We start from the raw sequence: 57,671 nt of genomic DNA on the forward strand, positions 1-57,671 counted from the left end.
CAGGCTGAAACCTTGGGCATGACCGATTTGAATGGTGGCGCGCTCTTCAACGCTGAGTTCGGAATAAGACATAGGGACAGCACCGTACCGGAAAGGTCAGGTGTTGCACTCAGTTTTCGCCGCCGCCGGGGTTATTAATAAGAGCTTGCTGGAGGCGCAAGAGGAATTTACCTTCAAAGTGGATTTGCCGACTGATAAAAGAAGTGGTGACAGTATTAAAGTGTTCTACGGCAGCAGTATTCCAGGGACCTTTATTCGAGAGGTTTTTATCGGTGGGGTCGGAGATCAGGAGGTGGAATTCAAGTTGCACCGTGGTGACATCTATAGCCACGACGAAGGTTCAAGAATTCTTTATTATCAATGGCGTGACCGTGTTGGAAATGAAGGGCCTTTTTCGGATCCTTCGCATCTTCAAATCCAGATTAACCCTATTCCGGAAAATCTCCCGCCGTTGCGGATACCGGAAGCCGATGATGGATCAGTCAATTATATTGATGCCAATACCCATGTGAGTGTCGTGCTTGAAACTTATGATAACCCAATGTTTGGTGTTGATGAACTCATGGTTACATGGGATAACCTGCTACAGGTGCCTCAATTAATTACTGCTTTTCCTGTTATTGTCGAGGTGCCGTTTTCAGCGGTTGCGAGTACAGGATTAGGGCCGAAAACTTCGGAGGTGAGCTATTACATTGTGCGCCGGTTTAACTCGTATCCTGCCCCTCAGAAGACGTCGGTTGCTGTTGATTTACGTAAGCCGGGTCCGGAATCTCCAGATGAGCCGAACATTCCCATCGACCCAGGAATCGGCAATCCAGAACTGCCTGCGGTTATCGTCAGGGGGGGTGCATCTACGGTAGAAAATGAAATTATCAATATCGACCGCGGCCAGGATGTGACAGCGACGGCTCCTATTTATACCGGCGTTAAAGCCGGTGATGTGGTGCAATTGTATTGGAATAACATACCGGTGCCGGGGTTGGGGCGTGGGGTTCTCCATATGCTTGGCAATGAAACGGCCCTTAATTTTCTTATAGATTGGGATCTCGTAGAGGCAACGGGCAATGACCCAGAGGTCAAGGTTCAGTACCGTATTACCCACCCGAATACAGGGGATAACTTTAATCCTTCGCTTGTACAGAACGTGGATGTTTATATTAATGTGGTTGCTCTTCCCGTTCCTAAGTTTGCGCGTGCCACTTTTGATAATGATTTCGGTGTTTGGTTTGTCACCTGCTGTGAGCTGGAACTTATGCCGGGAGCGGGGGGGTACGGTATGAAAGTGAGTGTTCCAGGTAGTACGGAACTCAAAGCGGGGGATATGTTAACGTTCAAGTATGAAGGTAGAAGGTGGGATAATGATTCGGGTAATTACGTACCGCGTCCTTCTTTGCCGTTTACTGTGCCTCGTCAGATAACGCAGGCGGAGGCCCGCGACGGCTTTGATTTATTCATTCCCTACGCCGCTGCATTTGAAGAAACCCACGACGGCCAGGCAACTGTTAGTTATTCGGTGATGATAAACGGCCGGGTTGAGATGTCTGATAAGTTTGAAACCGAGGTGGTAATGGTTTGGGCTGACGGAAAGGCATGTTTTGCTCCGGGCTCTATTAATACATGCAAATAAAGGGAAAGGATTAGGTGTTTTTAATCAAGGCCACGAAGGGCAAATACCTTTCGTGGTTTTTTGCCGTTTGTGGATGAAGTGGGATGTAGAGGTAGCGCGTCATGGCGCTGCGCAATGTTGGAAGGCAGGAATACGGACTGTACTCCGTTGCAGTTGGCTGTTATGGGAATGATCCTGATTTTTTGTATCTCTGGGTGTTTTCTGTCGCTCGTAGTGGATTTTTCCTACATTCGAAGTGTTTTGTTCCGCGTATTCTCCGCCGCCGACTCCGAGTCGTCTGATCGGAGATAAGTGTATTCATTGAACCGCGAAAGGTAATTCACTATGTCAGTCACCTCTTTTACCTGTCCTATGTTGCCGCTGGCCCGCGCCATCGGGCTGCTGTCTTTTTCCCCAGTATTGTTGCTTAGCCCTTTGGCCCACGCCGAGCTCCCGCCGGAAATCATCGATGGCCGAACCAAGACCGTTGATGCGGCCACCCCTGCAGCCCCTTACCACGTCATCAATGGCGGCCAATTGAATGTGCATGGCGGCACGGTTTTTGAGACTACCGTCACCAACAACTCCGCTATTAATGTGACGAGCGGAACCTTTACCGGGAGGAATGGCCACTCGGCGCTGGAAATCAATAACAGTACTGCCACTATCGCCAATGCCGTGTTCAACGGTGATTTCGCTGGCCTGGGGTTTATCTACAATCCCGCTTCCCCGGCAGGTGCGAAGGGGGTGATTACCAATAGCGAAATTACCGGTGTCTGGGCCGGCGTTGAAGTTGGGGGTGCCAGTGAAGCCAAGCTGGTCGATAGCAAGATCAGCGGCACAGGTGAGTTCGGTGTCGGGCTGAGTTTCTACGGCGGCAAGATCGAAGCGGTAGGCAGCCAGATTCGCGGCACGCTCGCAGGTGCGCGCTTGGAGTCGGATACCGAAGGGCTGGGCCTCGACGCTTACTTGGTATTGGATAACTCCAGCGTAGAGGGCGTCGCCGGCCCGGCAATCGACGTGTCTTTTGGTGGCAAGGGCACCATCGATGTCTACAACAACTCGACCCTGATTAGCAGCAACGGCAACCTGCTGGAAGTGCGCGAAGCCTCCACCGCGGCCATGAACGTCGCCAACAGCCACCTCGAAGGCAATGTGCAACTGACCGGCAACAGCACCGCCAACCTGACCTTCAACCAGGGCCAGATGACTGGCGATGTGCTGGTGGAAGACGGCAGCACCGCCACTGTGGCCCTGAACGATCACTCACAGTTCACCGGGCGCCTGGACAAGGTCAGCACCGTGGCCGTCAACGGCCAGTCGAACTGGACCCTGACCGGCAACGACACCGTAGGTGCGTTGACCATGGATGGTGGCACCGTGACCTTTGGCGCACCTGCGGCGACCAAGAACGCGGCCAAGACTTACTACCAACTGAACACCGGTTCACTGTCCGGTGAAGGCACTTTCGCGATCAAGGCTGACTTCGGCACCGGTGAGCGGGATTTCCTCAATGTCACGGGTGAGGCCACTGGTAACCATGGCCTGTTGGTCAACGCTTCGGGGACTGACGCGCTAGACCCGCAAAAGCTGCATGTCGTGCATACGGCGGCCGGTGACGCGCAGTTCTCCCTGGTGGGCGGCCGTGTGGATGTGGGCACCTGGTCCTACGAGTTGGCCAACGCCAGCAATAGCGGCGCTACCGACTGGTACCTGGACCCCACCACTAAGGAAATCAGCCCCGGTACCCGTTCCGTACTGGCCCTGTTCAACACCGCGCCGACCGTGTGGTACGGCGAGTTGAGCACCTTGCGCAGCCGCATGGGCGAGTTGCGCTTCAACGGCGCCGCCGCTGGCCTGTGGGCCCGTGGCTATGGCAGCAAGCAGGACGTCGACGCGCAATCGGGCGTGGCCTATAAGCAGACCCAGCAAGGCTTCTCCATCGGTGCCGACACTGCGCTGCCTTATGGCGACGGCAACTGGTTGGTGGGTGTGCTGGCCGGCCATAGCAACTCGGACATCGACGTGGCCCACGGCACTTCCGGTACGGTGAAAAGCTACTACCTGGGCACCTACGCCACCTGGATGGACGACGCCAGCGGTTACTACTTCGATGGCGTGGTCAAACTCAACCGTTTCGACAACGAGGCGAAAGTAGGCCTGAGCGACGGCGCCCGCACCAAGGGCAGCTACAACAACACCGGTATCGGCGCCTCGGCGGAAGTGGGGCGGCATATCAAGCTTGAAGACAACTACTTCGTCGAACCCTTCGCCAAACTCTCGGCCGTGGTCATCAAGGGCAAGGACTACGACCTGGACAACGGCATGAAAGCCGAAGGCGGCGACACCCGCTCCCTGCTGGGCAAGCTGGGTGTGACCGCGGGCCGTAACTTCGAGCTCAGCGATGGCAAGGTGGTGCAGCCTTACATTCGCGGTGCAGTGGTGCAGGAGTTCGCCAAGAACAACCACGTGCAGGTCAACGACAACCAGTTCAACAACGACCTGTCGGGTTCGCGCTTCGAAGTGGGCACCGGTGTTGCCATGTCTCTGTCGGACAAGTGGCAAGTGCATGCCGATTTCGACTTCAGCCAGGGCGACAAGATCAAGCAGCCATGGGGTGCCAACGTCGGCGTTCGCTACAACTGGTAAGCGCTGGGCATGAACAAAAAAGCCTCGCATCTGCGAGGCTTTTTTGTGCTCGTTCGCCGGGCCTAGAAGGGTTTGCCCAGGTTGAACAGCATTGATTGGGTCTGCTGCGCGCCGGAGCCGAGGGTGAACTGGTACTCCATGCGCAGGGTCCAGTCCGACTCCGTGAGCAAGCCAAGGCCCAGGCCGAGCATGCCGCGATCCTGGCTCAGGGGCGCGAGGCTGACGCGGTACAGCGTGCTGCCGTTTTCGGCATAGCGCATCGAGGCATCGCCGGCACCCTGGAAGTCGTGCTGGTACTCCAGGCGCAGGCTTGGCGTGACTTCACCCAGGGCAGTGCTGGTGGCGTACTGGCTGCGCAGGCCCAGGCTGGTGCTGGTGGTTTTCACCTTTTGCTCGTCGTAGCTGAGGGCGAAAATATCGTCGCCGCGCTCGCGGTAACGGTCCAACTTGCCATCGGCCAAGTCCAGGCGCGCGTAAGGCGAGAGCAGCCATTGTGCTTCGCGGTACTCATAGCCGGCCGTCAAGGAAGCGAAGGTCTGGTTACCGTCGCGCTTGCCATTGACCACCCCGGCGTTGTCGGTGACATAGCGGCGGTTGTCGAAGCTCAGGCGCTGGTAGCCCAGCACCCCATCCAGGTAGATGCTTTCGATCGGCCGATAGCTGCCATACACCGCCACGCTGTAGCTGTCGGCCTGGCTGCGGCTGCCGTTGTCGCCGATATCGGTTTTGTCGTGGCCATAGCCCAGGCCTACGCCCAGGGTCAGGTTGGGCGCCCAGCGGTAGTCGGCCCCCACGGACAGGCCGGAGGTGACGAACTTCTGCTCCTTGTCGGCAGAGCGCTTGGCGTCGTCACCGATGCTAATAGTGCCGCTGGTCCAGAACGCCAGGGGCGAGGTGGGCGCGTCACCGGGCTGGTTGCCCAGGGCCGGCATCTGCTCGCTCGACGGGGTGGTGCGCAGGGACGGCTCAGCCTGCATCTTGGCGTTTTTGATCTGCAGCCACTGTTCGATGCCGGTGGGGTCATCGTTCAGCCGTTGGCGCTTTAGGCTGGCTGTCGACAAGGTGAAGCCGTTGCTGAACGGGCTGACATTGCCGCTGTGCAGGGCCTCCAGGCGTTGCTGGAAGTTGTTGATCTGGCCACTGGCGAAGCGTCGGCTGCTGTTGGCCTGGGCGTTGAGCAAACCTTGCACCTCGGCATCCTTGGACGGATCGCTGCGCGCGCTCAGGCTGATGCTGATGAGCCCTGGGCTGGAGGTGAGGCTGGCGTTGCTCAGGGTGTAGCTCAGGTTCACCACGCCGCTGGCGTCCGGGTTGGGCACAAAACGCAGAACGAAGCGCTTGCCCGCCACGCGGGCCGGTGCGGCACGCAGGTTGGCCGCGCCAGCGCCCGCTTCATGGATGGACGCACGGCCCACGCTCGCCGGTACTGAGGTCAGCAGGTTGGCGGCGATGAACGGGCCGCCGCTGGCGTTGTTGGTCAAATCCACCTCCACCGGTTGCCCCGGGCCGGCGCTGTTGGCCGCTTGCGACGGCGCCACCGGGGTTTCATCGGCCACTTGCAGGGTGTAGTGCTGCGTGACCGTACCGGGTGTGCCGGTGCTGCCATCGGTGGCGGTGAGGGTGATCGCGAAACTGCCGCTTTGGCTCGGGGTGCCCGACAGCGTCGCCGTCGCCCCATTCCAGCTCACACCGGCGGGCAGGTTGCCGCCCTGGGCCAGGGTGTAAGGCGCGATACCGCCGCTGACCGAGAACGCTTGCGTGAAGGCACTGCCGTGGGTCGCGTTGAGCGTCGATGCGCCCGGTGTGAGGGTGAGCGGTGGTGCGGCGCCGACGGTCAAGGTGAAGGTCGCGGGCGCCGCGAACGGGCCGCTGCCGGTGCTGCTGTCGGTGGCCGTGGCGGTGACGGTGAACGTACCTGTTTGGGTCGGTGTACCGGCAATCGTCAGGCTGGTGGCGGTAGTGGTCGTCATGCTCAACCCCGCTGGCAGGCCGCTGACGTTGAACGCGGAATAGGGCGCCGCGCCACCGTGCCAGGTCAGGGTCTGGCTATAGGCCTGGCCGCCGCCGGTGGACCAGCCACCCGAGGCGGTGGTGGTTTGCACGGGTGCAGTCACCGTGATGCTGACGGTGGCCGGTGCAGAGGTGCCCGCCGCATTGGTGGCGGTGTAGGTGAATGTGTCAGTGCCGGCGTAGCCCGGCGTTGGCGTGTAGCTGATGCCCGTGCCGCTGGCCGTGGCCGTGCCATGGGCGGCGGCGCTGGCCACGGTCACCGAGGTCGGCACGAAGCTGCCCAGGTTCAAGGCGATCGGGTTGGCGCTGCTGCCATAGGCGACAGTGGCGCTCACCGGGCCGACGGCGACATTGATGTAAGTGAATTGCGCCGGGGCACTGCTACCGCCCGGCGTGGTCACCCGCACATCCACCGTGCCGGTACCGGCCGGTGCGGTGGCAGTGATCTGGCTGGCGCTGTTGACCGTGAAGGCCGACGCGCTATTGCCACCGAAATTCACCGCCGTGGCGCCCGTGAAACCGCCGCCGCTGAGGGTTACCACCGTGCCGCCCGTGGTGGGGCCGACAGCGGGGGCAAGGGAGGCGATCGTCGGCGCGTTGGCATAGGTGAACTGGTCTGCCGCACTGGTGGCCGTGGTGCCGCCGGTGGTAGTCACGCGCACATCCACCGTGCCCGAGCCCGCCGGGGCGGTCGCGGTGATCTGCGAAGCGCTGTTGACCGTGAAGGCCGACGCGCTATTGCCCCCAAAGCTGACCGCTGTGGCACCCGTGAAGCCGCTGCCGTTGACGGTCACCGAAGTGCCGCCCGCCGTGGGGCCGCTGTTGGGGCTGATGGACGTCAGCGTTGGCGCGGTGACGTAGGTGAACTGGTCTGCCGCACTGGTGGCGCTGGTGCCACCTAGGCTGGTCACGCGCACATCGACCGTGCCCGTTCCGGCCGGGGCGGTGGCGGTGATTTGCGTGGCGTTGTTGACCGTGAACCCCGTAGCGGCCGTGGCACCGAAGGTGACTGCCGTAGTCCCGGCGAAGTTGGTGCCGCTGAGGGTCACCGTGGTGCCGCCCGTTGCAGGGCCGCTGCTGGGGGAAATGCTGCTGACCGTCGGTGCTCCCACATAGGTGAAACGATCCGCCGCGCTGGTAGCACTGGTGCCACCGGTAGTGGTGACGCGCACGTCGACCGTGCCCGCTCCTGCTGGCGCTGTGGCGGTGATTTGAGTCGCGCTGTTGACTGTGAAGCCGGTAGCGGCGGTGGCGCCGAAGGTCACCGCCGTGGTGCCGCTGAAGTTGGTGCCGTTCAGCGTTACCGTGGTGCCGCCTGTTGCGGGGCCACTGCTCGGGGAAATGCCGCTGACGGTCGGTGCCCCCACATAGGTGAACTGATCTGCCGCACTGGTAGCACTGGTGCCGCCCGTGGTGGTGACGCGCACGTCTACTGTGCCGGTTCCTGCTGGCGCTGTGGCGGTGATTTGAGTCGCGCTATTGACCGTGAACCCCGTGGCCGCAGTGGCGCCGAAAGTGACAGCCGTAGTGCCACTGAAGTTGGTGCCGGTCAGCGTTACCGTGGTGCCGCCTGTTGCGGGGCCACTGCTCGGGGAAATGCTGCTGACCGTCGGCGCCCCCACATAAGTGAACTGATCCGCCGCGCTGGTAGCACTGGTGCCACCGGTGGTGGTGACGCGCACGTCGACCGTGCCCGCTCCTGCTGGCGCGGTGGCGGTGATTTGAGTCGCGCTATTGACCGTGAACCCCGTGGCCGCAGTGGCACCGAAGGTGACCGCCGTGGTGCCGCTGAAATTGGTGCCGGTCAGCGTTACCGTGGTGCCGCCTGTTGCGGGGCCACTGCTGGGGCTAATGGATGTCAGCGTTGGCGCGGTGACGTAGGTGAACTGATCCGCCGCACTGGTGGCGCTGGTGCCGCCCGTGGTGGTGACGCGCACGTCGACCGTGCCCGTTCCTGCCGGGGCGGTGGCCGTGATTTGGGTAGCGCTGTTGACTGTGAAGCCGGTAGCGGCGGTGGCGCCGAAGGTGACTGCCGTAGTACCGGCGAAGTTGGTACCGGTGAGGGTCACCGTGGTGCCGCCCGTTGCAGGGCCACTGCTGGGGGAAATAGCGCTGACCGTCGGTGCCCCCACATAAGTGAACTGATCCGCCGCGCTGGTAGCACTGGTGCCACCGGTAGTGGTGACGCGCACGTCTACCGTGCCGGTGCCGGCCGGCGCGGTGGCGGTGATTTGAGTCGCACTATTAACCGTAAATCCGGTAGCCGCAGTGGCGCCAAAGGTGACTGCCGTAGTGCCGCTGAAATTGGTGCCGGTCAGCGTTACCGTGGTGCCGCCCGTTGCAGGGCCACTGCTGGGGGAAATAGCACTGACCGTCGGCGCGGCCACGTAGGTGAATTGATCCGCCGCACTGGTGGCGCTGGTGCCACCGGTGGTGGTGACGCGCACATCGACCGTGCCGGTTCCTGCCGGGGCGGTGGCGGTGATTTGGGTAGCGCTATTAACCGTAAACCCGGTAGCCGCGGTGGCGCCGAAGGTCACCGCCGTAGTACCGGCGAAGTTAGTGCCGGTGAGGACTACCGTAGTGCCGCCCGTTCTAGGCCCGCTGCTGGGGGAAACAGCACTGACTGTCGGCGCATTCACATAGGTGAACTGGTCTGCGGCACTGGTGGCGCTGGTGCCGCCCGCGGTGGTGACGCGCACATCGACCGTGCCGGTTCCCGCCGGGGCAGTCGCCGTGATTTGAGTCGCACTATTAACCGTAAATCCGGTAGCCGCAGTGGCGCCAAAGGTGACTGCCGTAGTGCCGCTGAAGTTCGTACCGGTGAGTATCATCGTGGTGCCGCCGGCTGTCGGTCCGCTGGTGGGGGACAGGCCGGTCACAACCGGCGGTGCCACTGGCGTGACGCTGTTGGACGCTGCCGACGCAGCGCCGGTGCCCATCGCGTTGGTGGCGGTGACGGTAAAGGTGTAGGCCGTGCCATTGCTCAGGCCGGTGACGGTGATGGGGCTGGCCGTGCCGGTTGCGAAGGCGCCTGAGTTGGAGGTGACGGTATAGCCGGTGATCGGGCTACCCCCGTTGCTGGCGGGGGGCGTGAAGCCCACCGAAGCGCTTGCGTTGCCTGCGGTGGCGGTGCCGATGGTCGGGGTCCCAGGCACGGAGGCACTGACGGTAATGGTCACGGTGGCGGGGCTGGACGTGCCGAAGGTGTTGGTGGCCGTATAGGTAAAGCTGTCGGGGCCGGAATAGCCTGCGGTGGGGGTGTAGGTAATGCTGGTGCCGCTGGCCGTTACCGTGCCATGGCTGGCCGCCGAGGCCACGGCCACGCTGGTGGGGCCGCCACCGGAGAGGTTGAGAGTGATCGGGTTGGCCGTGCTGTTTGCTGCGACCGTGACGCTGGACGCCCCGGCAACCGGTGCGGAGCCCGCATTGACCTGCACGCTGAAGTTCTGGGCCCCGGCATACGGCCCGAGGCCGCCGCTGCTGTCCAGGGCTCTGAGGGAAAAGCTGTAGTTCCCCAGGGTGCTCGGTGTGCCGGACAACTGGCCGCTAGGCGACATTGAAAGGCCCGGTGGAAGGGAGCCGGATTGAACGTTGAAGGTGTAAGGCGCGGTGCCGCCCGTGGCGCTGAACTGATGGTTGTAGGGGGTCGACAATCCCGCCGCTGGTGGGGTATCGACCGTGACCAGCACCGTGGGGTGGTTGATCGTGAAGGAATAGGCCTGGGTCAAGGTCTGCGGTGTGGCGGGGGTCGAGTCGGTCACTCTGATGCTGAAACTGAAGGACCCTGTGGCAACGGGGGTGCCGGAGATTGTGCCGCTCGCGGTGTTCAAGCTCAAACCGGCGGGCAAGGCGCCTGCGGTGATGGCATAGGTATAGGGCGCAACGCCCCCGCTGGTGGCCAGGGTGGTGGAAAAAGCTGCGCTGATCGCCGGCGTGGGCAGGCTGGACGGGGTTATCGTCATGGACGAAGTGGCGGGCAGAATGGTAACGAAAACCCTGACTTCGCCACTGAGTTCGTCGAACAAGATGAAGAAGTCGGAGGTGGCGCCGTCGCCATAGTTGGTATAGAGCGCCTTGTTGTCGCCGTTGTTGATAAGGCCGGTGATCTTGCCGTGGGAGGCCTGCGCGTTGTTATCGATCAAGCCAAAGCCATCGCCATTGCAGTACGTCAAGTCGACTTCCTTCGACTCGCCCGAGGCCACCGTAATGTACTGATCGGGGCACAGCGTGCTGGGGCCGGCCAGCGCCGGGCTTGCCACCAGGGCCAGCAGCGCCAGGCTCAGCCAGGCGAACAGGTGCGCCAAGCCCTTGCGGCTTGTGGCTCGCGGGCGTTGCTTGAGTGAAAAAAGGCTCAGGAATGCCGAGGCCGCGCGAGCGGCTACCACGTTGGCAGGACGCAACATACGTTCTCCAGTACAGAGTTTTTTAATTGTTGTTAAGGCGTGTCGGGCTTGCTGCAAAAGCGGATTGGGCCAGGGTGGCCGGTAGGCAAGGGCGGGTGGTTGAGTGACCACGGCGCGCATACAGCTGGAGTGTCGAAGCATCCCATTCCCGTCCCTAGGCAAACTCACGTGTCCGTCTTGCGTGTGCCCCTGGGGGCGTGAGTACAGCTGCTTCGACCGGTGGTGGCTATTTGAGACCACTTGGCTCGAAAGTGCCTGATTGTGGCGGGATCATTGGGGTTTGTATGTAGTTTTGCCGAGAAATTGCAGGTTTTTTTTCAGCCAAACCGCGAGGCCCGCGGGCTAGACGCATTTTCTTCAATACGCCCTGTAGGTGCGCCCTTAGGCTCGGCCCCTCTTTCAACACAATAAGAGTGCCTGCAATGAGTTTGACCCTGTCCATGGCCGCGTTTGCGCTGGCTTCTTCCATCACCCCTGGGCCGGTGAATATCGTCGCCCTGAGCTGCGGTGCCCGCTTCGGCTTTGGCGCCAGCCTGCGCCACGTCACCGGGGCGACCTTGGGGTTTGTCCTGCTCTTGGTGCTGATGGGCCTGGGCCTGCATGAAGTGCTGAGCCTGTGGCCTTTTTTGACCCGTGCGGTGGAGTGGGCCGGGGTGGCGTTTTTGCTGTACCTGGCCTTCAAGTTGGCGATGGATGACGGCCAGATCAGTGCCAAAGAGGCCAACCGGGCGCCGTCCATGGCGTATGGCGCGCTGATGCAATGGCTCAACCCCAAGGCCTGGCTCGCGTGTGTGGCGGGGATGGGGGCTTTTGTGGCCAATGGCGAAACCGCGCTGGTCTGGCACTTTGCCCTGATCTACCTGGTGGTGTGCTACCTGTCGGTGGCGTGCTGGGCCTACGCCGGCACCTTCCTGCGCCGTTACCTGAACAACCCGAGGGGCATGCGCCTGTTCAACCGGACCATGGCGTTGCTGCTGGTGGCCTGTGCCTTGTACTTGCTGCTGGGTTGAATCAGCTGCGGTACTGCCCCGGCGTCGCCGCCAGGTGTTGCTTGAAGGCTCGCTGAAAATGCGCCTGGTCGGCGAACCCGGCCGCCAGGGCCACCTCGGCGATGGCGTGGCCGTTGCGCAGTTGTTCTTCGGCGCGCTGGATGCGGCAGTTAATCAGGAAGGCGTGGGGCGTCATGGCGTAGCGCTGCTTGAAGCGGCGGATCAGGTAGGAACTGGAAAGCCCACTCAGGGCGCAGAGGTCGTCCAGTTTCAAGGCGTGCTGGCAGTGCGCGCGGATGTAGTCGGCGACCTGCGCCAGGTGGTTGTCCTGCGCCGTCAGCGGGGCTTGGGCCGTGGCCAGGCGTTGATGCAGGGCTGTGAAGAAGGTGTGTGCGGCGTCCTGTTTTTGCGTGCTGCTCAGGTGTTCGTCCAGCAGGGAGTCGTACAGCGCGTTGAGCCCGGCATACACGCTGGCGTCCTCGCTGTGGGTCACGGCGAAAGGCTGGAAGGCGCCGTCGCGGCTGAACCCCAACCGCTGCTGCAGGGCGGCGAGCCACTGGGTGTCAACGTAGAGCATGCGGTACGACCAGGGCTGGTCGTTGACCGGGTTGCAGGCGTGCACCTCGCCCGGGTTCATCAGCACCACCGTGCCGGCACTGACCCGAAATTGCTGGTGTTCATGAAGGTAAGTGCTGTGCCCGGCGGTGATCGCGCCGATGGAGAAGTGTGCATGGGAATGGCGGGCGTAGCAGGCCTGGCGGCCATCGGTGATGCCGCGGGCCTGGATGAACGCCAACGCCGGGTCGCGCCAGAAACGCGGGGCCTGGTCGCGGTTGTGCAAACGAATGCGGGGCATGGGTGGGCGCTCCAAGGGCAAGGCAGGCTGGCAGTTTAGGCCTTGTGCGGGCTTGTGGCGCGGGTAAATAGCGAGGGATACCCCGCCGGCGCCACCCACACCCCGTCGAGCCGGCCCTGCGGCACTCGGCCTCTGTGGGAGCCGGCCCGCCCGCGATGACGGCCGCAAGACCGCTATCGCTGGCAAGCCAGGCGCCTACGGGGGCCTAGATCAGAAGTCCCACTTGGTGGTCAGTTGCAGGCTGCGCGGGTCGCCGTAGAACCCGGTGCCGAAGTTGCCCATGCCGGTGTAGTACTTCTGGTCGAACAGGTTTTTCACGTTGAGGGTGGTGCTCAGGTGCTCGTTGAAGCGGTAGCGTGCCATCAGGTCGGCCAGGTAGTAGCTGTCCTGGGTGATCTTGGTGTACTGGCCGAAGTTGACGGTATCGCTGGGGTTGGGTTGGAACACGTTGCCGAAGAACTCGCTCTGCCAGTTCACGCCGCCGCCCACGGTGAGCTTGTCCCAGGCGCCGGGCAGGCGATAGGTGCTGAACACCCGCACCAACTGCTCGGGGGCGGTGGTTTGCAGCACCGAGCCGTACACGTAGTCGCCTTTGGCGTCGCGGGTGTGGGCGTAGCTGTAGCCGGCGGAGAGGTTCCAGCCGTCCAGCACTTCGCCGGCCACTTCAAACTCGAAGCCCTTGGTGGTGGCACCTTTGGCGGCCTTGTAGATGGCGTCGGTGTCGTAGCCGCTGACCAGTTGGGCGACGTTGTCCTGTTCGATGTGGAACACGGCGAAGCTGGCGTTGACCCGGCCGTCGAAGTATTCGGCCTTGATGCCCGCCTCGTAGGCATCGCCCTCGACTGCGTCGAGCACGCCGCCGTCGGCGTCCTTGCTCATTTGCGGCTGGAAGATGTTGGTGTAGCTGCCGTACACCGAGTAGGTATCGTTGAGGTCGTAGACCACACCGGCGTAGGGGGTGATGACGCTGGTCTGGTGGTAGCCGGTGCGGGTGTCGACCTTGGCCGGGTCGTCGAAGCGGGTATGGTCCGAGCCCTTGAAGTTGCTGACCCGGGTGCCGAGGATCACCGACAAATCATCGGTGGGCTTGAGGCGCGTGGCCAGGTAGGCGCCGGTCTGGCGCTCGACGATATCGACGTCGCCGGAGCGTGGGATGTATGGCTTGGGGTATTCACCGTGCCAGTCGTTGATGCTGCCGCCGACCATCGGGTACACCGAGCCATAGGAGGGCACATCCTGGCGCGAATTGAGGGCGGTGAACCCCACCATCAACTGATGCTCGCGGCCCAGCAGGCTGAAGGGGCCGTCGAGTTTGACGTCGAGGTTGTTCTGCACCTCCTCGCCCTTGTATTTGCCCATGTACATGAACATGCCGTCGCCGGTGACCGGGTCCGGGTTGCCGCCGCTGGCAGAGCCGAGCAGGGTGTCGTGCTCGCGTTGTTTGCGATCGACACTGACCTTAAGGGACCAGTCGTTGGCCAGTTTTTGCTCCAGGGAGGCGAACGCGGTCTGGTTCTTGAAGTCGCGGCGGCTCCAGTCGGTGGCCGGGTTGAAGGAGCGCGAGAAGTGGGTGCGCGAGCCGTCGCTGTTGTACATCGGGAACCCGGTCCAGGAGGCGCCGCGTGAGCGGGTGTTCTGCTGGTCGAAACCCAGGGTGAGCAGGGTGTCGGGGGTCAGGTCGGCTTCAAGGATGCCGTAGGCGATGTCCTTGGTGTTTTGGTAGTTGTCGATGTAGCCGCTGCGGTCCTGGTACACACCGACGAAGCGCCCGCGCACGTTGCCGCTGTCGGTCAGCGGGCCGGAGATATCGCCTTCGCCCCGGTAGTTGTCCCAGGAACCGGTGGTGCCGGTGATCGAGGCCTTGAAGTCGCGGGTCGGGCGCTTGCGGATCATGTTGACCGTGGCCGAGGGGTCGCCGGCGCCGGTCATCAGGCCGGTGGCGCCCTTGGTCACTTCGACGCGGTCGAAGATCGCCATGTCGGTGCTGGTGGTGCCGTAGTCGTACACGCCGTCATAGGTGGAGTTGACGCCGTCGTACTGGAAATTGGTGATGGGCATGCCGCGGGTGGAGAACTCCCAGCGTTCGCTGTCGTAGTTCTGCACGCTGATGCCGGGGGCGCGGCGCAGGGTGTCGGCGATGCTGGTGCTGCCTTGGTCCTCCATCTGCTGGCGGGTGATAACGGTGACGGTTTGCGGTGTTTCGCGGATCGACAGGGCCAGGCCGGTGGCCGAGGACATGCTGGCGGTGGTGTAGGCGTGGGTGTCTTCGGTGGTGGCGCCCAGGCCTTGCCCGGAGATAGTGGTGGCGCCCAGTTCCAGCGGGCCACCGCTGTGCGGCGCGCGTTGCAGCACGTAGCCGCCGTTGGCTTGGGGCTGGGCTTGCAGGCCGCTGCCCTGGAGCAGGCGTTGCAGGGCTTCTGACGGGGTGTAGCGGCCGTTGAGGCCGGGGCTGCGCTTGTCGCTGGCCAGGTCATTGTGGCCGGCGATGAAGATACCGCTTTGCTCGGCGAAGCTGTTCAGCACGCTGACCAGCGAGCCGGGGGCGATGGCGTATTGGCGGGCTGGGGTGCTCGCCTGTTCGCTGGCAGCCTGGGCGTGGGCGCTGAACACCGGCGACAGGCTCAGCAGGGCGGCAGGGATGGCCAGCGCAAGCGGGCGCAGGGCAAAACGAAAACGTGGCGACATGGAGTTCCCTTTGGATCGGTTCGATCGGCAATTGAAGTGCGTCTGTGGGGTTAACCGAACGAACAACCAAAAAGGGAACCGCAGATTGAAAAAATCCATCAGCCCCGTTTGGGGCCGACGCTGACCCACCAGGGCAGGGTGGTTTCGACCTGGATCGGCAACGCCGCTTGCAGCAGGGCCAGGGCCAGGTCGGTGTCGCGCAGGGGAAAGGAGCCCATCACCGGCATCGCCGCCACGGCCGGGTCGCACCCCAGGTGGCCGGGGCGGTAGCGGCTCAATTCGGCCAGCAACTGGCCCAGGGGCAGGTTGTCGGCCAGCAGCACGCCATGGCGCCAGGCTTCGCGGGCCGGGGTGGCGGCGGATTGCGGGTGCAGGCCGTTGGCGTCGAAGGCCACTTGCTGGCCGCTGTCGATCACCTGCACCTGGCCTCGGGCGGTGCGCACCTCTACCGCCCCAGCGAAGACGTTGAGCAGGGTGCGGCCCTGCTCCTGGCGCACGCTGAAGCGGGTGCCGAGGGCGCGCAGTTGGCCGTGTTCGGTGTGCACCAGAAACGGCCGTAGCGGGTCTTTGGCGGTATCGATCAACACTTCCCCCAGGTGCAGGCGCAGCAGGCGCTGCGCTGGGCTAAAGCGCACATCCAGGGCACTGAGGGCGTTGAGCCAGATGCGGCTGCCGTCACTCAGAACGGTTTCGCGGGTTTGCCCGGTGCCGGTGGCGAGGTCGGCGCTCAGGCGTTGCAGGCTGTCGGGCAGGCCTGCGCGCCAAGCGCTCCAGCCCAGCAGGCTGGCACCGCCGAGCACCAACAGGCTGCTCAGGGCCTGGCGCCGTGTACTGCCACGGGGGGAACTGCGCAGGGCGTGGCTGGCGGCCTGTTGCCCAGCATCGCCTTGCAGGGGCGCGAAGCGCTGGCTGACACGCTCGACGTAGCGCCAGGCGTCCTGGTGTTCGCCACTGGCCGCGAGCCAGGCCTGCCAATGCTGGCGCTGCTGGTCGCTGGCGCCGTGGTCATGCAGTTGCACGTACCACTGGGCGGCTTCTTGCAGGCTGGCGTGGCTGAGTTTTTTCAAGGGGGCGGCGGGCACGTGGGGCTTACTCGATCAGCAGGCCGTCGAGTTCGGCCTCGAGGATGGCGCAGTGCATCAGCGCCTGGGCCAGGTACTTCTTGACCATGCGCTCGGATACGCCAAGGGTGCTGGCGATGTCCCGGTAGGGCATGCCGTGCAACTGGGCCAGCACGAAGGCATCGCTGACCCGCTGGGGCAGGCGCTGGAGCATGGCGTCCACCTCGTGCAGGGTTTCGACGATGATCGCCCGTTGTTCCGGCGACGGTTGCAGGGCCGGCGGCTGCAGGGCCAGGGCCTGGAGCCAGGCCTGTTCCAGCTGCCGCCGGCGCCAGTGGTCGATGCACAGCCCCCGGGCGATGGTGGCCAGGTACGAGCGCTCGTGCACTTCGCCATTGAACGCCTGGGGGCGCTTGAGCACCCGCAGGAAGGTGTCGTGGGCCAGGTCGGCGGCATCGAACGCATTGCTCAGGCGCCGGCGCAGCAACTCGTACAGCCACCGGTGATGGGTGGCGTAGAGGGTGTGGGCCTGTGAACTGTCGGCAACCGTCATCAAGGGCACGTGTCCGTTGGCGCGAAGCCATGAGTGCGAATGGGAATGGGTCGCGATTAAAGCAAATGCCCGACGGCGGTGCAAATGATATTGGTTTGCTTTTGCAGTCTTAGTCGAACTGCACCGGGCCGCGTTCCTTCCACTGGCTGCTGGTCTTGAGCACCCTAAGCTCCCCAGCCGCAGCCACTAGGCGGGCGAAGCCCAGGGTGTCGAGTTGCTGCGTGGCGAGTTCGGCCTCTAGTGGGCTGATGCCGGTTTGCGTATCTGGTTGCAGGCGTTGGATCAACGCCTGCTCGGCCGCACTGTTACTGGCGCGGTAGCGCAGCAATGCACCGTCGCGACCCGCCCAGTAGGCAGCGGTGGCGTTGAAGCTGTCGCGTCGTACGTCAAAGAAGAACGCCAGGGCCTGGGGCTCGAAGAAGTTGGCGGGCAGCAGTTCAGCCGACGCCGGGTCAATGGGGAAGGCGACGCCGCTGGTGAAGTAGATGCCGTCGGGCTCGAACCCTTCCACCTCTGCCGGGCGCTCTTGCGCGACGGGGGAAAATATCCGCTGGCGCGGGTAAGTCAGCGTCTGTTCGGCAAAAACCGTCGCCGCTAGTACGGTTTTCTTCTGCGGGTGCTTGAGGGTAATACCGGTAAACCGGCTAAAACTCACGAACTTGGCGGCTTGAAATTCCACGGCATCGTCGGAGTGATCGAACATCGGGCCGAACACCAGTTGCTCGCCCTGGTAATAGTCTTGCGGCGGGTCAGGCTCTGCGTCTGCTTGCAGCGGTAGCCAATCGCCCGCCACGGGGCCGCGGTTGCGCCATAAGGGGCTGGTGGTCACAACCTGTAAGGTACCGGCGGCAATCACCTGATGCACGTAATCGAGGTGGGTGGACGTTCCGTTGTTCAAGGCCAATTGCAACCGGGTGCGGGGGCCACCGAACGGGTTGAGCAGGGCGAAGAGCTGATCTTGCAGGGGGCCGGGGGCCGGGGTGTATTTCAGGCTGGCGTTGCTGGGGGTCAGCAGGTAGGTGGGCAGCCCCGGGTACACGGCGGCCCGGGACAGGCAGTGGAACATGTCGGCGGGGCTGAAAAAATTCTGCTCAAGTTCAAGGGCTGGCCACTCCATATCCGCAGGCAAGCCGGACACTGTGTGATAGAGGGCGTCGATCTCATAGTGCGCAGGCAGCGCCAGCTCGCCGGACTCGCTCTGGGGCAAGAAACTGGCCAGCGAAAAACCACTATCACGCACCGTCACCGGGCGGGTGTAGAGGTATTTTTCCTGTTGGACGTGTTTGAGGATAAGCCCAGCGCATTGCTGGGAGGTGTCTAGTACAAGGGTTTCCAAGTCGAGGAATGCCGCCAACTGGCTGTTGAACACCGGCCCCAGGTACGGCGCGGCCACCAGCTCAGAGGTGCTGCTGGGCATTTTCCATTGAGGTGAAAGGGTGCCCACGCTTCCCCAGATCTGGCCGGGGGCAAGTACCTCCAGCTTGCCGGTCGTCGCGACCAGGCGCACCAGATCGGTCATGTCCAGGCGCCCTTTGCGCATTTCCTTTTCCAGGGCAATGGTTAATTCGTCCTGGGGGTGGAGCCTTTCGAGCAGCACCTGGGTGGCCGGTAGATCATGGGCGCTGTATTTGAGCAGCGAGCCACTCTTGGGGTGGGACACCAAGAACGACGGAATCAAAGCCCTGTAGCGAATGGCATTGGAGAGATCCGGCAGTGAAAAAAACGACGACCACATGACACTGAACGCAACATCCACATGGGAATGGTAGGCGGCACAGATCTCGACACCCTCCGGCACCGTGACGTGGCCGGAGGGGTGCGGGGGGAAAATGCTGCTCAATTCAAAACTGAATTTTTTGCCCTTGATAGGCAGGGTCGCGACATAGTGCTGGTCGGCCAGTTTGAAAATGAAGCCGCCTTGTTCGACTTGTTCAGGGTCGTACACCGTCATCAAGGCATGCACATACATGGCCGCATCGTTCTGGCTGATGAACCTGGGGCTGAAGAGCGGGCGAAAGTTACTTATGAAAGGGGCACTGGCGGCGTCAGTGGCGGGGATGGTTGCCTGCATGGGGTGTCCTTTGGCTGGGTGGGGAATCAACGCCATCGTGTTCGATGGCGTCTCATCTTTGCCGCAAACCCAAGCCAGCAGGACGTATCTATATAGGGCCTAAGCCCGGCCAGTCAGGAGGCCGGCACTAGGAACGCCGCTTCGAGCAGTTGCCGGGTGTAAGGATGCTGGGGCGCGGCGAATATCGCTTGGGCTTCGCCTTGCTCCACTACCTGGCCCTGCTTGACCACCATCAACTGATGGCTCAACGCCTTGACCACCGCCAGGTCATGGCTGATGAACAGGTAGGTCAGGTTGTACTTGCGTTGCAGCGAACGCAGCAGTTCCACCACCTGGCGCTGCACGGTGCGGTCCAGGGCCGAGGTGGGTTCGTCCAGCAGGATCAACCGGGGCTTGAGTACCAGGGCGCGGGCGATGGCGATGCGCTGGCGCTGGCCGCCGGAGAATTCGTGGGGGTAGCGGTGGCGGGTCTGGGGGTCGAGGCCGACTTCCACCAGGGCCTCGATAATGGCTTTTTCCTGCTCGGCCGCCGTGCCGATCTTGTGGATGCGCAGGCCTTCGCCGACGATCTCGCTCACGCACATGCGCGGGCTGAGGCTGCCGAAGGGGTCTTGGAACACCACCTGCATTTCCCGGCGCAGGGGCCTCACTTGCTGCTGGGTCAAGCCGTCCAGGGCCTGGCCCTCGAAGCGGATGCCGCCCTGGCTGGCGATCAGGCGCAAAATCGCCAGGCCCAGGGTGGACTTGCCCGAGCCGCTTTCGCCGACGATGCCCAGGGTCTGGCCCTGGGGCAGGCTGAAGTGGATGCCGTCCACCGCTTTGACGTAATCGACCGTGCGGCGCAAAAAGCCTTTCTTGATCGGGAACCAGACCCTGAGGTCGTTCACCTCCAGCAGTGGCGCGCCGGGGAGGTGGTCTACGGGGCCGCCACTGGGTTCGGCGGCCAGCAGTTCCTGGGTGTAGGGGTGCTGGGGCGCGCGGAACAGTTCCTCGCACGGCGCTTGCTCAACGATGCAGCCGCGCTGCATCACGCACACCCGGTGGGCGATGCGCCGCACCAGGTTGAGGTCATGGCTAATCAGCAGCAGGGCCATGCCCAGGCGCGCTTGCAGCTCTTTGAGCAGTTCGAGGATTTTCAACTGGACGGTGACGTCCAGGGCGGTGGTCGGCTCGTCGGCGATCAGCAGCTCCGGCTCGTTGGCCAGGGCCATGGCGATCATCACCCGTTGGCGCTGGCCGCCCGAGAGTTCGTGGGGCAGGGCCTTGAGGCGTTTGTGGGGCTCGGGGATGCCCACCAGCTCCAGCAACTCCAGGGTGCGCCGGGTGGCGGCCTTGCCGGTGAGGCCTTTGTGCAGGCCGAGCACTTCGTTGATCTGTTTTTCGATGCAGTGCAGCGGGTTCAGCGAGGTCATGGGTTCTTGGAAAATCATCGCGATGCGGTTGCCGCGAATCTGCCGTAGGGGTTTTTCGTCCAGGGTCAGTAGGTTTTTGCCGGCGTAATGGATGGTGCCGCTGGGGTGGCGCGCCAAGGGGTAGGGCAGCAACCGCAGGATGGAGTGGGCGGTGACCGACTTGCCCGAACCGCTTTCGCCCACCAGGGCCAGGGTTTCGCCGCGTTTGATATCGAAACTGACGCTATGGACCACGCGCTGGCACTGCTCGCCCACCACGAATTCGACGGCCAGGTCGCGTACTTCGATCAGATTGTCCTGATTCATTTCACTTCCTCGGGTCGAAGGCATCGCGAGCGGACTCGCCGATAAACACCAGCAAACTCAACATGATCGCCAGCACCGCGAAGGCACTGATGCCCAGCCACGGCGCTTGCAGGTTGGATTTGCCCTGGGCCACCAGTTCGCCCAGGGACGGCGCGCCGGGCGGCAGGCCGAAACCGAGGAAGTCCAGGGCGGTGAGGGTGCCGATGGCGCCGGTGAGGATGAACGGCATGAAGGTCATGGTCGAGACCATGGCATTGGGCAGGATGTGGCGGAACATGATCGCGCCGTTGCGCATGCCCAGGGCCCGGGCGGCGCGTACGTATTCCAGGTTCCGCCCGCGCAGGAACTCGGCGCGCACCACGTCCACCAGGCTCATCCAGGAAAACAGCAGTATGATGCCCAGCAGCCACCAGAAGTTGGGCTGCACGAAGCTGGCGAGGATTATGAGCAGATACAACACCGGTAGCCCGGACCAAATCTCCAGGAAGCGCTGCCCGGCCAGGTCGACCCAGCCGCCATAGAAGCCCTGCAGGGCGCCGGCGATCACGCCGATGATGGAACTGAGCACGGTCAGGGTCAGGGCGAATAGCACCGACACGCGAAAACCGTAGATGACCCGCGCCAGCACATCGCGGCCCTGGTCGTCGGTGCCTAGCCAGTTGTCTGCCGAGGGCGGCGCGGGGGCGGGCACTTTGAGGTCGTAGTTGATGCTCTGGTAGCTGAATGGGATCGGCGCCCACAGGGTCCAGGCGTCCTTGGCCTTGAGCAGTTCGCGGATGTAGGGGCTCTTGTAGTTGGCTTCCAGCGGGAATTCGCCGCCGAAGGTGGTTTCCGGGTAGCGCTTGAGGGCCGGGAAGTACCAGCCACCGTCGTAGTGCACCGCCAGGGGTTTGTCGTTGGCGATCAACTCGGCGCCCAGGCTCAGGCCAAACAGGACCAGGAACAGCCACAGCGACCACCAGCCGCGCTTATTGGCCTTGAAACGCTCGAAACGGCGGCGATTGAGGGGCGATAGGGTCATCTCACTGCTCCCGGCTTTCAAAGTCGATACGAGGGTCGACCAGGGTGTAGGTGAGGTCGCCGATCAGTTTCACCACCAGGCCCAGCAGGGTGAAGATGAACAGGGTGCCGAAGACCACCGGGTAATCGCGGTTGATCGCCGCTTCAAAGCTCATCAGGCCGAGGCCGTCGAGGGAGAAGATCACTTCCACCAGCAGCGAGCCGGTGAAGAAAATCCCGATAAAGGCCGAGGGGAACCCGGCGATCACCAGCAGCATGGCGTTGCGGAACACATGGCCGTAGAGCACCCGATGATTGCTCAGGCCTTTGGCCTTAGCGGTAATCACGTACTGTTTGTTGATTTCGTCGAGGAAGCTGTTCTTGGTCAGCAGGGTCATGGTGGCAAAGTTGCCGATCACCAGGGCCGTGACGGGCAGGGCCAGGTGCCAGAAGTAGTCGAGGATCTTGCCGCCCCAGCTCAGTTCCTCGAAGTTGTTGGAGGTCAGGCCACGTAGCGGGAACCAGTCCAGGTAACTGCCGCCGGCGAACACCACGATCAGCAGGATGGCGAACAGGAATGCGGGGATGGCGTAGCCGACGATGATCGCCGAGCTGGTCCACACGTCGAAATGGCTGCCGTGGCGGGTGGCCTTGGCGATCCCCAGGGGGATCGACACCAGGTACATAATCAGCGTGCTCCACAGCCCGAGGGAGATGGACACCGGCATTTTTTCCTTGATGAGGTCGATGACCTTGGCGTCGCGGAAGAAGCTGTCGCCAAAGTCCAGGCGCGCGTAGTTCTTGACCATGATCCACAGGCGTTCCGGCGCCGATTTGTCGAAGCCGTACATGTGCTCGATTTCCTTAATCAGCGCCGGGTCCAGGCCCTGGGCGCCACGGTAGCTGGAACCGGCCACCGACACCTCCGAGCCGCCGCCGGCGATGCGGCTGGTGGCGCCGTCGAAGCCTTCGAGCTTGGCGATCATCTGTTCCACTGGGCCGCCAGGCGCGGCCTGGATGATGACGAAGTTGATGAGCAGGATGCCGAACAGGGTCGGGATAATCAGCAGTAGGCGCCGAGCGATATAGGCCAGCATGTTAGTGCGCCCCCTCGGCGGTGGTGGCTTGTACCTGGGTCTGCACTTCCGGTGCCGGCGCGGCGTCGGGCTTGATCCACCAGGTGTCGGTGCCGATGTCGTAGGTTGGCGGCACCTTGGGGTGGCCGATGTGGTTCCAGTACACCACGCGCCAGGTCTTGATATGCCAGTTGGGGATCACGTAGTAGCCCCATTGCAGGATGCGGTCCAGCGCCCGGGTGTGGGCCACCAGGCTCTGCCGCGAGTCGGCGTTGATGAGTTGCTCCACCACTTGGTCTACGGCCGGGTCCTTGAGGCCCATGAAATTGCGGCTGCCGGGGTTGTCGGCGGCTTCGCTCTTCCAGAATTCGCGCTGTTCGTTGCCTGGCGAGTTCGATTGCGGGAAACCGCCGACGATCATGTCGAAGTCCCGCGAGCGCAGGCGGTTGATGTACTGCGAGACGTCTACGCGGCGGATCACCAGGTCGATGCCCAGGTCGCTGAGGTTACGCTTGAACGGCAGCAGGATGCGTTCGAAATCGGTCTGCACCAGGAGGAACTCGAGGCTCACCGGTTTGCCGCTGGCATCGACCATTTTGTCGTCGACGATGCGCCAACCGGCCTCTTGCAGCAGTTGATAGGCCTTGCGTTGCTGGGCGCGGATCATGCCGCTGCCATCGGTGACAGAGTTCTGGAAGGCATCGCCAAACGCTTGCTCGGGGATTTGCCCGCGCAGGGGTTCGAGGATCGCCAGTTGGGTGGCGTCGGGCCTGCCGGTGGCGGCCATCTCCGAGTTGTCGAAGTAACTGCGGGTGCGCACGTAGGCGCCGTTGAACAGTTGTTTGTTGGTCCACTCGAAATCCAGCAATAGGCTTAGCGCCTCGCGCACCCGCACGTCCTGGAACACCGGGCGGCGCAGGTTGTAGACAAAACCCTGCATGCCGGTGGGGTTGCCGTTGGGGATCTGCTCCTTAATCAAGCGGCCTTCGCTCACGGCGGGGATGTTATAGGCGTTGGCCCAGGTCTTGGCCACCGATTCGAGCCAGTAGTCGAACTGCCCGGCCTTGAGGGCTTCGACGGCGACGGTGTTGTCGCGGTAGTAGTCGATGGTCATCACATCGAAGTTGTAGAAACCCCGGTTGACCGGCAGGTCCTTGCCCCAGTAGTCCTTGACCCGCTCGTAGCGCACCGAGCGCCCGGCCTTGACCTGGGTGATCCTGTAGGGGCCGCTGCCCAGGGGGATTTCCAGGTTGCCCTTGGTGAAATCGCGGGTGGCCCACCAATGCTTGGGCAGCACCGCGATTTGCCCCAGGATCAGCGGCAGCTCGCGGTTGTTGCTGTGTTTGAACTTGAACAGCACGCGCAGGGGATCTTCGGCTATCACCTCTTCCACGTCGGCGTAGTAGCCGCGATACAGCGGGCCGCCGTTCTTGATGAGGGTATGGAAGCTGAACACCACGTCTTCGGCGCGCACCGGGTGGCCATCATGGAAGCGCGCTTCGGGGCGCAGGTAGAAGCGCACCCAGCTGTTGTCGGGGGCCTTTTCGATCTTGCTGGCGATCAAGCCGTACTGGGTAAAGGGCTCGTCCAGGCCTTGCTTGGCGAGGGTGTCGTAGACCTCGCCGATGCCGTCCACCGGCACGCCTTTGCTGATGAACGGGTTGAGGCTGTCGAAACCGCCGAAACCGGCCTGGCGGAAGGTGCCGCCCTTGGGGGCGTCGGGGTTGACGTAGGCGAAGTGCTTGAAGTCGGCGGGGTATTTCGGCGGCTCGTTGTAGAGCGTGAGGGCGTGTTGCGGGGCGGCGTGGGCAAACAGCGCGGCGCCCGCGAACAGCAGGCCAATCAGGGTACGCAAAGGCATCATTGGACTTTCTCCGAAGACTTCAGCCACCACGCGCTCAGGCCCAGGCTATAGGGCGGCGTGGCGACGAAGGCGAACCGGTTGCGGTACGCCAGGCGATGATAGTTGATGTACCAATTGGGAATGATGTAGTGCTGCCACAGCAGGACCCGGTCCAGGGCCCGGCCGGCCGCCAGTTGCGCATCGCGGGTCTGGGCGGCGAGCAGTTGTTCCAGCAAGTGGTCGACCACCGGGTTGGCCACGCCGGCGTAGTTCTTGCTGCCCTTGACCGCGACCTGGCTGGAGTGGAAGTACTGCCACTGCTCAAGGCCGGGGCTTAAGGTCTGGTCGAGGGTCATGAGGATCATGTCGAAATCGAACTGGTCCAGGCGCTGCTTGTACTGGGCGCGGTCCACCGTGCGCAGTTGGGCGTTGATGCCGATGCTCGCCAGGTTCTCGGTGTAGGGCTGCAGGATGCGCTCCAGGTTCGGGTTGACCAACAGGATCTCCAGGTTCAACGGCTGGCCGCTGCTGTTGACCAGCCGCTGGCCGTTGAGTTTCCAACCGGCCTCGCCCAGCAGGCCCAGGGCACGGCGCAGGGTGTCGCGGGGGATGCCACGGCCGTCGGTGCGCGGCAGGCTGAAGGGCTGGGTGAACAGGCTGGCCGGCAATTGGCTGCGGTAGGGCGAGAGCAGCAGCCACTCGTGGCCCACCGGCACGCCGCTGGCGGAGAATTCGCTGTTGGGGTAGTAGCTGATGGCCCGTTGATAGGCGTCGCTGAACAGGGTGCGGTTGGTCCACTCGAAGTCGAACATCAGGCCCAGGGCCTCGCGCACCTTGGCGTCGGCAAAAGCGCTGCGGCGGCTGTTCATGAACAGGCCTTGGGTCTGGGTCGGGATTTGGTGGGGGATCTGGGCCTTGATAACGTCGCCGCGCGCCACCGCCGGGAAGCGATAGCCATTGGCCCAGTTCTTGGCCTGGTGCTCGATGTAGATGTCGAATTCACCGGCCTTGAACGCCTCGAAAGCGACATCGCTGTCGCGGTAGAACTCTACTTCGGCGCGGTCGAAATTGTACTTGCCACGGTTGACCGGCAGGTCCTTGCCCCAGTAATCCCTAACCCGTTCGTACACTAAACGCCGTCCCGGCTGCACCTCGCGGACCCGATACGGGCCGCTGCCCAGGGGCGGCTCGAAGGTGGTGGCCTTGAAGTCTCGGTCTTTCCAGTAGTGCTGGGGCAGCACCGGCAGTTCCCCCAGGCGCAAGATCAACAGCGGGTTACCGGCGCGCTTGAACACGAAACGCACGCGGTGGGGAGTGAGGATATCGACCCGCAACACTTCCTGCAGGTTGGTGCGGTACTGCGGGTGGCCTTCCTTGAGCAGCAGACGATAGGAAAACGCCACGTCATAGGCGGTGATCGGCTTGCCATCGTGAAAACGCGCTTCAGGGCGCAGGTTGAACACCACCCAACTGCGGTCCTCGCTGTATTCCACCGACTGGGCGATCAGGCCGTAGCTGGAAGTCGGCTCGTCGCCCGACGGCGCGTACTGGCCGGTGCCGACCATCAGGGGCTCGTTGAGTTCGTTGATGCCGTATTGCAGGAAATTGGCCGTGGACACCGGGCTGGTGCCCTTGAAGGTATAGGGGTTGAGGGTGTCGAAGGTGCCGAACGCCATCACCCGCAACGTGCCGCCTTTGGGCGCAGACGGGTTGACCCAATCGAAATGGGTGAATTTGGCCGGGTACTTGAGTGTGCCGAACTGCGCATAGCCGTGGCTTTCGCTGATGGTCGCGCTTGCGGGAAAGCTCAAGGCCAGGCTGATAAGAAGCAGGAGGACAGGGCGCATCAAGTCAGAAATTCGATCCATGCGGCTTGGGCTTTAGCCTGGCACAGTAACAGCTTGTATCGGCAGGAAAAAGGTGGGGGATCAAAGCGCTGCGCATCGCTGCCAGCCAAGCCGCCGGCAAGGCCTGCGGGGCCTTGCGACGGATGGCAGGCCAAGGCCTCAATGTGGCGAGTAGACCGTGAGCATCTGCCCTGGTTTCAGCGCCTGGCCGACCCGTGGGTTCCAGCGCTTGAGGTGCTGCATCTCGACGTTGAAACGCTTGGCCACGATGTACAGCGAATCACCTTGCTTGACCTTGTAGCGGGTCTGCTTCTTGTTGTTGGCGGCCAGGGTGGTGGTTTTGCGGCCGGTGTCCTGCATGACCAGGGTCTGGCCGACTTTCAGGTTGTGGCCGCTGAGTTTGTTCCAGCGTTGCAGGTCCTTGACCTGGACCTTGTTGGTCTTGGCGATGGAAGCCAGGTTGTCGCCACGCTTGACCCGATAGTTGCGGGTCAGGCGAGGGCCGCTGTCGAGGTTGTCGAACACTGGCTTGAAGGTGCGTTGGCTTATCAGTTCCTCGGGGCGCATGGTTGACAGGCTGGTGGTCAACAACTGCGCCTTGGAGGTGGGCACCAGCAAGTGCTGGGGGCCGTCGATGGTGGTGCGTTGTTTGAAGGCCGGGTTGAGCTGGAACAGTTCGTCTTCGTCGATGTTGGCCACTGCCGCGACCTTGGAGAGGTCCATGCGCTGGTTGATCTCGACGACCTGGAAATAGGGCTCGTTGGCGATGGGGTTGAGGTTCACCCCGTAAGCTTCGGGGGCCAGGACCACTTGCGACAGGGCCAGCAATTTGGGCACGTAGGCCTGGGTTTCCTGGGGCAGCGGCAGGTTCCAGTAGTCGGTGGGTAGGCCGAGTTTCTCGTTGCGCTCGATGGCGCGGCTGACGGTGCCTTCGCCGGAGTTGTAGGCCGCCAGGGCCAGCAACCAGTCGCCGTTGAACATGTCGTGCAGGCGCGTCAGGTAGTCGAGGGCGGCGGTGGTCGAGGCGGTGATGTCGCGCCGGCCATCGTAGAAACGGGTCTGGCGCAGGTTGAAGTAGCGCCCGGTGGACGGAATGAACTGCCACAGCCCGACGGCGTTGGCGCTGGAGTACGCCATGGGGTTGTAGGCGCTTTCAATCACCGGCAGCAGGGCCAGTTCCAGCGGCATGTTGCGTTCTTCAAGGCGTTCGACGATGTAGTGGATATACAGGCTGCCACGCTCGCCGGCGCTCTCCAGGAAGGACGGGTTGCTGGCGAACCACAGGCGCTGTTGCTCGATGCGCGGGTTCACGCCGGGGACGTCTTGCAACTGGAAGCCCTGGCGCATGCGTTCCCAGACATCCTGGGGTACTTGCGGGCTGGGTTTCTCGCTCAGCCAGATGGGCTTTTGCTTGATAGGGGTGGACAGATTCGGAATGTGGGCCGCGTTGGTTTGCGGCACCTGGCTGGTGCTTTGGCAGCCCGCCAGGATAGCGGACACTGCCACCGCAATGGCTTGGGCCAGGCGGGTCAATGCGTCTGAATGGATGGATTTACGGATAGATGACGACATTGGCTGGAAGTAAGTTCCGGGCAAAAATGTCGGGCGATTCTAGAAAGCGCATAGGGTGCGGTCAACCATTGCCCGTTGCCGTCCCCTCGATGGCCCGTTCTAGAAGGTGTCTTTCCAGGCCCGCAGGGCCGCAAAAACCGCACTGGGCGCCTGGTTATCCTGGCCATTTCGTTCGTCCGCTTTTTCTTTAACAGATGTTTCGCCGGCACGCAGGAACGGGTTGGTGAGTTTTTCCAGGGCCAGTGTGGAAGGCAGGGTCATGCGCCCGGCGGCCCGCAATTCGGTGGCTTTCGTCATGCGCTCGGCGATGTCGGGGTTGTGCGGCTCCACGGCTTGAGCGAAGCGCAGGTTGCTCAGTGTGTATTCGTGAGTGCAATACACCAGCGTGCCTTCGGGCAGGGCGGCCAGGCGCGACAGCGAATGGTGCATCTGCTCGGGCGTGCCCTCGAACAGGCGCCCGCAACCGGCCGCGAACAGGGTGTCGCCGCAGAACAGCAGGCCGTGATGGTAATAGGCAATGTGGCCCAGGGTGTGGCCGGGCACGGCGATTACATCGAACTCCCAGCCCAGTGCGGTGACCCGGTCGTTATCGCTCAGGGCAACGTCGCGCCCCGGGATGTTTTCGCTGGCCGGGCCATAGACCGTGGCACCCGTGGTGGCCTTGAGTTGCGCCACGCCACCGACGTGATCGTGGTGATGGTGGGTGATAAGAATGTCGCTCAGTGCCCAATCCGGGTGTTGCCCGAGCCAGGCCAGTACCGGCGCGGCATCACCGGGGTCGACCACGGCGCAGCGTTGGCTGCGGTGATCCTGCAATAGCCAGATGTAATTGTCGGTAAAGGCGGGCAGGGCACTGATTTGTATCATCGTCGAATTCGCCAAGCGGATAACATTGGCGCATCTTAGACGCTTCTTGCCGAGTTGGAGAACGCAATGACCGATAAAGCCTTCGCTCAGGCCGATCCGCAATGGCTGGCATTGATTGGCGCGGCCCGTGACTGGCTGGCGGGCCCCATTGGCCAATTGCTGCTGGATGAAGAGCGACGCATGCTCGAAGACGAGTTGGGGCGTTTTTTCGGTGGCTATCTGGTGCATTACGGCCCCTCGGCGCAAACCCCGCCGGTGGCGCCGCAGGTGCAGCGCAATGTTCGCCTGGGCGCGCCGCTGCCCGGGGTGGAAATTGTCTGCGAGGAACAGGCCTGGCCGTTGAGTGAGCACGCCGCCGACGTGGTGGTGTTGCAGCATGGCCTGGATTTCTGCCTGTCACCCCACGGCCTGCTGCGCGAAGCGGCCAGCAGTGTACGCCCCGGCGGGCATTTGCTGATTGTCGGGATCAACCCCTGGAGCACCTGGGGTTTGCGCCATGTGTTCGCCCACGATGGCTTGCGCCAGGCGCGCTGCATCTCGCCGTCGCGGGTGGCCGACTGGCTCAACCTGCTGGGCTTCGCGCTGGAGAAACGCCGCTTCGGGTGCTATCGTCCGCCGCTTGCGTCCCCGCTGTGGCAGGCTCGGTTGGCCGGGTGGGAGCGCAAGGCCGGCGACTGGCAGTTGTCCGGCGGCGGCTTTTACCTGCTAGTGGCGCGCAAGATCGTGGTCGGCCTGCGCCCGGTGCGCCAGGTGCGCCGCGAGACCATGGGCAAGCTGATTCCGCTGCCGATGGCCAAGGTCAACCGCCGCCCCAGCGAGCAATAACCCCTTTTTCTGACCTTGACCGGGCTTGCCCGGTCTCTGGCGTTGTCGGTCGCGGACCGGCAGGCCAGCGTTTCTGGATCGATTGGCAATGAGCGATAGCGTAGAACTCTTCACCGATGGCGCCTGCAAGGGCAACCCTGGCCCTGGCGGCTGGGGCGCGCTGCTGGTGTGCAAAGGCGTGGAAAAGGAACTCTGGGGCGGCGAAGCCAACACCACCAATAACCGCATGGAGCTGATGGGCGCCATTCGCGGCCTGGAAGAACTCAAGCGCTCCTGCGACGTGCTGCTGGTGACCGACTCGCAGTACGTGATGAAGGGCATCAACGAGTGGATGGCCAACTGGAAAAAACGCGGCTGGAAAACCGCAGCCAAAGCGCCTGTCAAGAACGCTGACCTGTGGAAGCAACTCGACGAACAAGTCAACCGCCACAACGTCACCTGGAAGTGGGTGCGTGGCCACATCGGCCACCCGGGCAACGAACGGGCCGACCAGTTGGCCAACCGTGGCGTGGATGATGTGCGCGGCTACAAGCAGAGCTGATCGGCCTTGCGTGTTAACATCGCCCTTTTTTTGCACGATTGAACCGTTGAGAGCTGAACCCTGATGGCCACCCGATCCGTTGTACTCGATACCGAAACCACCGGCATGCCGGTGACCGATGGCCACCGCATCGTGGAAATCGGCTGCGTCGAGTTGCTCGGGCGGCGCCTGACCGGCCGGCATTTCCACGTCTACCTGCAACCGGATCGCGAAAGCGACGAAGGCGCCATTGCGGTCCACGGCATCACCAACGAGTTCCTGGTGGGCAAGCCGCGGTTCGCTGAAGTGGCCGATGAATTCTTCGAGTTCATCAAGGGCGCGCAGCTAATTATCCATAACGCGGCGTTCGACGTCGGCTTCATCAACAACGAGTTCGCCCTGGCCGGGCAGAAAGACCGCGCCGACATCACCCAGCACTGCACCATCCTCGACACCCTATTGATGGCCCGTGAGCGTCACCCGGGCCAGCGCAACAGCCTCGACGCCTTGTGCAAACGCTATGGCGTGGACAACTCGGGCCGCGAACTGCACGGCGCGCTGCTCGACTCCGAGATCCTGGCTGACGTCTACCTGACCATGACGGGCGGGCAGACCAGCCTGTCCCTGGCGGGCAACGCCTCCGATGGCAACGGTTCCGAAGGCTCGGGCAACCGCCCCAGTGAAATTCGCCGCCTGCCGGCCGACCGCCCGGCCACCCGCATCATCCGCGCCAGCGAAAACGACCTGGCCGAACACCGCGTGCGCCTGGAGGCCATCGCCAAATCTGCGGGCGCAGCAGCGCTCTGGACGCAATTGGAAGAGGCCAAGGGCTGACGGGCATCGGGCGTGATCTACCCTGAAGTAACAGGCCGTCGAGCGCCCTGCCCGTGAGGACCTTCACGCTTATGCAACCGGTTATCAACCCCAAGCACCCTGGCCTCGCGGTGCGGGTGGCGGGCGAGGAGTTCGCGCCCTATGTCTGGGGCAGCGATTTCAGTTTCCACGTACACGCCCACGGCTTGGCCCAGGTCGGCTTGCCGGTGGAGCAGTGGCCCCTGGAGAACGTCAGCCCCTACCGCAAGTGCTACGGCATCGACCCACAGGAGTTCGACAGCTTTCGCGGCGCCGCCGACAGCGCGATTTTCGTCGCGCACCTGGACGACTGCCCCGTGGGGCACTTGGTCATCAGCACCAATTGGAACGGCTTTGCCCATATCGACGAGTTGGCGGTCCACGCTCCGGCGCGGCGCCACGGGGTGGCCAAGGCATTGCTGGACGTGGCGCAGTTCTGGAGCCAGAAGAAGAACCTGCCGGGGATCATGCTCGAAACCCAGAACAACAACCTGGGCGCCTGCCGCCTATACGAACGCTGCGGTTATGTGGTGGGCGGCATCGACCACTTGCGCTATCGCGGCATCGACCCGCACACCGCGGAAGTGGCGATTTTCTGGTATCGCCTCTTCGACGACGCCACGCTCTAGCCCGTCAGCAGGGCCTGGGCGTTTTCCGTGACTTTCTCTATCAGGGCCAGGGCAGCCGGCGACGGCGTGCTGTGGGCCAGGGTCAGGGCATAGAGGCTGATGAGCTGCGGTGGCGACAGCGGGCACACGTCCAGGCCTGCGGCCTTGGCGCCCAGGGCGGTGAAGGGGTCGACAATGGCCAGGCCTTCGCCGGCCTCCACCATGCTGCGCATCATCTGCTGGGTCTGCACGCGGATCTGGATCAGCGGCGCCGGGCGCAGGTTCTGCAATTTGCTCTCGAGCAGGGCGCTGAGGGGGTCATGGCCTTCCAGGCCAACCAGCGGTTGCCCGGCCAGGTCCTGCACGGCGATGTACTTCTGCCGCGGTTGTAGCCAGCCGTGGGGCGCCAGCAGTTGCAGCTTGCCCTGGGCCAATGGCTGGCAGTGGATGTCCGGGTGTTCGGGGTTGTGCAGGCTCAAACCCAGGTCGCCCTCGCGCAGTAACAGGGTCTTGATGATCTCGGCGCTGCTGTGGCTGGCCAAGCTGCATGGGGTATCGGCGAAACTGCGGCGCAGGCTGGCGATGCTCTGGGGCAACAGCTGCTGGGCCAGGGGCGGGGTGCAAAGGATGCGCAGCGGCGCGCTCTGGTACTGGCGCAGGCTGCTGGCCAGGCGCTGCAAGGGCTCTAACGCCTGATAGAGATGGCCCATTTGCCCTTGCAGTTGCCGGGTTTCGTGGGTCGCCTGCAAACGCCCGCGCACACTGGCGAACAACATGAACCCCAACGTTGCCTCGGCGTCGCGCAGGGTGTTTTCCACTTCACTGACCGGCAATTGCAGCCATTCGGCTGCCGTGCCGAGGTGGCCGGTGTGCAAGAGCGCGTGAATCACTTCGATGTGGCGTAGACGCATGCGTGAAGTCCATGTTCAGCAGGTGGCGGATCCATCGCTGAATCCTAACCCAAGTCCGCTGATCTGACTTGCGCTCATAACAGAGCGTTATGAGGAGGCCGTGGTCTCGGGTTCGCGAAGGAGGATGATGCCCGACTGGACCAGGGTGAACTGGTTGTCGTCGACCTTGTTGACACGGTCGCCAATGGCCAGGCGATAGGTGGTGACGGGGTCCGAGCCGGCCTGCTGGTCGGGCGCGGGGGTGGATTCCTGGAACTCATGCACGGAGTAGACACGCCCTTCGGCGTCTCTGGCATGGAACTGACCGACAAGTACTGCTGCCATCTGCTTAGAACCTCTGGAAATAAAACACGCAAGTTGCGGTTCTGTAGACCCCGGTCGAGCCAGGTTAGTTTTCCTACAGATAAAAAATAGTCTTGCCCACAGATTCTGTGAAACCCGCTGGCTCCACGGGGCCCCAATCATCTATAACTACGGGCTCTTTCAGCCAGATAGTCGGGAATTCTCCATGAGCACGGTTTATACGATTGCAGTCCTGGTCGGCAGCTTGAGAAAAGAGTCGATCAACCGCAAGGTCGCCAAGGCACTGGCAGACCTGGCGCCGGCCAACCTCAAGCTGAACATTGTCGAAATCGGCGATTTGCCGCTCTACAACGAGGATATCGATGTTACGCCGCCGGCAGCCTACAGTACTTTCCGCCAGCAAGTGGCTTCATCCGACGCAGTGCTGTTCGTCACCCCGGAATACAACCGCTCGGTGCCGGCACCGCTGAAGAACGCGATTGACGTCGGTTCCCGGCCCTACGGCAAGAGCGCCTGGAGCGGCAAGCCCGGCGCGGTGATTAGCGTGTCCCCCGGCGCGATCGGCGGTTTTGGCGCCAACCATCACTTGCGCCAGTCCCTGGTGTTCCTCAACGTGCCGTGCATGCAGCAACCGGAGGCTTACCTGGGCGGCGCCGGTGCGGTATTCGACGAAGCGGGCAAGCTGTCCGAGGCCACCCAACCCTTCCTGCAAGGTTTTATCAACGCCTTTGGCGCTTGGGTCGAGCAGCACAAGAAAGCCTGATCCGCGCTCACTTCCTTTTCCTCGGGCATTGCTGGCGGCCGCTTTCGGTCGCGGTGCTGCCCCGTTCTTTTGCTTAGCCAAGGCTGTTTTTAGATGTTGATCGCGTCGTTGATTTTCTTGCTGACCATTACCCTGGTGATCTGGCAACCCAAAGGCCTGGGCGTAGGCTGGAGCGCCACCTTGGGCGCGGTGCTGGCGCTGCTGTGCGGCGTGGTGCAGTTGGGTGACATTCCCCTGGTGTGGCAGATCATCTGGAACGCCACGGGTACTTTCGTGGCGCTGATTATCATCAGCCTGTTGCTGGACGAGGCCGGGTTCTTCGCCTGGACCGCCCTGCATGTGGCCCGTTGGGGGCGGGGCAGCGGGCGGCGCCTGTTTGCCTACATGGTGCTGCTGGGGGCGATGGTCTCGGCGTTGTTCGCCAATGACGGCGCGGCGCTGATCCTCACGCCCATTGTGATTTCCATGCTGCTGGCCCTGCGTTTTTCTGCCGCCGCGACCCTGGCGTTTGTCATGGGCGCAGGCTTTATCGCCGACACCGCGAGCCTGCCGCTGGTGGTGTCGAACCTGGTGAACATCGTCTCGGCGGATTTTTTCAAGATCGGCTTCAACCAGTACGCGGCGGTGATGGTGCCGGTGAACCTGGTCAGCGTTGCCGCCACCCTGGCGGTGTTGCTGTGGTACTTCCGCCGTGACATTCCGGTGGCCTACGACCCCGAGCAACTGGAGCGCCCGGAACAAGCGATCCACGACCGTGCCACCTTTATTGCCGGGTGGTGGGTGCTGGGCATCCTGCTGGTGGGGTGTTTTGCCCTGGAGCCGCTAGGGATCCCCATCAGCGCCATCTCGGCCCTGTGCGCTGCACTGCTGCTGGCGATTGCTGCGCGCGGGCACAAGATCTCGACGCGCAAGGTGATGAAGGACGCGCCGTGGCAGATCGTGATTTTTTCCCTGGGCATGTACCTGGTGGTCTACGGCCTGCGCAACGCTGGGCTGACCGGGCACCTGGCGCAGTGGCTGGACTGGTTTGGCAGCTATGGGGTGTGGGGCGCGGCCATGGGCACCGGGGTGCTGACGGCGCTGCTGTCGTCGGTGATGAACAACTTGCCCACGGTGCTGATCGGCGCCTTGTCCATCGACGCCAGCCACGCGGTCGGCCCGGTGAAGGAAGCGATGATCTACGCCAACGTCATCGGCAGCGACCTGGGGCCGAAAATCACCCCCATCGGCAGCCTGGCCACCTTGCTGTGGCTGCACGTACTGGCGCGCAAGGGCATCCGCATCGGCTGGGGTTACTACTTCAAGGTCGGCATCGTCCTCACCGTCCCGGTGTTGCTGTTGACCCTCGCGGCCCTGGCCCTGCGCCTGACTTGGTAGCACGCGGGCGGCCTTCGGCGGTGGGGTGCCGCTTACGGCCGCTTCGCGCCCGAGCGCGGGCAAGCCCGCTTGCCACTAGAAGGGCCGCGGCCCAGGCTCAGTTGTCGTAGCCCAGGTTCGGCGCCAGCCAGCGTTCGGTCACGCTCAGGTCCTGGCCTTTGCGGGCGGTGTAGCTGTCGATCTGGTCCTTGTCCACCTTGCCCACGGCAAAGTATTGCGCCTGGGGGTGGGCGAAGTACCAGCCGCTGACCGCCGCTGCCGGGAACATGGCGTAGTGCTCGGTGAGGAACACGCCGCTGCGCCCCGGTTGCATTTCCTGGGCCTGGGGGTCGAGCAACTGGAACAGGGTGCCTTTTTCGGTGTGGTCAGGGCACGCCGGGTAGCCGGGGGCAGGGCGGATGCCGCTGTACTGCTCGCGGATCAGCGCCTCGTTGTCCAGCGCCTCGTCCCGGGCGTAGCCCCAGTGTTCCTTACGCACCTGTTGGTGCAGCCATTCGGCGCAGGCCTCGGCCAAACGGTCGGCCAGGGCCTTGACCATGATCGAGTTGTAGTCGTCGCCGGCGTCCTGGTAGGCCTTGGCCACCTCTTCGGCGCCGATGCCGGCGGTGGTGATGAAGCCGCCCACATAGTCGGTGATGCCGCTGGCCTTGGGCGCGACGAAGTCGGCCAGGCAGAAGTTGGGTTTGCCGTCGGTTTTGATGATTTGCTGGCGCAGGTGATGTAGGCGCGCCAGGGGTTGGCCGTCGTCGCCATAGACTTCCAGGTCGTCGTCCTGCACCTGGTTGGCCGGCCAGAAGCCGAACACTGCGCGGGCGCTGATGAGTTTTTCGTCGATCAGCTTGGCCAGCATCGCCTGGGCATCGGCGAACAGTGCCGTGGCCGCTTCGCCCACCACCTCGTCGGTGAGGATGCGCGGGTACTTGCCGGCCAGGTCCCAGGAGATGAAGAACGGCGTCCAGTCGATGTACTCGGCAAGCACCTTGAGGTCGATGTTGTCCAGCACTCGGGCGCCGGTGAAGGTCGGCTTCACCGGGGTGTAGGTGCTCCAGTCGAACTGCGGCTTTTTCGCCACCGCGGCGGCATAGCTCAGGCGTTCGGTGCGGGCGCTGCGGTTGGCGGTGCGTTCGCGCACTTCCACGTATTCCAGGCGGGTTTTCTCGACGAAACCGGCCTTGAGTTCCTTGGACAGCAATTGGGTGGCCACGCCCACGGCGCGGGAGGCGTCGGTGACGTAGATCACCGCGTCATTGCTGTACTTGGGTTCGATCTTCACCGCCGTGTGGGCCTTGGAGGTGGTGGCGCCACCGATCATCAGCGGCAGGTGAAAGTCCTGGCGCTGCATCTCGCGGGCGACGTGGACCATCTCATCCAGCGACGGCGTAATCAGGCCGGAGAGGCCGATGATGTCGCACTTCTGTTCCTTGGCCACTTGCAGGATTTTTTCCGCCGGCACCATCACGCCCAGGTCGACGATGTCGTAGCCGTTGCAACCTAGCACCACGCCGACGATGTTCTTGCCGATGTCGTGCACGTCGCCCTTGACCGTGGCCATCAGGATCTTGCCCTTGGCTTCGGGTTTGTCGCCTTTTTCCAGCTCGATGAACGGGATCAGGTGGGCCACGGCCTGCTTCATCACCCGCGCCGACTTCACCACTTGGGGCAGGAACATTTTGCCGGCGCCGAACAGGTCGCCGACGATGTTCATGCCCGACATCAGCGGGCCTTCGATCACTTCGATCGGGCGCTTGAAGGATTGGCGCGACTCTTCGGTGTCTTCGACGATGTGGGTGGTGATGCCCTTGACCAGCGCATGTTCCAGGCGCTTGTTGACGTCCCAGCCGCGCCATTCTTCGGTTTCCGCTTCCTTGACGCTGCCGTCGCCCTTGTATTTGTCGGCGATGGCCAGTAGGGCGTCGGTGCCCTCGGGGGTGCGGTTGAGCACCACGTCTTCGACCGCGTCGCGCAGCTCGGCGGGGATCTGGTCGTAGATCTCCAGTTGCCCGGCGTTGACGATGCCCATGCTCAGGCCGTTGCGGATCGCGTGCAGCAGGAACACCGAGTGGATCGCCTCGCGCACCGGGTTGTTGCCACGGAACGAGAACGACACGTTGGACACCCCGCCCGAGGTCAGGGCGTAGGGCAGTTCGTCGCGGATATAGGCGCAGGCGTTGATGAAATCGACGGCGTAGTTGTTGTGCTCTTCAATGCCGGTGGCCACGGCGAAGATGTTCGGGTCGAAGATGATGTCTTCGGGTGGAAAGCCGACGTCGTTGACCAGGATGTCGTAGGAGCGCTTGCAGATCTCTTTCTTGCGTGCCTCGGTGTCGGCCTGGCCCGCTTCGTCGAAGGCCATCACCACCACCGCCGCGCCGTAGCGCTTGCACAGTTTGGCGTGGTGGATGAACTGCTCCACGCCTTCTTTCATGCTGATGGAGTTGACGATGCCCTTGCCCTGGATGCACTTGAGGCCGGCCTCGATCACTTCCCACTTGGAGGAGTCGATCATGATCGGCACGCGGGAGATGTCCGGCTCGCCGGCAATCAGGTTGAGGAAGGTGACCATGGCCTTCTTCGAGTCCAGCATGCCCTCGTCCATGTTGATGTCGATCACCTGGGCGCCGGCCTCGACCTGCTGCAGGGCCACTTCCAGTGCTTCGGTGTAGTTGTCTTCCCGGATCAGGCGGGCGAAACGGGCGGAACCGGTGATGTTGGTGCGTTCGCCGACGTTGACGAACAACGAGCTGCGATCGATGGTGAACGGCTCCAGGCCCGACAGGCGGCAAGCCTTGGGGATGTCCGGGATTGCCCGCGGCGCGTAGCCGGCTACGGCTTTGGCGATGGCCTCGATGTGCCCCGGGGTGGTGCCACAGCAGCCGCCGACGATGTTGAGGAAGCCGCTCTGGGCGAACTCCTCGATGACCTTGGCCGTTTCGGCCGGCAGTTCGTCGTACTCGCCGAATTCGTTGGGCAGGCCGGCGTTGGGGTGGGCCGAAACGTGGGTGTTGGCCTTGTTCGACAGTTCTTCGAGGTAAGGGCGCAGTTCGCTGGCGCCCAGGGCGCAGTTCAGGCCCACGGAAATCGGCTTGGCGTGGCTGACGGAGTTCCAGAAGGCTTCGGTGGTCTGCCCCGACAGGGTGCGCCCGGACGCATCGGTGATGGTCCCGGAAATCATGATCGGCAACTCCACGCCCAACTCTTCATACACGCCTTGCACGGCGAAGATCGCGGCCTTGGCGTTGAGGGTGTCGAAGATCGTCTCGATCAGGATCAGGTCCGCGCCGCCCTCGATCAGGCCCTTGGTGGCCTCGGTGTAGTTTTCCACCAGTTCATCGAAGGTGACGTTGCGATAACCGGGGTTGTTCACGTCCGGCGACAGCGAACAGGTGCGGCTGGTAGGCCCCAGCACGCCGGCGACGAAGCGCGGTTTGTCGGGGGTTTCCAGGGTTTTGGCGTCGGCCACTTTACGCGCCAGGCGTGCGCCTTCTACGTTGAGTTCGTAGGCCAGGGCCTGCATGCCGTAGTCGGCCTGAGACACCTGGGTGGCGTTGAAAGTGTTGGTTTCCAGGATGTCGGCGCCGGCGTCCAGGTAGGCCTTTTCAATTGCGCCGATCACGTCCGGGCGGCTGAGCACCAAGAGGTCGTTGTTGCCCTTGACGTCGCTGGGCCAGTCGGCGAAACGCTTGCCACGGTAGTCCTGCTCTTCGAGCTTGTAGCTCTGGATCATCGTGCCCATGCCACCATCGAGAATCAGGATGCGCTCTTTGAGAGCTTGATGAAGAGCTTGGAGGCGAGCGCTGCGATCGGACATAGGACTACCTGGTAAGGCCAACACAAAAGAGCGGCGATCATAGCAAACCGGCATGCTTTTTAATCATGAACGGCTTTTGCATGAATATCGCTCATGTTGGCCGGGGCCGTGGCCCGGTAGAATCGCGACGTTTTTTTATCTTCGGGACCCGTGACATGCCGTATCGCCTCGCCATCAGCGCTGTGCTGGTGTTGTTCAGCACCCTGGCGCTGGCCCAACGTCCGGTGCCGGCCATTTCTTATACCCGCGACGTGCAGCCGATCTTCACCGAGAAGTGCGTGGCCTGCCACGCCTGCAACGACGCCGCCTGCCAGCTCAACCTGGGCAGCGCCGAGGGCGCGGCCCGTGGCGCGACGAAACTGCCGGTGTACAACGGCGAGCGCAGCCAGGCGCAAATGCCTACCCGTTTGTTCTACGACGCCTTCGGCAAAGCGGCGTGGCAGGACAAGGGGTTTACCTCGGTGCTCGACACCCAAAGCAGCCAGGCCGGGTTGATGGCGCGGATGCTGGAACTGGGCCACAGCGCGCCGTTGCAGCCCAACGCCAAGTTGCCCGAAGAGATCGTCCTGGGCCTGAACCGCGAAAACATGTGCCCGCAGCCCGGGGAGTTCGCCGCCTACGCCAGCACCCACCCCAAGGAGGGCATGCCGCTGGCCGTCACCGGCCTGAGCGACTCGCAATACCAAACCCTGCAAGGCTGGCTGGCCTCTGGCGCGCCCCTGGACCAACAGGCCTTGGCACCCACCGCCGAGGAAGCGGGGCAGATCATCCAATGGGAGAGCCTGCTCAACGCCCCCGGCGCCCGGGAAAGCCTGGTGGCGCGCTGGTTGTATGAGCACCTGTTCCTGGCCCATGTGTATTTCAAGGGCGGCGAGCCGGGGCATTTCTTTCAGTGGGTGCGTTCGCGCACGCCGCCCGGCCAACCCATCGACCTGATCGCCACGCGTCGCCCCAACGACGACCCGGGCACGCGGGTGTACTACCGCTTGTGGCCGGTGCAAGGGGTGATCGTGCACAAGACCCACATCACCTACCCGTTGAGCGCGGCGAAACTGGCGCGGATCAAAACCCTGTTCTACAGCGGTAACTGGCAGGTCACGGCGCTGCCGGGCTACGGGCCGGCACGGCGGGAGAACCCGTTCCAGACCTTCGAGGCGATCCCTGCGGCGGCGCGTTATCAGTTCATGCTCGATAACGCCGAATACTTCGTGCGCACCTTTATTCGCGGCCCGGTGTGCCGGGGGCAGATCGCCACGGACGTGATCCGCGATAACTTCTGGGCGCTGTTCCAGGCCCCCGAACACGACCTCTACATCACCGACCCCAACTACCGTGGCCACGCCACGCCGCTGCTGGCCATGCCCGGGCAGAACGACGACGTCGGCAGTGTCCTGAGCCTGTGGCACGCCTACCGCGACAAGCGCAATGAATACGAGGCCCTGCGCCGCGGCGCCTACGCCGACGCCCCGGCACCGAGCTGGTCGAGCCTGTGGGCCGGCAACGACAACGCGCTGCTGAGCATCTTCCGTCACTTCGACAGCGCCTCGGTGACCAAAGGCCTGATCGGTGAAGTGCCGCAGACGCTGTGGCTGTTCGATTTCCCGCTGCTGGAGCGCACCTACTATCAGTTGGCGGTCAATTTCGATGTGTTCGGCAACGTCTCCCACCAGGCCCAGACGCGCCTGTACTTCGACCTGATCCGCAACGGCGCCGAGCAGAATTTCCTGCGCCTGATGCCGGCCAACTCCCGGGATGCCTACCTCGACGATTGGTACCAGAACAGTGGCAAGGTCAAGATGTGGCTCGACTACGAAAGCATCGATAACGACAAGGCCAGCGCCCTGAAACTCGATGCCCGCGACCCCAAGCGCGACTTCGCCCAGCAATTGTTGGCGCGCTACGGCGAGCTCAATGCCAACCCCGACCCGATCAACCGCTGCGAAAACGCCTACTGTTCGCGGCCCAACATCGACCCGGCGCTGCAACATGCCGAACAGGCCCTCAGCCGCCTGGTGTCGCGCCCGGCCGCGGGGCTCAAGGTCATCGACCAGTTGCCCGAGGCGACGATGCTGCGCATCGAAACCCGCGACGGCACGCGCGCTGTGTACAGCCTGCTGCGCAACCGCGCCCACAGCAACGTGGCGTTTTTGCTGGGTGAGTCGATGCGCTACCAACCGGGCCTGGACACCCTGACCCTCTACCCGGGGGTACTGAGCAGCTACCCCAACTTCATGTTCAACATCCCGGCCGAGCAAGTGCCGGCCTTCGTCGAGCAGATGGAAAACGCCCGCGACCGCTACCGCTTCGAGCAGATTGTCGAACGCTGGGGCGTGCGCCGCAGCCATCCGCAGTTCTGGCAGTACTTCCACGACCTGAGCCGCTACATCCAGGAAACAGACCCGGTGGAAGAGGGAGTTTTGGATATGAATCGGTATGGGAATCTTTGAGCCGCCAGCGGCAAGTTCAACGTTTGTAGCTTGCCGCTGGCGGCTCTCAGTCGCCTCCTGTTTCCGACAAAAATACTAGGACTTTGTCCGAGGCCCTGATTGGCGTAAACTCCCCGCACGCCTGCGAGGAGTTTTTATGACTGCCATTACCATCACCGACGCCGCCCACGACTACCTGGCTGATCTGCTGTCCAAGCAGAACACCCCGGGCATCGGCATTCGCGTCTTTATCACCCAGCCCGGCACCCAGTACGCCGAGACCTGCATTGCCTACTGCAAGCCCGGGGAAGAAAAACCCGAAGACACCGCGCTGGGGCTCAAGAGCTTCACCGCCTACATCGATTCGTTCAGCGAAGCCTTCCTGGATGACGCGGTCGTCGACTACGCCACTGACCGCATGGGCGGCCAGTTGACGATCAAGGCGCCGAACGCCAAGGTGCCAATGGTCAGCGCCGACAGCCCGGTCAACGAGCGCATCAACTACTACCTGCAAACCGAAATCAACCCAGGCCTGGCCAGCCATGGCGGCCAGGTCAGCCTGATCGACGTCGTCGACGACGGCATCGCGGTGCTCAAGTTCGGCGGCGGTTGCCAAGGCTGCGGCCAGGCCGACGTGACCCTGCGCGAAGGCATCGAGCGCACCCTGCTCGAGCGCATCCCGGAGCTCAAGGGCGTGCGCGACGTGACCGACCACACGCAGAAAGAAAACGCCTACTACTAAAGGCGTTCGCTGCACACCAAAAACGGCGCCCGTGAGCGCCGTTTTTTTATGCCCAAAAAGCGCAGTTACAAGCTTAAAGCTTGCAGCTTGTGGCGCCCTTCCTACGGCCGATAGAGGTGCGCATGCCCCGCCCGGTACAGGGACGATTCGCCAAAGCTGTCGCTGGCCAGCACCCGGCCCACCAGGATCAGCGCCGTACGCCGAAAACCCTTGGCCTGGACCTTGCCCACGATGTCGTCGAGGGTGCCGAGCACCCAGTCCTGATCCGGCCAACTGGCACGGTGCACCACGGCGATGGGGCAGTCGGCGCCGTAGTGGGGCAGCAGCTGCGCGACGATTTTTTCCAGATGGTTGACTCCCAGGTGCACAGCCATGGTGGTGCCATGGGCGGCAAGGCTGGCGAAGGTTTCACCGGGCGGCATCGCGGTTTTGTCGGCGTAGCGGGTCAGGATCACGCTTTGCGCCACATCCGGCAGGGTCAGTTCCACCCCCAGCAACGCGGCGCAAGCGGCGGTGGCGGTGACGCCGGGGATGATTTCAAAGGGGATGGCCAATTCCCGCAGGCAGCGGATCTGCTCGCCGATGGCGCCATACAGGCTCGGGTCGCCGGAGTGCACGCGGGCCACGTCCTGGCCTTTGCCGTGGGCGCTCTTGATGTGCTCGATGATCTGTTCCAAGTGCAGTTCGGCGCTATTGATGACCTGTTCGGCGTTATGGCCTTCGAGCACCGCAGCGGGCACCAGGGAGCCGGCGTAGATAATCAGTGGGCAACGGCGGATCAGGCGCTGGCCCTTGACGGTGATGAGTTCCGGGTCGCCGGGGCCGGCACCGATAAAGTAGACCGTCATGGCGGTGTCCTAGGCAAAAGAGGGGGGGCGAGCAGGCTTGCAGATGAAGATTGCTCATGATCGGGGCGGCGATTATCGGCGCTTTTGCGTGGCCCGCGCCAATGCAAAGGTGGCCTGGGCGTATTTCTGCCGACGAATCACCAGGCTGGAGGGCTCTTGCGCCAGGCGCTCGGCCAGGGCCAGGGCGGCGCTTTCGGCGATGCCGTAGCACCCGGTGCGCTCGAAAGCGATCTGAGATTGATGGCTCAGTTGATCTTGATAGGTGGCCAGTTCCACGCTACTGAAGCAGGTCAACGGCAAGCCCAATTGCGCCGCCAGTTCCAGCAGACCCGGTTCGTGGCGCTTGAGGTCGATGCTGGCCAGGGCTTGCACCGCGTCCAGGTCGATGCGGTGGGCTTGCAGGGCCTGGTCGAGCAACGCGCGCAGCGTGCTGGCGGGGCAGCCCCGCTGACAGCCCAGGCCGATCACCAGGATCGGCGCCGGGCTGGGGCGGTTCACGCCGGGTATGAGGCGCCACCCTTGCGGCGGAACAACCACGCGCTAATCAGGCCCAGGGCCAGCCAGAACGCGGCATTGGTCAGTTGCGAGGCGATCTTGAACTGCGCTTCGAGGGCTTCGGGGGCCAGCATCGAATGCACTTCTGGCTGCGGCGCGCCGATCACGTGTGGCACGGCCAGGATCGCCGCGCCGAGGATCTTCAGCGCCCAGTGCCTGCCGAACACCACCAGGGCGATGCCCGCGGCAGTGGACGCGGCGGTGCCGACCCACCACATCTGCCGTTGCGCCAGGTCGGCGGCAGCGGTGCCCGGCAATTCCGGTGGCAGGCCCAGGGTCGGCGCCAGGCAGAAGGTCGCATAACCGGCCAGGCCCCAGAACAAGCCTTGCACGGTGCTGTTGGGCGCGCGCAGGGTGTAGAGCCCGGCCAGCATCAGGGCGAAACCGACTGCCACCACCAGGTTGCCGCCGGTGGTGGACAGCACGCGCTGCCAGCCGTCTTCGGGCTCCCAGGCCTCGGCGTCGTGGCTGTGGGCGGCGCCGCCACTGTCGGCGTGTTCATGGGCCTGGGCCGCCGGGGCGCTTTCATAGGTTTCGGCCTGGAGGATCAACGGCGCGACCCAGAAGCTTTGCAGCAGGGTCAGCAGCAGGGCGGCCAGCAGGCCGGTGAAACCTGCGGTTTGGGCGATGCGCTTAATCATGGCGGCAGGTCTCAATGGCACGGGAACGCGGCGCTGTGGCGGGTATCGTGGGCGGTGTTGTGCACCGCTTCGATGTGGGAGAACCCGGCGAAATACACCAGGCACGCGCCCAAAATCGACGCGCCGATGGCGGCAGTGAGGCGTTGGCTCAAGGTGGCGGTGCTGCTGGCGGTGCCGGTATGGCGAGTGCTGCTGATGATCGACATGGCGCTTCCCTTTGTGGTGTCAGGGCGGATCGAGCGCATGCAAACCCCTGCGAGGCGGGCCCGCAGGGCTTCAGACAGCGCCCGCCCACCGCGGGTTTGTTGGGTGAAAGTGGCCGTGGGGGCGCACTGTCGTGTCACTGGCCGGTCTCCGGGCTCGCGAGGGGCCGGGCTTGCGCCGTGGCCTGCTGGAATCGCCTTCCCATGCCGGTTGGCACAGTGGCTGTGATTCCTCTCTCGCTTACCGTTGCGGGGGCAGCACCGGATTCATCAAGGGCTTGAGTAAAGCACATGATCCACCGGTTTCCCGTTTCACCCTGTCAAGGGCACCTGTAACAAGGTGCGTAGGAGAGCATGGGCGAGGGCGGGGCGTCAAATGCCCGAGGCGCCCGGCATTGACCCGCCCCTACGCACTGCGTAGCCTTGCGCGTTCGAGGTTCTTCGGCCCGTGCCGAAGCTAAGAAGGGAACGCGGTCAATGCCGCGGCTGCCCCCGCAACTGTGAACGGTGCTGTTCGCTGCCACGCCACTGCTGATGCCTTCGGGCCAAGCGGGAAGGCGCAGCGAATGCCAGTCCAAGGACTGGCCCACCGTCAGCCAGGAGACCTGCCTCGTCACTGATTCTCACATTCAACCGGGCGGGGTGATCCGGTGGCGAAATCTGCCTTGGCGCCCCCCGCGCCCGGCCAGCCGTCCCGTATGCCCGCCCCCTTTGCCAAAGGGCATCCGATGAAAACACTGGCCAAACTCCCCGTCACCATCGTCACCGGGTTCCTCGGTTCGGGCAAAACCACCTTGCTGCGCCACATGCTCGACAACGCCCAGGGCCGGCGTATCGCGGTGATCGTCAATGAGTTCGGCGAGCTGGGCATCGACGGCGAAATCCTCAAGCAGTGCGCCATCGGCTGCACCGAAGAAGAAGCCAACGGCCGCGTCTATGAACTGGCCAACGGCTGCCTGTGCTGCACGGTGCAGGAAGAGTTCTTCCCGGTGATGCGCGAACTGGTGGCGCGCCGCGCCGATCTGGACCACATCCTCATCGAAACCTCCGGCCTGGCCCTGCCCAAACCGTTGGTGCAAGCCTTCCAGTGGCCGGAAATCCGCAGCGCCTGCACCGTCGATGCGGTGATTACCGTGGTTGACAGCCCGGCCGTGGCCGCCGGCACCTTTGCCGCTTTCCCCGACCAGGTGGACGCCCAGCGCAAACTCGACCCCAACCTGGACCACGAGTCGCCGTTGCACGAGTTGTTCGCCGACCAATTGGCCAGCGCCGACCTGGTGATCCTCAATAAAACCGACCTGATCGCCCCGCAAGACCTGGAGCGCGTGCGCCAGGAAGTGGCCGAAGAACTGCCGCCGGCGGTGAAGATCATCGAAGCCAGCAGCGGTCGCGTGCCCCTGGACGTGCTGATCGGCCTGGGCGCCGGTTCCGAAGAGCACATCGACGGGCGCCACAGCCACCACGACCACCATCACGGCGATGGCGGCGAAGATGACCACGATCACGACGCGTTCGACTCCATTTCCATCGAGCTGCCCCAGGCCGACGAAAGCTTGCTGCTGGCCGCCCTTAACGAGTTGGTGGTCAAGCACGGCATCTTGCGGGTCAAGGGTTTTGCCGCCATCCCGGGCAAGCCGATGCGTTTGCTGATCCAGGGCGTGGGCAGCCGTTTCGACAAGCACTTCGACCGCGCCTGGCGCAGCGACGAGCCGCGCACCACCCACCTGGTGTTGATCGGCCAAGACCTGGATGCCGCCCAACTCGAAGCGCAACTGCGCGCCGCTCTCGGCGCCTGACCCATGCACCTGCTCAGGACCCAACCCGGTGGTTTCGTCGCCGATGACAACATCGCCGACCTGGGGCAAACCCCCGCCGAACTGGTGGTCCTGTGCAGCGGCGATTCCAGCTTGGCACTGCTGGCCGAAGCCGCCCGGCAACTGCCCGAGGATTACCCCAGCCTGCGCCTGGCCAACCCGATGCAGGTGCAGAACCACGCCTCGGTGGACCTCTACGTCGAGCAGGTGCTGCAACACGCCAAGGTCATCCTGATATCCCTGCACGGCGGCATCGGCTATTGGCGCTACGGCATCGAACGCCTGGTGCAACTGGCCGAGCGCGGCGTGCAACTGATTCTGGTGCCGGGGGACGACCGCCCCGACCCGGAGCTGAGCGACCTGAGCACCGTGGCCGCGCCCGAGCGCGATCGCCTGTGGCAGTTTTTGCGCCAGGGCGGTTTGGGCAATGCCCTGGATTTCTACCGCTGCCTGGCCAGTGGCTGGCTGGGCCGCGACTATTCGTGGGGCGAGCCCCAGGTGCTGCCGCGCAGCGCCATCTACCACCCTCGCCATGGCCACGCCAGCCTAAGCCAATGGCATACCGACTGGCAGCCCGGGCAAGCCGTGGCGGCGGTGCTGTTCTACCGCTCCCACTTGCAAGCGGCGAACACCGGGTTCATCGATGTGTTCTGCCAGCGCTTGCAGGCGGCGGGCCTCAACCCCTTACCCATCGCGGTGGCCAGCCTCAAGGAGCCCGGTTGCCTGGCGGCAGTGGAAGGTTGGTTGGACGAGGCCGCAGCCGCGGTGATCCTCAACACCACCGGGTTCGCTCAATCGAGCCCCGAAGCCCCCCATTTACGCCCGTTTCGCCGCGATATCCCGGTGATCCAGGCCATTTGCGCCCAGGACAACGAGCCCGGGTGGCGCGCCAGCGAGCAGGGCCTGGGGCCGCGAGACCTGGCAATGCACATCGCCTTGCCGGAACTCGACGGGCGCATCATCAGCCGCCCCATCAGCTTCAAGGACCTGGCCTGGCGCAGCGAGCGCAGCCAATCCGATGTGGTCTGCTACCGCGCCCAGCCCGAGCGCATGGATTTTGTCGCCGAACTGGCGCGGCGCTGGGTGGACCTGGCGCGCCTGGGTAACGGCGACAAACGCGTCGCTTTGATCCTGGCCAACTACCCGACCCGCGATGGGCGCATCGGCAACGGCGTGGGCCTGGACACCCCGGCGGCGGCGCTGAATATCCTGCGGGCCCTGCACGCGCAAGGTTATCCGCTGCCCGCGGAGCTGCCGGCCAGCGGTACGGCGCTGATTCAGGCGTTGCTCGGCGGGGTCAGCAACGACCTCGACAGCCTCGACCTGCGCCCATGCCAGCAAAGCCTGGCGCTGGACGCCTATCAGGCCCTGTTCCAGGCCCTGCCGGCGGCCAACCAGCAGGCCGTGTTGGCCCGCTGGGGCGCCCCCGAGCAGGACCCCATGCACCGCGCCGGGCGCCTGATGATCGCCGGCCTGCGCCTGGGCCTGACCTTTGTCGGCATTCAACCGGCGCGCGGTTACCAAGTGGACCCCAGCGCGGTCTACCACGACCCGGACCTGGTGCCGCCCCATGGTTATCTGGCGTTCTACTTCTGGCTGCGCCATACCTACGGTGCCCACGCCGTGATCCACGTCGGCAAGCACGGCAACCTGGAATGGCTGCCGGGCAAGGGTGTGGGCCTCTCGCCTGAGTGCTGGCCGGATGCGCTGCTGGGGCCGCTGCCGAACATCTACCCCTTTATCGTCAATGACCCGGGCGAGGGCGCCCAGGCCAAGCGCCGCACCCAAGCGGTCATCATCGACCACTTGATGCCGCCTTTGACCCGCGCCGAAACCTACGGCCCACTGCGCGACCTCGAACGCCTGGCCGACGAATACTACGACGCCCAATTGCTCGACCCGCGCCGTGCCCGCGAGCTGCAAAAAGACATCCTCGCCCTGGTGCGCGACACCCACATCGACCGCGAGCTGCAACTGGACGCTGCGCTGGACAGCGAGGCCGACGCGGCGATCTGGCTGCCGCGTTTGGACACCTACCTGTGCGACCTCAAGGAATCGCAGATCCGCGATGGCCTGCACGTGTTCGGCGAATCCCCCGCCGGGCGCCTGCGCCTGGACACCTTGCTGGCGCTGCTGCGCATCCCCCGGGGCGACGGCCGCGGCGCTCAGTCGAGTTTGCTGCGGGCGCTGGCCAAGGCCCTGGCCCTGGGTTTTGATCCCCTGGACTGCAATTTAGGCGAGCCCTGGAACGGGCCGCGCCCGGTTGAGTTGCAAGGTGCCAGCCACGAGCCCTGGCGCACCGCGGGCGACACCCGCGAGCGCCTCGAGTTGTTCGCCCTGGCCGTGGTGGAACAGGCCCTGGCTGTGGCCGACGCGCCGTTTGCCGGGGAGCCGTGGCTGGAGGTCAACGCAATCCTGGCGCACCTGCGCGAGGTGGTCGCGCCGCGCCTGGACGCCTGCGGCCCGGCCGAGATGAATGGCTTGCTCGCGGCCCTGGGCGGGCGGTTCGTGCCGGCCGGGCCCAGCGGCGCGCCGAGCCGGGGCCGCCTCGACGTGCTGCCCACCGGGCGCAATTTTTTCTCGGTGGACGTGCGTAACCTGCCCACCACCACTGCGTGGCGCATCGGTTTTGCCTCGGCCAACCTGATCCTAGAGCGGCACCTGCAAGACCACGGCGACCATTTGCGCCAACTCGGCCTCTCGGTGTGGGGCACCGCCACCATGCGCACCGGCGGCGACGACATCGCCCAGGCCATGGCCCTGCTGGGCGTGCGCCCGGTGTGGGCCACCGGCAGCCAACGGGTCGATGACTTCGAGATCCTGCCCCTGAGCCTGCTGGACCGGCCCCGGGTGGACGTGACGTTGCGGGTGTCGGGGTTCTTTCGCGATGCCTTCGCCAACCTGATCCGTCTGTTCGACGCGGCGGTGCAAGCGGTGGCCGCGCTGGACGAACCGGACGACCTCAACCCCCTGGCGGCCAAAGTGCGCGATGAACGCGCGGCGTTGCTGGCGGCGGGCACCGCGCCGGACGCGGCGGCGCGCCAGGCCGGTTGGCGGATCTTCGGCGCCAAACCCGGGGCCTATGGCGCGGGCGTGCAGGGCGCCATCGACGGGCGGCTATGGCAGACCCGCGCCGACCTGGCCGAGGTCTACCTCAACTGGGGCGGCTACGCCTATGGCGGTGCCGACGAGGGCACCGCCGCCCGCAGCCAGTTCGCCCAGCGCTTGAGCCAAGTGCAGGCCGTGGTGCAAAACCAGGACAACCGCGAACATGACCTGCTCGATTCCAACGACTACTACCAGTTCCAGGGCGGCATGCTCGCGGCGGTCGAAACCCTCGGCGGCGCCCCGGCGGCGAGCTACCACGGCGACCACAGCCAACCCGACCGGCCGCGCGTGCGCACCTTGAAAGAAGAGCTGAACCGGGTGATCCGCGCCCGGGCGGCCAACCCCAAATGGCTCGACGGGGTCAAGCGCCACGGCTACAAAGGCGCATTCGAGATGGCGGCGACCCTCGACAACCTGTTCGCCTTCGACGCCACCTCGGGGCTGATCGACGACCATCAATACGCCTTGCTGGCCGAGGCCTACCTGCTGGACCCGGACACCCGCGACTTCGTCCGCCAGCACAACCCCCATGCCCTGCGGGACATGACCGAACGCCTGCTCGAAGCCCAGCAACGCGGCTTATGGCAGGAGCCAGGGGCCTATCGCGAGGCTCTGGAGCAAATGCTGCTGGATATCGAAGAAGAGGGCTGAGCCAATGAAACCCGCGCCTATCGGTTTGCCCTCTGTGCGGATACCCCTCCCACAAGAGTTTTGCGTTGTACAAAAAAACGACCCCTCCACGAGACGCCTGACATGACCGACACCCCCCATTACCCCCTCGCCGCCGTGGTCGGGGCCGATGCGTTGAAACTGGCGCTGTGCCTGACGGCCATCGACCCGCAGATCGGCGGGGTATTGATCGAAGGCCCGCGGGGCATGGCCAAGTCCACCCTGGCCCGGGGCCTGGCGGACCTGTTGGCCGGTGGCCCGTTCGTTACCTTGCCCCTGGGCGCCACCGAAGAACGCCTGGTAGGCACCCTCGACCTCGATGCCGCCCTGGCCGAGGGCCGGGCGCGGTTCTCCCCGGGGGTGTTGGCCAAGGCCGATGGCGGTGTGTTGTATGTGGATGAAGTCAACCTGCTGCCTGACCATTTGGTCGACCTGCTGCTGGACGTGGCGGCCAGCGGCACCAACCTGGTCGAGCGCGACGGCATCTCCCACCGGCATGCGGCGCGCTTCGTGCTGATCGGCACCATGAACCCGGAGGAGGGCGAGTTGCGCCCGCAATTGCTCGACCGTTTCGGCCTTAACGTCGCCCTCAGCGGCCAACCGCTCCCGGCCGAGCGTGGGCAGATCATCCGCCGACGCCTGGCGTTCGACAGCGACCCGCAAGGCTTCTGCGCCGAGTGGGAAAGCGCGCAACAAGCCTTGCGCCAACGCTGCCAACAGGCCCGCGCGGCGCTGGCGCAGATCCCCCTGGACGACGCGGCGCTGGCGCACATCACCGAGGGCTGTTTTGCCGCCGGGGTGGATGGTATGCGTGCTGACCTGGTGTGGCTGCGCGCGGCCCGGGCCCACGCGGCGTGGCGCGGGGCGACGGCCATTGAGGGCGTGGATATTGACGCAGTGGCCGACTTTGCCCTGCGCCACCGCCGCCGCGACCCGGCCGCCAGCACCCCGCCCGCAGCCAGCCCACCGCCGGCCTCGGGCGCACCAACACCCGCGTCGTCCGCCCAGGGCCAGTGGGGCGAAATGCCTGCCCAGGCGGTGCCGGTGGGCGCGCGCCGTGAGGTGCCGAGCTGGCCAAAAAAGCCCTAGGCATCCGCCCCCGACCTGACGCGGGGGCGGATGCTAAGCCCCGCGCCGGGCTGCTGGATCAGGGCCGCCAAGGGCGCAGCCGCAGCGCGCAAAGCGGCACGGTCAACTGGCCGGGCACCTTGCTCAAGGGCCGCCCACGCAGCCGCGCCGATTTGCTGTATCAGGCCCGCAGCCGTGCGCCCCATGAGGTGTGGCTGGTGATCGTCGACGCCTCGGCCTCCACCCGTCGCCATCAGGCCTTGAGCGATGCCAAGGGGCTGTTGGCCCAGGTGTTTGATGAGGCTTACCGGCAACGGGCGCGTTTGGCGCTACTGACGGCCAGCGGTGCCGCGCCGCACTGGCAGGTGCAAGGGCTCAAGGCCAGTGCCGGGTTGCAGGGCTGGTTGCAGGCGTTGGGGGCGGCGGGTGGTACGCCGTTGTTGGCGGCGCTGGCCGAGGCCGGGCAATGGCTGGCAGCGCGGCGCAAACGCCTGCCGGCGCAGCGGCAACGCCTATTGCTGTTGACCGACGGTCGGGTCAAGGATTGGCAGGGGCTGCCCCGGCTCAATTGCCCGGGGCTGTTGGTGGACATTGAACGCGGCCCGATCCTGCTGGGCCGCGCCCAAGCCCTGGCGCAAGGCCTGGGCCTGGACTACCGGCACATCGACGCGCTGTGACGCTTCAGGTCACCACGCGGTAGCACGGCACATAGGCCGCGCCGCCGGGGAGTTTCATCCGGTGCTGGGCGACGAAGGCGTTGAGCAGTTGATCCAGCGGCCCCATGATCGCCGCGTCACCGTGGATTTCGTAGGGGCCGTGTTCTTCGATCAGGCGGATGCCCTTGTCCTTGACGTTGCCGGCGACGATGCCGGAGAACGCCCGCCGCAGGTTCGCCGCCAGCTCATGGGGTGGCAACTGGTGGTTGAGTTGCAGGGCCGCCATGTTGGCGTGGGTCGGGTCGAAGGGACGTTGGAAGCCTTCGTCGATCTTCAGCAACCAGTTGAAGTGGAAGGCGTCGTTGCGTTCGCGACGGAACTGCTTGACGGCCTTGAGCCCCTGGACCATCTCCCGCGCCACCTGGGCCGGGTCGTCGATGATGATCTGGTAATGGGCCTGGGCCGCTTCGCCCAGGGTGGCGCCGACGAAGGCGTGCAACTGCTCCAGGTACGGCGCGGCGCTTTGCGGCCCGGTAAGGACCACGGGGAAGGGCAGGCCGGCGTTGTCCGGGTGCATCAGGATGCCCAACAGGTACAGGAACTCTTCAGCGGTGCCGGCGCCGCCGGGGAAGATGATGATGCCGTGGCCCACGCGCACGAAGGCTTCCAGGCGTTTTTCGATATCGGGCAGGATCACCAGTTCGTTGACGATGGGGTTCGGCGCTTCGGCGGCGATGATGCCCGGCTCGGTCAGGCCCAGGTAGCGCCCGCCGCTGATGCGCTGCTTGGCGTGGGAAATGGTCGCGCCCTTCATCGGCCCTTTCATCACGCCGGGGCCGCACCCGGTGCAGATGTCCTGGCTGCGCAGGCCCAGTTCATGGCCGACTTTTTTGGTGTACTGGTATTCCTCGGTGCTGATGGAGTGCCCGCCCCAGCACACGACGATTTTCGGCTCCACGCCCGGGCGCAGGGTGCGGGCGTTGCGCAGCAGGTGGAAAACGTAGTCGGTGATGCCCTGGGAACTGCTCAGGTCGATGCGCTGGCTGTCCAGTTCGTTTTCGGTGTAGACGATGTCGCGCAGGGCGCTGAACAGCATCTCGCGGGTGCTGGCTATCATTTCGCCATCGACGAACGCGTCGGCGGGGGCGTTGAGCAATTCCAGGCGCACGCCGCGGTCCTGCTGGTGGATGCGCACTTCGAAGTCGTGGTACGCCTCAAGGATGGTCTTGGCGTTATCGACGTGGGCGCCAGTGTTGAGGATGGCCAGGGCGCATTGGCGAAAGAGGGTGTAGATGCTGCCCGATCCGGCTTCGCTCAGTTGCTGCACTTCGCGCTGGGACAGGGTTTCGAGGCTGCCTTTGGGGCTAACCGAGGCGTTGATGACGTGTCGTTGGGTCATGCAGGGATTCCAGAAAACGAGGTGGCCGCGCCGCGAACGGGCAGCAACCTCTTGAACAGAAAGAGCCGGTGACTGGCATGGGGCCCCGTGCGGGATGCCTGGCTTAAGCCTAGACAGCTCTGGCACGGACGCCACCTACCCTTATACCGTCATTGGACGACCAGGGTGGTAGCCGATTCGTACTCGTCAGCCTCATAGCTGAAGTAGTACGCGCCGTTGTTGACCGTCAATAGAGTGTTGCAACGGCCAAAGGGTTCGGACAAATAGCCCTTGCCGTCGGTGACGTTGAGCAGCAGTTCCTGCTGGGCGCTGCAACCGTTACCGAACCAACTGGCGTGCACCCGGTACAGGCCCGGGGCCTGGTCGAGTTTTTGCACGCCCTCGAACGTCATGCCGTCATCGAACAGCGCAGCCTTGGCCACTACCACGCCATTGACCATAAGCTGGCTCGGCGCCTTGTTCGGCCCCTCGGTCTGCTCGGCGACGACCTTGAGGCTGTCGCGGCCGTCTACCAGCTTGGTCACGGGCGTGCCCGCCGCACAGGGATAGCCCGGGGCGCGGCTCAACTCCAGGGAACTGCCGACACGGGGCGCCAGGCCCTCAGTGCCATGGCGGCGCATCGGTAAATGGTGGGCCTTGCGCAGCTGCGCAAAGGCCTGGGGGTTGCTCGCTTCCAACTGCCTCATGGCGTCGAAATCCATCAGCATCACCCGGGCGATGGCGGTGCCCGGGCGCGTTTGCCACTGGCTGATCTGCATGCGCTGGCCGCGCAGGTAGGGGGCGTAGAGGTTGAGGGCGTGGTCGGTGCTGGCATCGGCGCGCAGGTCGATGCGCGTGTCTTTGTTCATCTCGCTGAACGCCTGCAACGGCATCGGCGCGCGGGCGGCCATTTTGTCGGCGTAGGTGCGCGCCGTCAGCGGGTCGCTGTACACCTCGCCGGTGATGGAGATGACTTTCTTGCCCGGCCCGGTGGTGATGATGACCGCCTCATAGGGCTTGGCGCGGTCCACTTCAGTACGCCGTGTGTTGGAGAAGTACACCGTGGCGAACTTGATGAATACCTGCAGCTCCGCAATGCCGGTGGCGTTCTGGCTGGTGTACGCCGGGCAGCCACGGGGGCAAAGGTTTTGCAGGTGAGCGGCGGCTTCATTGAAGCCGCTGCCCAGCGTCACGTCGTACAGGGCAAAAGGCTCGGCGGCCTGGGTCGGGCTGCTGAACAGCGCGGCGGCGAAGGGCAGGGCAACAAGGGCGGTTCGCAAAAGGGCGTCTCCTGGGTAAAGGCGTGCGGTCGCCCAACCTATCGGCCTGGACAGGCGAAGCTGAAGCCCGCACGATCACCCGCGTTCAACCTGGGCCCGGAGGCTTCGATGCGTAGAGAAATCGGTTACTGGAATAAAGAAGGTCGCGAGCTGTTCTACTACCTGGAATTCGAACCCGTCACCGCACAGTTTTTCCTCACCTGCGAACACCTGCCCAAAGGCGCCCCGCCCAGCGTGCGCTCGGTGCCGCTAAGCGAGGCCCGGGGCGAGCGTTACTACGAAGACGCGCTACTTATCATCAAGGAGGAGTTGTTCAAGGACTATCGCCTGTGAGCGGTCAAAGTGTTGGCCTGGACTGGTCCGGGCTCCAGAGCCAGAAGGTGTAGCCGTAGTCGCCTTCCAGCTTGGGAAAAATTGCGCCATCGCGAAAATACTGCCGCGAACCTTCACGGGCGGGGCTGAACCACCAACCGGCGTGGGGGCACGGCTCACCGCTGGCTTTGCGCGGCGGGTGCTGCGGTTCGCTGCCGGGCGCGTCGGCCATGGCGTCGGGGTCGCTGTCTTCAAACTCGCCTTCGAGAAGTTCGACGAAGTACCACTTGCAGGGGCGGTAAGTGAAGGAGTCGGATTGCACTTGATAACGAGCCGAAAAAATGGGATCCGTAAAAACACCCTTATATTGGTTTTGTGCAATAAATTTCGAAAAACCGTCCTCATCGCCCCACAAGCCTGCGCGGCCCAAGGTTTTCAAGACATCCAGACCTAAATCATTGAACGTTTGACATTTTTTTAGCGTCTTCCACATACCTTCGCCGCCTCCGGTCCAGGCAAATTGCAGGGCACCCAGAGGATCATCTTGAGACACATAGACGCCAGTACGTGGCGGAACTTCCCCGGTTTTACCTTCAATATCCATATGCACTTTGAATTTTGGCAACCGCGGAAACTGTCCTTTGATTTGCTGCCAAATTGACCAAAATGTCATATCGTTCCAGTCCCGCGTCATAACACCGTCAATCTTGTAACCGTACGAGAACACCTCATTGGCGCGCTCGCGAAACTCGTTTTCCTGTTCTGCAGTGGCCCATTGCATTGAAAACTCACCCAGCATATGGGCGCATTGATTGGTTCCCGTAATGCCGTAGCACTGGTCGGCGCGTTTGGCCATATGCCACATCGTGCTTTGCCGATAGGCAATCAAGGCCGGAAAACCGCCGGTGCTCCAGTTGGCTGCGGTATCGCGCACGCCCCAGCGTTCGCTGACCATCAGGGGGTCGAGAATCGAACGGCGCTCCAAAAGCATCTCAGCCATGACGATCAACTCTTCGATCTTGGGCAATAAAGCATCCAAGTAACTTTGCGACGAGTAGTAATAGAGCATCGCCGCTTGGCGTTTTTGCCAAAGCGACAGGTGATAAGTCGGGGTCATCGGATAAAGAGCGTTCATGTTGTGTGCCCGGACAGTGCAGACCAGGCGGGTTCGCCTGGCCTGCATTTAACGATCAAAGTGCTGGCCTGGACTGATCCGGGCTCCAGAGCCAGAAGGTGTAGCCGTAGTCGCCTTCCAGCTTGGGAAAAATTGCGCCATCACGGAAATACTGCCGCGAACCCTCACGGGCGGGGCTGAACCACCAACCGGCGTGGGGGCACGGCTCGCCGCTGGCTTTGCGCGGCGGGTGCTGCGGCTCGCTGCCGGGTGCATCGGCCATGGCGTCGGGGTCGCTGTCTTCAAACTCGCCTTCGAGAAGTTCGACGAAGTACCACTTGCAGGGACGGTAAGTGAAGGCTTTTTCCATGACCTGGTCTTGGGCATCACCTTCAACTTTGAACGTGTTGGCGTATTGAGGTTGCCGGATAAACTTGCGCAAACCTTCCTCGTCCTCCCACAACCCAGCACGGCCAAGGGTTTTCAGCGCGTCCAGGCCGATATTGTTGAGGGTTTTACATTTTTTGAGGGGTATAAACATGCCCTCTCCGCCTCCCGTCCAGCCAAATTGTAGGGCGCCATTAGGATCATCTTGGGGAACATAAACGCCGGTACGAATAGGTACTTCCCCAGTTTCTCCTTGAATATCGAAGTGGACTTTGAATTTGGGCAAGTGAGGGAAATTCTTCTTATCTCTTATCCATCGCCACCAAAATGACGCATCGTCCCAATACCCTTCCATGACACCGTCAATATGGAACCCATAGGAAAAAACCTCATCGGCCCGTTCGCGAAACTTCTTTTCCTGTTCTGCAGTGGCCCATTGCATTGAAAGTTCGCCCAACAGATGAGCGCATTGATTGGTTCCTGTAATGCCGTAGCACTGGTCGGCGCGCTTGGCCATATGCCACATCGTGCTTTGCCTGTAGGCAATCAAGGCCGGAAAACCGCCGGTGCTCCAGTTGGCTGCGGTTTCGCGCACGCCCCAGCGTTCGCTGACCATCAGGGGGTCGAGAATCGAACGGCGCTCCAAAAGCATCTCAGCCATGACGATCAACTCTTCGATCTTCGGCAACAAAGCGTCCAAGTAACTTTGCGACGAGTAGTAATAGAGCATTGCTGCCTGGCGTTTCTGCCAAAGCGACAGGTGATACGTTGGGGTCATCGGATAAAGCGGATTCATTTTTTAAACTCCGTTACTTGGCCGGGCAAGTTGGGCAGGCCGAGACGCACGTTATTAAGTTGGGTATCAAATTCGGTCATGCCCCAGGCGGTATCAAAGGGGCCGCTGATGGCGGGGTGATTGATTTTTTCGCGCAGGCACTCATAGAACTCCTGCTCTTGTGGCGACAGGTTTTTGTAACGCTCGTAGTTCATGTCCGGGGCAGGTTCCATGCGACCGGTCTGGCGATTCACGCGGTAGTAGGTCAGGGTGTCGAAGGCTTCAGCGGTGCTTTCGCCGGCGCTATTACGGATGAACTTGGAATCGAACTTGATTTGTTCCCAGCCGCCTTCCAGATAGCGGTCACCTAGTTCCATTTCCCCATCCTTGACTTGGGACGCCGCGGGGCCTTTCCAGACCTTGAGGGTTTCCCCGGCCTTGAGTTCGTACACCACGAACTGGCCGTTGACGTTCCAGTCCGGCCACACTGCCAGGTACTTGCGCCAGGCAGATTTGGGGTTGGCTGAGTCCATGATTTGCTTGAACACGGCTTCCGTGACCCAGTCCTGGGCGCTGGCGACACTGCCGGGGCCTATGATGCGGTAAAGGCGTAGGGGGCCGACCAGTTCAACTGCCTCCATGCCCTCTGCAAAGGTTTTGATCTGTTTAGCATCAAGGCTTGGAAAGCCGAGCTTAACGCTCTCGTTGACAGCCTTGATTTTCTTGCTTGGATCTAGCGGAGCAAACCTTTCCCCCGGCCTCCCCCGACTCAACCACCCCGGCAACGGCTTCGCATCCCGCATCAATTTCACCGCCCGCGCCTCGGGCAATCCGCCGTGAAAGTGCACATTCACCGTGTTCAGGATCGCTCGATGCTGCATCAGGTCTTCCATTTCCAACCGGCGGATCACGATGTCGAG

42 protein-coding genes and 2 riboswitches (1 of these 44 running past the window's edge) are annotated in these 57,671 nt (G+C 63.5%); of the genes, 16 read left to right on the plus strand and 26 right to left on the minus strand.

What is annotated here, in order from left to right:
• On the minus strand, positions 1-72 hold a 72-nt coding region (locus AC19YT_RS03190), incomplete at its 3' end, for a helix-turn-helix domain-containing protein (protein WP_146469857.1).
• A 28-nt stretch (positions 73-100) separates the two neighbouring features.
• Here AC19YT_RS03190 and AC19YT_RS03195 point away from each other — a divergent pair.
• Both AC19YT_RS03195 and AC19YT_RS03200 read left to right on the plus strand, forming a co-directional pair.
• Entirely contained in the window at positions 101-1,627 is a 1,527-nt protein-coding gene (locus AC19YT_RS03195) for a hypothetical protein (protein WP_500609698.1), read from the plus strand.
• Between the two features lie 324 nt (positions 1,628-1,951).
• A complete protein-coding gene (locus AC19YT_RS03200) occupies positions 1,952-4,255 on the plus strand; it encodes an autotransporter outer membrane beta-barrel domain-containing protein (protein WP_095111147.1) in 2,304 nt (767 codons plus the stop codon).
• 62 nt (positions 4,256-4,317) lie between these two features.
• On the opposite strand, the gene AC19YT_RS03205 is transcribed toward AC19YT_RS03200, so the two are convergent.
• The gene (locus AC19YT_RS03205) at positions 4,318-10,671 is read right to left on the minus strand and encodes an IPT/TIG domain-containing protein (protein ID WP_500609699.1); all 6,354 of its coding nucleotides are present in this window, start codon (positions 10,669-10,671) and stop codon (positions 4,318-4,320) included.
• Positions 10,672-11,093: 422 nt separating this feature from the next.
• Between AC19YT_RS03205 and AC19YT_RS03210 the strand changes: the two genes are divergently transcribed.
• Complete coding sequence (locus AC19YT_RS03210; RefSeq protein WP_095108590.1) at positions 11,094-11,681, plus strand: LysE family translocator; 588 nt, start codon at positions 11,094-11,096, stop codon at positions 11,679-11,681.
• A gap of 1 nt (position 11,682) precedes the next feature.
• Here the strand turns inward: AC19YT_RS03210 and AC19YT_RS03215 are convergent, their stop codons facing one another.
• The 12 genes from AC19YT_RS03215 to gloB all read right to left on the minus strand — a co-directional run bounded on the left by AC19YT_RS03215 (position 11,683) and on the right by gloB (position 28,808).
• Positions 11,683-12,516: an AraC family transcriptional regulator gene (locus AC19YT_RS03215; RefSeq protein ID WP_095108589.1), complete on the minus strand. Its 834-nt coding sequence runs from the start codon at positions 12,514-12,516 to the stop codon at positions 11,683-11,685.
• Between the two features lie 210 nt (positions 12,517-12,726).
• Positions 12,727-15,201: a TonB-dependent siderophore receptor gene (locus AC19YT_RS03220; protein WP_500609700.1), complete on the minus strand. Its 2,475-nt coding sequence runs from the start codon at positions 15,199-15,201 to the stop codon at positions 12,727-12,729.
• Positions 15,202-15,299: 98 nt separating this feature from the next.
• Positions 15,300-16,283 (minus strand): FecR domain-containing protein, encoded by a 984-nt coding sequence (locus AC19YT_RS03225; protein ID WP_500609701.1) that lies wholly within the window; start codon positions 16,281-16,283, stop codon positions 15,300-15,302.
• A gap of 7 nt (positions 16,284-16,290) precedes the next feature.
• Positions 16,291-16,815: a sigma-70 family RNA polymerase sigma factor gene (locus AC19YT_RS03230; protein ID WP_500597068.1), complete on the minus strand. Its 525-nt coding sequence runs from the start codon at positions 16,813-16,815 to the stop codon at positions 16,291-16,293.
• A 109-nt stretch (positions 16,816-16,924) separates the two neighbouring features.
• Positions 16,925-18,886: a DUF4329 domain-containing protein gene (locus AC19YT_RS03235; protein WP_500609702.1), complete on the minus strand. Its 1,962-nt coding sequence runs from the start codon at positions 18,884-18,886 to the stop codon at positions 16,925-16,927.
• A gap of 113 nt (positions 18,887-18,999) precedes the next feature.
• The gene (locus AC19YT_RS03240; protein ID WP_095108584.1) at positions 19,000-20,604 is read right to left on the minus strand and encodes an ABC transporter ATP-binding protein; all 1,605 of its coding nucleotides are present in this window, start codon (positions 20,602-20,604) and stop codon (positions 19,000-19,002) included.
• 1 nt (position 20,605) lies between these two features.
• Positions 20,606-21,625: an ABC transporter permease gene (locus AC19YT_RS03245; protein WP_500609703.1), complete on the minus strand. Its 1,020-nt coding sequence runs from the start codon at positions 21,623-21,625 to the stop codon at positions 20,606-20,608.
• A gap of 1 nt (position 21,626) precedes the next feature.
• On the minus strand, positions 21,627-22,700 hold the full coding sequence (locus tag AC19YT_RS03250) for a microcin C ABC transporter permease YejB (protein ID WP_095108582.1): 1,074 nt from the start codon (positions 22,698-22,700) through the stop codon (positions 21,627-21,629).
• 1 nt (position 22,701) lies between these two features.
• On the minus strand, positions 22,702-24,543 hold the full coding sequence (locus AC19YT_RS03255; RefSeq protein WP_500609704.1) for an extracellular solute-binding protein: 1,842 nt from the start codon (positions 24,541-24,543) through the stop codon (positions 22,702-22,704).
• On the minus strand, positions 24,540-26,369 hold the full coding sequence (locus AC19YT_RS03260) for an extracellular solute-binding protein (RefSeq protein WP_500609705.1): 1,830 nt from the start codon (positions 26,367-26,369) through the stop codon (positions 24,540-24,542). Before AC19YT_RS03260 ends, AC19YT_RS03255 begins: the two co-directional genes overlap by 4 nt.
• A 159-nt stretch (positions 26,370-26,528) precedes the next feature.
• On the minus strand, positions 26,529-27,941 hold the full coding sequence (locus AC19YT_RS03265; RefSeq protein ID WP_500609706.1) for a transglycosylase SLT domain-containing protein: 1,413 nt from the start codon (positions 27,939-27,941) through the stop codon (positions 26,529-26,531).
• Positions 27,942-28,040: 99 nt separating this feature from the next.
• Entirely contained in the window at positions 28,041-28,808 is a 768-nt protein-coding gene (gene gloB / locus AC19YT_RS03270) for a hydroxyacylglutathione hydrolase (protein ID WP_500609707.1), read from the minus strand.
• 66 nt (positions 28,809-28,874) lie between these two features.
• Here gloB and AC19YT_RS03275 point away from each other — a divergent pair, with 66 nt between their 5' ends.
• From AC19YT_RS03275 to AC19YT_RS03290, 4 genes are all read left to right on the plus strand, one after another.
• On the plus strand, positions 28,875-29,633 hold the full coding sequence (locus AC19YT_RS03275; protein ID WP_095108577.1) for a class I SAM-dependent methyltransferase: 759 nt from the start codon (positions 28,875-28,877) through the stop codon (positions 29,631-29,633).
• 88 nt (positions 29,634-29,721) lie between these two features.
• The gene (gene rnhA / locus AC19YT_RS03280; protein ID WP_095108576.1) at positions 29,722-30,174 is read left to right on the plus strand and encodes a ribonuclease HI; all 453 of its coding nucleotides are present in this window, start codon (positions 29,722-29,724) and stop codon (positions 30,172-30,174) included.
• Positions 30,175-30,237: 63 nt separating this feature from the next.
• Complete coding sequence (gene dnaQ, locus AC19YT_RS03285; protein WP_500609708.1) at positions 30,238-30,987, plus strand: DNA polymerase III subunit epsilon; 750 nt, start codon at positions 30,238-30,240, stop codon at positions 30,985-30,987.
• Between the two features lie 71 nt (positions 30,988-31,058).
• On the plus strand, positions 31,059-31,634 hold the full coding sequence (locus AC19YT_RS03290; RefSeq protein WP_095108574.1) for a GNAT family N-acetyltransferase: 576 nt from the start codon (positions 31,059-31,061) through the stop codon (positions 31,632-31,634).
• On the opposite strand, the gene AC19YT_RS03295 is transcribed toward AC19YT_RS03290, so the two are convergent.
• Both AC19YT_RS03295 and AC19YT_RS03300 read right to left on the minus strand, forming a co-directional pair.
• Positions 31,631-32,524 (minus strand): LysR substrate-binding domain-containing protein, encoded by an 894-nt coding sequence (locus tag AC19YT_RS03295; RefSeq protein ID WP_500597077.1) that lies wholly within the window; start codon positions 32,522-32,524, stop codon positions 31,631-31,633. The genes AC19YT_RS03290 and AC19YT_RS03295 overlap by 4 nt on opposite strands.
• Before the next feature lie 87 nt (positions 32,525-32,611).
• Positions 32,612-32,848 (minus strand): hypothetical protein, encoded by a 237-nt coding sequence (locus AC19YT_RS03300; protein WP_095108572.1) that lies wholly within the window; start codon positions 32,846-32,848, stop codon positions 32,612-32,614.
• A gap of 184 nt (positions 32,849-33,032) precedes the next feature.
• Between AC19YT_RS03300 and AC19YT_RS03305 the strand changes: the two genes are divergently transcribed.
• Both AC19YT_RS03305 and AC19YT_RS03310 read left to right on the plus strand, forming a co-directional pair.
• A complete protein-coding gene (locus tag AC19YT_RS03305) occupies positions 33,033-33,590 on the plus strand; it encodes an NADPH-dependent FMN reductase (protein WP_500609709.1) in 558 nt (185 codons plus the stop codon).
• Between the two features lie 93 nt (positions 33,591-33,683).
• Entirely contained in the window at positions 33,684-34,967 is a 1,284-nt protein-coding gene (locus AC19YT_RS03310; protein WP_500609710.1) for an arsenic transporter, read from the plus strand.
• A 97-nt stretch (positions 34,968-35,064) separates the two neighbouring features.
• Here AC19YT_RS03310 and metH read toward each other — a convergent pair whose 3' ends face one another.
• Complete coding sequence (gene metH / locus AC19YT_RS03315; RefSeq protein WP_095108569.1) at positions 35,065-38,775, minus strand: methionine synthase; 3,711 nt, start codon at positions 38,773-38,775, stop codon at positions 35,065-35,067.
• 155 nt (positions 38,776-38,930) lie between these two features.
• Between metH and AC19YT_RS03320 the strand changes: the two genes are divergently transcribed.
• The gene (locus tag AC19YT_RS03320; protein WP_500609711.1) at positions 38,931-41,222 is read left to right on the plus strand and encodes a fatty acid cis/trans isomerase; all 2,292 of its coding nucleotides are present in this window, start codon (positions 38,931-38,933) and stop codon (positions 41,220-41,222) included.
• A gap of 136 nt (positions 41,223-41,358) precedes the next feature.
• On the plus strand, positions 41,359-41,943 hold the full coding sequence (gene nfuA, locus AC19YT_RS03325; RefSeq protein WP_095108567.1) for a Fe-S biogenesis protein NfuA: 585 nt from the start codon (positions 41,359-41,361) through the stop codon (positions 41,941-41,943).
• Positions 41,944-42,044: 101 nt separating this feature from the next.
• On the opposite strand, the gene cobM is transcribed toward nfuA, so the two are convergent.
• The 4 genes from cobM to AC19YT_RS03345 form a co-directional block, all read right to left on the minus strand.
• The gene (gene cobM, locus AC19YT_RS03330; protein ID WP_095108566.1) at positions 42,045-42,791 is read right to left on the minus strand and encodes a precorrin-4 C(11)-methyltransferase; all 747 of its coding nucleotides are present in this window, start codon (positions 42,789-42,791) and stop codon (positions 42,045-42,047) included.
• Positions 42,792-42,863: 72 nt separating this feature from the next.
• Complete coding sequence (locus AC19YT_RS03335) at positions 42,864-43,289, minus strand: cobalamin biosynthesis protein (RefSeq protein WP_500609712.1); 426 nt, start codon at positions 43,287-43,289, stop codon at positions 42,864-42,866.
• Positions 43,286-43,987: a CbtA family protein gene (locus tag AC19YT_RS03340; RefSeq protein WP_500609713.1), complete on the minus strand. Its 702-nt coding sequence runs from the start codon at positions 43,985-43,987 to the stop codon at positions 43,286-43,288. The genes AC19YT_RS03335 and AC19YT_RS03340 overlap by 4 nt, the downstream gene beginning before the upstream one ends.
• Before the next feature lie 11 nt (positions 43,988-43,998).
• Complete coding sequence (locus AC19YT_RS03345) at positions 43,999-44,193, minus strand: CbtB domain-containing protein (protein WP_500609714.1); 195 nt, start codon at positions 44,191-44,193, stop codon at positions 43,999-44,001.
• 122 nt (positions 44,194-44,315) lie between these two features.
• A riboswitch (cobalamin riboswitch) is annotated at positions 44,316-44,539 on the minus strand.
• A 68-nt stretch (positions 44,540-44,607) separates the two neighbouring features.
• Positions 44,608-44,817: riboswitch (cobalamin riboswitch) on the plus strand.
• Positions 44,818-44,918: 101 nt separating this feature from the next.
• Between AC19YT_RS03345 and cobW the strand changes: the two genes are divergently transcribed.
• The 4 genes from cobW (at position 44,919) to AC19YT_RS03365 (ending at position 51,526) form a co-directional block, all read left to right on the plus strand.
• Positions 44,919-45,986, plus strand: a complete 1,068-nt coding sequence (gene cobW, locus AC19YT_RS03350) for a cobalamin biosynthesis protein CobW (RefSeq protein ID WP_095108562.1) — start codon at positions 44,919-44,921, stop codon at positions 45,984-45,986.
• A 3-nt stretch (positions 45,987-45,989) separates the two neighbouring features.
• Positions 45,990-49,763: a cobaltochelatase subunit CobN gene (gene cobN, locus AC19YT_RS03355; protein ID WP_500597083.1), complete on the plus strand. Its 3,774-nt coding sequence runs from the start codon at positions 45,990-45,992 to the stop codon at positions 49,761-49,763.
• 102 nt (positions 49,764-49,865) lie between these two features.
• Complete coding sequence (locus AC19YT_RS03360) at positions 49,866-50,870, plus strand: magnesium chelatase ATPase subunit I (RefSeq protein ID WP_500597084.1); 1,005 nt, start codon at positions 49,866-49,868, stop codon at positions 50,868-50,870.
• A gap of 53 nt (positions 50,871-50,923) precedes the next feature.
• Positions 50,924-51,526 carry a vWA domain-containing protein gene (locus tag AC19YT_RS03365; RefSeq protein ID WP_095108559.1) on the plus strand — a complete coding sequence of 201 codons (603 nt, stop codon included), beginning with the start codon at positions 50,924-50,926 and terminating at the stop codon, positions 51,524-51,526.
• 4 nt (positions 51,527-51,530) lie between these two features.
• On the opposite strand, the gene ppnN is transcribed toward AC19YT_RS03365, so the two are convergent.
• Both ppnN and AC19YT_RS03375 read right to left on the minus strand, forming a co-directional pair.
• Entirely contained in the window at positions 51,531-52,904 is a 1,374-nt protein-coding gene (gene ppnN / locus AC19YT_RS03370) for a nucleotide 5'-monophosphate nucleosidase PpnN (protein WP_095108558.1), read from the minus strand.
• A 149-nt stretch (positions 52,905-53,053) separates the two neighbouring features.
• A complete protein-coding gene (locus tag AC19YT_RS03375) occupies positions 53,054-54,163 on the minus strand; it encodes a hypothetical protein (RefSeq protein WP_500609715.1) in 1,110 nt (369 codons plus the stop codon).
• Positions 54,164-54,271: 108 nt separating this feature from the next.
• On the opposite strand from AC19YT_RS03375, the gene AC19YT_RS03380 reads away from it, so the two are divergent.
• Entirely contained in the window at positions 54,272-54,496 is a 225-nt protein-coding gene (locus AC19YT_RS03380) for a hypothetical protein (RefSeq protein ID WP_095108556.1), read from the plus strand.
• Positions 54,497-54,500: 4 nt separating this feature from the next.
• Here AC19YT_RS03380 and AC19YT_RS03385 read toward each other — a convergent pair whose 3' ends face one another.
• The 3 genes in view from AC19YT_RS03385 to AC19YT_RS03395 are tightly spaced (at most 55 nt apart) and all read right to left on the minus strand, a layout consistent with a single transcriptional unit that may run on beyond the window.
• A complete protein-coding gene (locus AC19YT_RS03385) occupies positions 54,501-55,610 on the minus strand; it encodes a hypothetical protein (RefSeq protein WP_500609716.1) in 1,110 nt (369 codons plus the stop codon).
• Between the two features lie 55 nt (positions 55,611-55,665).
• Positions 55,666-56,772 (minus strand): hypothetical protein, encoded by a 1,107-nt coding sequence (locus AC19YT_RS03390; protein ID WP_500609717.1) that lies wholly within the window; start codon positions 56,770-56,772, stop codon positions 55,666-55,668.
• Positions 56,769-57,671, minus strand: partial view of a hypothetical protein gene (locus AC19YT_RS03395; protein WP_500609718.1) — the 3' portion only. Its footprint extends 723 nt past the window's final position; only the last 903 of its 1,626 coding nucleotides appear in the window; its start codon lies off the right edge, out of view; the stop codon is at positions 56,769-56,771. The genes AC19YT_RS03390 and AC19YT_RS03395 overlap by 4 nt, the downstream gene beginning before the upstream one ends.

The sequence above is a fragment of the Pseudomonas sp. MF08875 genome (genome assembly GCF_059862525.1).

Excerpts from the sequence above, each read along its gene's own strand:
- cobW (WP_095108562.1), top strand. The coding sequence starts at position 44,919 with ATGAAAACACTGGCCAAACTCCCCGTCACCATCGTCACCGGGTTCCTC.
- AC19YT_RS03200 (WP_095111147.1), top strand. The coding sequence starts at position 1,952 with ATGTCAGTCACCTCTTTTACCTGTCCTATGTTGCCGCTGGCCCGCGCC.
- AC19YT_RS03305 (WP_500609709.1), top strand. The coding sequence starts at position 33,033 with ATGAGCACGGTTTATACGATTGCAGTCCTGGTCGGCAGCTTGAGAAAA.
- gloB (WP_500609707.1), bottom strand. The coding sequence starts at position 28,808 with ATGATACAAATCAGTGCCCTGCCCGCCTTTACCGACAATTACATCTGG.
- AC19YT_RS03320 (WP_500609711.1), top strand. The coding sequence starts at position 38,931 with ATGCCGTATCGCCTCGCCATCAGCGCTGTGCTGGTGTTGTTCAGCACC.
- AC19YT_RS03380 (WP_095108556.1), top strand. The coding sequence starts at position 54,272 with ATGCGTAGAGAAATCGGTTACTGGAATAAAGAAGGTCGCGAGCTGTTC.
- ppnN (WP_095108558.1), bottom strand. The coding sequence starts at position 52,904 with ATGACCCAACGACACGTCATCAACGCCTCGGTTAGCCCCAAAGGCAGC.
- AC19YT_RS03310 (WP_500609710.1), top strand. The coding sequence starts at position 33,684 with ATGTTGATCGCGTCGTTGATTTTCTTGCTGACCATTACCCTGGTGATC.
- AC19YT_RS03290 (WP_095108574.1), top strand. The coding sequence starts at position 31,059 with ATGCAACCGGTTATCAACCCCAAGCACCCTGGCCTCGCGGTGCGGGTG.
- dnaQ (WP_500609708.1), top strand. The coding sequence starts at position 30,238 with ATGGCCACCCGATCCGTTGTACTCGATACCGAAACCACCGGCATGCCG.
- cobM (WP_095108566.1), bottom strand. The coding sequence starts at position 42,791 with ATGACGGTCTACTTTATCGGTGCCGGCCCCGGCGACCCGGAACTCATC.
- AC19YT_RS03255 (WP_500609704.1), bottom strand. The coding sequence starts at position 24,543 with ATGATGCCTTTGCGTACCCTGATTGGCCTGCTGTTCGCGGGCGCCGCG.
- AC19YT_RS03220 (WP_500609700.1), bottom strand. The coding sequence starts at position 15,201 with ATGTCGCCACGTTTTCGTTTTGCCCTGCGCCCGCTTGCGCTGGCCATC.
- AC19YT_RS03260 (WP_500609705.1), bottom strand. The coding sequence starts at position 26,369 with ATGCGCCCTGTCCTCCTGCTTCTTATCAGCCTGGCCTTGAGCTTTCCC.
- AC19YT_RS03275 (WP_095108577.1), top strand. The coding sequence starts at position 28,875 with ATGACCGATAAAGCCTTCGCTCAGGCCGATCCGCAATGGCTGGCATTG.
- AC19YT_RS03245 (WP_500609703.1), bottom strand. The coding sequence starts at position 21,625 with ATGACCCTATCGCCCCTCAATCGCCGCCGTTTCGAGCGTTTCAAGGCC.
- AC19YT_RS03230 (WP_500597068.1), bottom strand. The coding sequence starts at position 16,815 with ATGACGGTTGCCGACAGTTCACAGGCCCACACCCTCTACGCCACCCAT.
- AC19YT_RS03210 (WP_095108590.1), top strand. The coding sequence starts at position 11,094 with ATGAGTTTGACCCTGTCCATGGCCGCGTTTGCGCTGGCTTCTTCCATC.
- AC19YT_RS03265 (WP_500609706.1), bottom strand. The coding sequence starts at position 27,941 with ATGTCGTCATCTATCCGTAAATCCATCCATTCAGACGCATTGACCCGC.
- cobN (WP_500597083.1), top strand. The coding sequence starts at position 45,990 with ATGCACCTGCTCAGGACCCAACCCGGTGGTTTCGTCGCCGATGACAAC.
- rnhA (WP_095108576.1), top strand. The coding sequence starts at position 29,722 with ATGAGCGATAGCGTAGAACTCTTCACCGATGGCGCCTGCAAGGGCAAC.
- AC19YT_RS03390 (WP_500609717.1), bottom strand. The coding sequence starts at position 56,772 with ATGAATCCGCTTTATCCGATGACCCCAACGTATCACCTGTCGCTTTGG.
- AC19YT_RS03345 (WP_500609714.1), bottom strand. The coding sequence starts at position 44,193 with ATGTCGATCATCAGCAGCACTCGCCATACCGGCACCGCCAGCAGCACC.
- AC19YT_RS03295 (WP_500597077.1), bottom strand. The coding sequence starts at position 32,524 with ATGCGTCTACGCCACATCGAAGTGATTCACGCGCTCTTGCACACCGGC.
- AC19YT_RS03360 (WP_500597084.1), top strand. The coding sequence starts at position 49,866 with ATGACCGACACCCCCCATTACCCCCTCGCCGCCGTGGTCGGGGCCGAT.
- AC19YT_RS03340 (WP_500609713.1), bottom strand. The coding sequence starts at position 43,987 with ATGATTAAGCGCATCGCCCAAACCGCAGGTTTCACCGGCCTGCTGGCC.
- AC19YT_RS03215 (WP_095108589.1), bottom strand. The coding sequence starts at position 12,516 with ATGCCCCGCATTCGTTTGCACAACCGCGACCAGGCCCCGCGTTTCTGG.
- metH (WP_095108569.1), bottom strand. The coding sequence starts at position 38,775 with ATGTCCGATCGCAGCGCTCGCCTCCAAGCTCTTCATCAAGCTCTCAAA.
- nfuA (WP_095108567.1), top strand. The coding sequence starts at position 41,359 with ATGACTGCCATTACCATCACCGACGCCGCCCACGACTACCTGGCTGAT.
- AC19YT_RS03205 (WP_500609699.1), bottom strand. The coding sequence starts at position 10,671 with ATGTTGCGTCCTGCCAACGTGGTAGCCGCTCGCGCGGCCTCGGCATTC.
- AC19YT_RS03385 (WP_500609716.1), bottom strand. The coding sequence starts at position 55,610 with ATGAACGCTCTTTATCCGATGACCCCGACTTATCACCTGTCGCTTTGG.
- AC19YT_RS03240 (WP_095108584.1), bottom strand. The coding sequence starts at position 20,604 with ATGAATCAGGACAATCTGATCGAAGTACGCGACCTGGCCGTCGAATTC.
- AC19YT_RS03250 (WP_095108582.1), bottom strand. The coding sequence starts at position 22,700 with ATGCTGGCCTATATCGCTCGGCGCCTACTGCTGATTATCCCGACCCTG.
- AC19YT_RS03235 (WP_500609702.1), bottom strand. The coding sequence starts at position 18,886 with ATGCAGGCAACCATCCCCGCCACTGACGCCGCCAGTGCCCCTTTCATA.
- AC19YT_RS03300 (WP_095108572.1), bottom strand. The coding sequence starts at position 32,848 with ATGGCAGCAGTACTTGTCGGTCAGTTCCATGCCAGAGACGCCGAAGGG.